Annotated in this window: 56 protein-coding genes and 1 pseudogene (1 of these 57 only partly in view); 37 read left to right on the forward strand and 20 right to left on the reverse strand. The window is 60.8% G+C overall.

The features are described 5' to 3' along the window. The 3 genes from repA (at position 1) to repC (ending at position 3707) form a co-directional block, all read left to right on the forward strand. The gene (repA, locus tag NMA58_RS31395) at positions 1-1218 is read left to right on the forward strand and encodes a plasmid partitioning protein RepA (protein WP_183699892.1); all 1218 of its coding nucleotides are present in this window, start codon (positions 1-3) and stop codon (positions 1216-1218) included. Next, entirely contained in the window at positions 1215-2204 is a 990-nt protein-coding gene (repB, locus tag NMA58_RS31400) for a plasmid partitioning protein RepB (RefSeq protein WP_221112978.1), read from the forward strand. Before repA ends, repB begins: the two co-directional genes overlap by 4 nt. A 198-nt stretch (positions 2205-2402) precedes the next feature. After that, positions 2403-3707, forward strand: coding sequence for a plasmid replication protein RepC (repC, locus tag NMA58_RS31405; RefSeq protein WP_434715139.1), 1305 nt, complete (start codon positions 2403-2405; stop codon positions 3705-3707). 65 nt (positions 3708-3772) lie between these two features. Here repC and NMA58_RS31410 read toward each other — a convergent pair whose 3' ends face one another. Continuing rightward, positions 3773-4006 (reverse strand): type II toxin-antitoxin system RelE/ParE family toxin, encoded by a 234-nt coding sequence (locus NMA58_RS31410; protein ID WP_434715140.1) that lies wholly within the window; start codon positions 4004-4006, stop codon positions 3773-3775. 46 nt (positions 4007-4052) lie between these two features. Continuing rightward, positions 4053-4334: pseudogene (locus NMA58_RS31415) on the reverse strand (type II toxin-antitoxin system Phd/YefM family antitoxin). Positions 4335-4537: 203 nt separating this feature from the next. On the opposite strand from NMA58_RS31415, the gene NMA58_RS31420 reads away from it, so the two are divergent. The 16 genes from NMA58_RS31420 to NMA58_RS31495 all read left to right on the forward strand — a co-directional run bounded on the left by NMA58_RS31420 (position 4538) and on the right by NMA58_RS31495 (position 17353). Next, on the forward strand, positions 4538-5530 hold the full coding sequence (locus NMA58_RS31420; RefSeq protein ID WP_434715141.1) for an LLM class flavin-dependent oxidoreductase: 993 nt from the start codon (positions 4538-4540) through the stop codon (positions 5528-5530). A gap of 24 nt (positions 5531-5554) precedes the next feature. After that, the gene (locus NMA58_RS31425; protein WP_434715142.1) at positions 5555-6904 is read left to right on the forward strand and encodes an LLM class flavin-dependent oxidoreductase; all 1350 of its coding nucleotides are present in this window, start codon (positions 5555-5557) and stop codon (positions 6902-6904) included. An 18-nt stretch (positions 6905-6922) separates the two neighbouring features. After that, on the forward strand, positions 6923-8122 hold the full coding sequence (locus tag NMA58_RS31430) for a M20 aminoacylase family protein (RefSeq protein ID WP_434715143.1): 1200 nt from the start codon (positions 6923-6925) through the stop codon (positions 8120-8122). Beyond that, positions 8119-8664, forward strand: coding sequence for a GNAT family N-acetyltransferase (locus NMA58_RS31435; RefSeq protein ID WP_221127266.1), 546 nt, complete (start codon positions 8119-8121; stop codon positions 8662-8664). The genes NMA58_RS31430 and NMA58_RS31435 overlap by 4 nt, the downstream gene beginning before the upstream one ends. A 45-nt stretch (positions 8665-8709) precedes the next feature. Further along, a complete protein-coding gene (locus NMA58_RS31440; protein ID WP_434715144.1) occupies positions 8710-10485 on the forward strand; it encodes an amino acid ABC transporter permease/ATP-binding protein in 1776 nt (591 codons plus the stop codon). A 90-nt stretch (positions 10486-10575) separates the two neighbouring features. Beyond that, positions 10576-11520, forward strand: a complete 945-nt coding sequence (locus NMA58_RS31445) for an ABC transporter substrate-binding protein (protein WP_430960086.1) — start codon at positions 10576-10578, stop codon at positions 11518-11520. A 70-nt stretch (positions 11521-11590) separates the two neighbouring features. Then, complete coding sequence (locus NMA58_RS31450) at positions 11591-12529, forward strand: ABC transporter substrate-binding protein (protein WP_434715145.1); 939 nt, start codon at positions 11591-11593, stop codon at positions 12527-12529. Positions 12530-12544: 15 nt separating this feature from the next. Beyond that, on the forward strand, positions 12545-13579 hold the full coding sequence (locus tag NMA58_RS31455) for an LLM class flavin-dependent oxidoreductase (RefSeq protein WP_434715146.1): 1035 nt from the start codon (positions 12545-12547) through the stop codon (positions 13577-13579). 54 nt (positions 13580-13633) lie between these two features. Further along, on the forward strand, positions 13634-14230 hold the full coding sequence (locus NMA58_RS31460; protein ID WP_434715147.1) for a 2-hydroxychromene-2-carboxylate isomerase: 597 nt from the start codon (positions 13634-13636) through the stop codon (positions 14228-14230). Between the two features lie 113 nt (positions 14231-14343). Continuing rightward, a complete protein-coding gene (msuE, locus tag NMA58_RS31465) occupies positions 14344-14904 on the forward strand; it encodes an FMN reductase (RefSeq protein WP_430960089.1) in 561 nt (186 codons plus the stop codon). 10 nt (positions 14905-14914) lie between these two features. Beyond that, a complete protein-coding gene (locus NMA58_RS31470; RefSeq protein WP_434715148.1) occupies positions 14915-15115 on the forward strand; it encodes a hypothetical protein in 201 nt (66 codons plus the stop codon). Between the two features lie 231 nt (positions 15116-15346). Continuing rightward, positions 15347-15523: a hypothetical protein gene (locus tag NMA58_RS31475; protein ID WP_434715149.1), complete on the forward strand. Its 177-nt coding sequence runs from the start codon at positions 15347-15349 to the stop codon at positions 15521-15523. 11 nt (positions 15524-15534) lie between these two features. Continuing rightward, entirely contained in the window at positions 15535-15687 is a 153-nt protein-coding gene (locus NMA58_RS31480) for a hypothetical protein (protein WP_221130028.1), read from the forward strand. Then, positions 15684-16265, forward strand: coding sequence for an RBBP9/YdeN family alpha/beta hydrolase (locus NMA58_RS31485; protein WP_434715150.1), 582 nt, complete (start codon positions 15684-15686; stop codon positions 16263-16265). The genes NMA58_RS31480 and NMA58_RS31485 overlap by 4 nt, the downstream gene beginning before the upstream one ends. An 11-nt stretch (positions 16266-16276) precedes the next feature. Beyond that, positions 16277-16585 carry a hypothetical protein gene (locus tag NMA58_RS31490; protein ID WP_434715151.1) on the forward strand — a complete coding sequence of 103 codons (309 nt, stop codon included), beginning with the start codon at positions 16277-16279 and terminating at the stop codon, positions 16583-16585. Positions 16586-16591: 6 nt separating this feature from the next. Then, a complete protein-coding gene (locus NMA58_RS31495; RefSeq protein ID WP_434715152.1) occupies positions 16592-17353 on the forward strand; it encodes a gamma-glutamylcyclotransferase in 762 nt (253 codons plus the stop codon). A gap of 24 nt (positions 17354-17377) precedes the next feature. Here the strand turns inward: NMA58_RS31495 and NMA58_RS31500 are convergent, their stop codons facing one another. From NMA58_RS31500 to tauA, 3 genes are read right to left on the reverse strand one after another with little or no spacing between them, the layout of a single operon-like run. Further along, on the reverse strand, positions 17378-18232 hold the full coding sequence (locus tag NMA58_RS31500) for an ABC transporter permease subunit (protein ID WP_434715153.1): 855 nt from the start codon (positions 18230-18232) through the stop codon (positions 17378-17380). Further along, complete coding sequence (locus NMA58_RS31505; RefSeq protein WP_434715154.1) at positions 18229-19017, reverse strand: taurine ABC transporter ATP-binding protein; 789 nt, start codon at positions 19015-19017, stop codon at positions 18229-18231. The genes NMA58_RS31500 and NMA58_RS31505 overlap by 4 nt, the downstream gene beginning before the upstream one ends. 55 nt (positions 19018-19072) lie before the next feature. Beyond that, entirely contained in the window at positions 19073-20086 is a 1014-nt protein-coding gene (gene tauA, locus NMA58_RS31510; RefSeq protein WP_434715155.1) for a taurine ABC transporter substrate-binding protein, read from the reverse strand. 201 nt (positions 20087-20287) lie between these two features. On the opposite strand from tauA, the gene NMA58_RS31515 reads away from it, so the two are divergent. The 13 genes from NMA58_RS31515 to NMA58_RS31575 all read left to right on the forward strand — a co-directional run bounded on the left by NMA58_RS31515 (position 20288) and on the right by NMA58_RS31575 (position 33568). Beyond that, a complete protein-coding gene (locus NMA58_RS31515) occupies positions 20288-21661 on the forward strand; it encodes an FAD/NAD(P)-binding protein (RefSeq protein ID WP_434715156.1) in 1374 nt (457 codons plus the stop codon). Positions 21662-21804: 143 nt separating this feature from the next. Beyond that, positions 21805-22500, forward strand: coding sequence for a GntR family transcriptional regulator (locus NMA58_RS31520; RefSeq protein ID WP_221112992.1), 696 nt, complete (start codon positions 21805-21807; stop codon positions 22498-22500). A gap of 462 nt (positions 22501-22962) precedes the next feature. After that, positions 22963-23565, forward strand: a complete 603-nt coding sequence (locus tag NMA58_RS31525; RefSeq protein WP_430960097.1) for an amino acid synthesis family protein — start codon at positions 22963-22965, stop codon at positions 23563-23565. Between the two features lie 15 nt (positions 23566-23580). Then, the gene (locus NMA58_RS31530; protein ID WP_434715157.1) at positions 23581-24426 is read left to right on the forward strand and encodes an alpha/beta fold hydrolase; all 846 of its coding nucleotides are present in this window, start codon (positions 23581-23583) and stop codon (positions 24424-24426) included. Beyond that, positions 24423-25358, forward strand: a complete 936-nt coding sequence (locus NMA58_RS31535) for a flavin reductase family protein (RefSeq protein WP_434715158.1) — start codon at positions 24423-24425, stop codon at positions 25356-25358. The genes NMA58_RS31530 and NMA58_RS31535 overlap by 4 nt, the downstream gene beginning before the upstream one ends. Beyond that, positions 25355-26395 (forward strand): LLM class flavin-dependent oxidoreductase, encoded by a 1041-nt coding sequence (locus NMA58_RS31540; RefSeq protein WP_434715159.1) that lies wholly within the window; start codon positions 25355-25357, stop codon positions 26393-26395. The genes NMA58_RS31535 and NMA58_RS31540 overlap by 4 nt, the downstream gene beginning before the upstream one ends. 4 nt (positions 26396-26399) lie before the next feature. Further along, positions 26400-27863, forward strand: coding sequence for an aldehyde dehydrogenase (locus NMA58_RS31545; protein WP_434715160.1), 1464 nt, complete (start codon positions 26400-26402; stop codon positions 27861-27863). Between the two features lie 4 nt (positions 27864-27867). Further along, the gene (locus NMA58_RS31550) at positions 27868-28191 is read left to right on the forward strand and encodes an NIPSNAP family protein (RefSeq protein WP_434715161.1); all 324 of its coding nucleotides are present in this window, start codon (positions 27868-27870) and stop codon (positions 28189-28191) included. 47 nt (positions 28192-28238) lie between these two features. After that, on the forward strand, positions 28239-29249 hold the full coding sequence (locus NMA58_RS31555) for an ABC transporter substrate-binding protein (protein ID WP_434715162.1): 1011 nt from the start codon (positions 28239-28241) through the stop codon (positions 29247-29249). Positions 29250-29352: 103 nt separating this feature from the next. After that, positions 29353-30225 carry an ABC transporter permease gene (locus tag NMA58_RS31560; protein ID WP_221112999.1) on the forward strand — a complete coding sequence of 291 codons (873 nt, stop codon included), beginning with the start codon at positions 29353-29355 and terminating at the stop codon, positions 30223-30225. A 1-nt stretch (position 30226) separates the two neighbouring features. Beyond that, positions 30227-31027: an ABC transporter permease gene (locus NMA58_RS31565; RefSeq protein ID WP_183699831.1), complete on the forward strand. Its 801-nt coding sequence runs from the start codon at positions 30227-30229 to the stop codon at positions 31025-31027. Continuing rightward, entirely contained in the window at positions 31024-32103 is a 1080-nt protein-coding gene (locus tag NMA58_RS31570; protein ID WP_434715163.1) for an ABC transporter ATP-binding protein, read from the forward strand. Before NMA58_RS31565 ends, NMA58_RS31570 begins: the two co-directional genes overlap by 4 nt. Before the next feature lie 10 nt (positions 32104-32113). Further along, positions 32114-33568, forward strand: a complete 1455-nt coding sequence (locus NMA58_RS31575; protein ID WP_434715164.1) for an NAD-dependent succinate-semialdehyde dehydrogenase — start codon at positions 32114-32116, stop codon at positions 33566-33568. 94 nt (positions 33569-33662) lie between these two features. Here NMA58_RS31575 and NMA58_RS31580 read toward each other — a convergent pair whose 3' ends face one another. From NMA58_RS31580 to NMA58_RS31620, 9 genes are read right to left on the reverse strand one after another with little or no spacing between them, the layout of a single operon-like run. Beyond that, a complete protein-coding gene (locus NMA58_RS31580) occupies positions 33663-35192 on the reverse strand; it encodes an FAD-dependent oxidoreductase (RefSeq protein ID WP_434715165.1) in 1530 nt (509 codons plus the stop codon). Then, entirely contained in the window at positions 35189-36406 is a 1218-nt protein-coding gene (locus tag NMA58_RS31585; protein ID WP_434715166.1) for an NAD-dependent epimerase/dehydratase family protein, read from the reverse strand. Before NMA58_RS31585 ends, NMA58_RS31580 begins: the two co-directional genes overlap by 4 nt. A 9-nt stretch (positions 36407-36415) precedes the next feature. Further along, positions 36416-37396: a GHMP family kinase ATP-binding protein gene (locus tag NMA58_RS31590; RefSeq protein ID WP_434715167.1), complete on the reverse strand. Its 981-nt coding sequence runs from the start codon at positions 37394-37396 to the stop codon at positions 36416-36418. Beyond that, positions 37393-39342: an HAD-IIIA family hydrolase gene (locus NMA58_RS31595; RefSeq protein WP_434715168.1), complete on the reverse strand. Its 1950-nt coding sequence runs from the start codon at positions 39340-39342 to the stop codon at positions 37393-37395. The genes NMA58_RS31590 and NMA58_RS31595 overlap by 4 nt, the downstream gene beginning before the upstream one ends. After that, positions 39332-40273 (reverse strand): NAD-dependent epimerase/dehydratase family protein, encoded by a 942-nt coding sequence (locus NMA58_RS31600; RefSeq protein WP_434715169.1) that lies wholly within the window; start codon positions 40271-40273, stop codon positions 39332-39334. Before NMA58_RS31600 ends, NMA58_RS31595 begins: the two co-directional genes overlap by 11 nt. 32 nt (positions 40274-40305) lie before the next feature. Further along, positions 40306-41265 (reverse strand): lysylphosphatidylglycerol synthase transmembrane domain-containing protein, encoded by a 960-nt coding sequence (locus NMA58_RS31605; RefSeq protein ID WP_434715170.1) that lies wholly within the window; start codon positions 41263-41265, stop codon positions 40306-40308. Then, positions 41262-43232 (reverse strand): hypothetical protein, encoded by a 1971-nt coding sequence (locus tag NMA58_RS31610; protein WP_434715171.1) that lies wholly within the window; start codon positions 43230-43232, stop codon positions 41262-41264. Before NMA58_RS31610 ends, NMA58_RS31605 begins: the two co-directional genes overlap by 4 nt. Before the next feature lie 19 nt (positions 43233-43251). Then, positions 43252-44490 (reverse strand): glycosyltransferase family 2 protein, encoded by a 1239-nt coding sequence (locus NMA58_RS31615; RefSeq protein ID WP_434715172.1) that lies wholly within the window; start codon positions 44488-44490, stop codon positions 43252-43254. A 16-nt stretch (positions 44491-44506) separates the two neighbouring features. After that, positions 44507-45133 (reverse strand): SIS domain-containing protein, encoded by a 627-nt coding sequence (locus tag NMA58_RS31620; protein WP_434715173.1) that lies wholly within the window; start codon positions 45131-45133, stop codon positions 44507-44509. Positions 45134-45408: 275 nt separating this feature from the next. Between NMA58_RS31620 and NMA58_RS31625 the strand changes: the two genes are divergently transcribed. Continuing rightward, the gene (locus NMA58_RS31625; RefSeq protein ID WP_434715174.1) at positions 45409-45660 is read left to right on the forward strand and encodes a ribbon-helix-helix domain-containing protein; all 252 of its coding nucleotides are present in this window, start codon (positions 45409-45411) and stop codon (positions 45658-45660) included. A 5-nt stretch (positions 45661-45665) separates the two neighbouring features. Further along, entirely contained in the window at positions 45666-46016 is a 351-nt protein-coding gene (locus NMA58_RS31630) for a type II toxin-antitoxin system RelE/ParE family toxin (protein ID WP_434715175.1), read from the forward strand. A gap of 56 nt (positions 46017-46072) precedes the next feature. Here NMA58_RS31630 and NMA58_RS31635 read toward each other — a convergent pair whose 3' ends face one another. The 5 genes from NMA58_RS31635 to NMA58_RS31655 all read right to left on the reverse strand — a co-directional run bounded on the left by NMA58_RS31635 (position 46073) and on the right by NMA58_RS31655 (position 52462). Then, the gene (locus NMA58_RS31635; protein ID WP_221138513.1) at positions 46073-47050 is read right to left on the reverse strand and encodes an ABC transporter ATP-binding protein; all 978 of its coding nucleotides are present in this window, start codon (positions 47048-47050) and stop codon (positions 46073-46075) included. Positions 47051-47054: 4 nt separating this feature from the next. Next, positions 47055-47882: a carbohydrate ABC transporter permease gene (locus tag NMA58_RS31640; RefSeq protein WP_097599032.1), complete on the reverse strand. Its 828-nt coding sequence runs from the start codon at positions 47880-47882 to the stop codon at positions 47055-47057. After that, positions 47879-48757: a carbohydrate ABC transporter permease gene (locus NMA58_RS31645; protein WP_221138511.1), complete on the reverse strand. Its 879-nt coding sequence runs from the start codon at positions 48755-48757 to the stop codon at positions 47879-47881. The genes NMA58_RS31640 and NMA58_RS31645 overlap by 4 nt, the downstream gene beginning before the upstream one ends. A gap of 62 nt (positions 48758-48819) precedes the next feature. Beyond that, positions 48820-50103 (reverse strand): ABC transporter substrate-binding protein, encoded by a 1284-nt coding sequence (locus NMA58_RS31650; RefSeq protein ID WP_434715176.1) that lies wholly within the window; start codon positions 50101-50103, stop codon positions 48820-48822. Positions 50104-50140: 37 nt separating this feature from the next. After that, positions 50141-52462, reverse strand: a complete 2322-nt coding sequence (locus NMA58_RS31655; protein WP_434715177.1) for a family 78 glycoside hydrolase catalytic domain — start codon at positions 52460-52462, stop codon at positions 50141-50143. A gap of 143 nt (positions 52463-52605) precedes the next feature. Between NMA58_RS31655 and NMA58_RS31660 the strand changes: the two genes are divergently transcribed. Continuing rightward, positions 52606-53664 carry a LacI family DNA-binding transcriptional regulator gene (locus NMA58_RS31660; RefSeq protein ID WP_434715178.1) on the forward strand — a complete coding sequence of 353 codons (1059 nt, stop codon included), beginning with the start codon at positions 52606-52608 and terminating at the stop codon, positions 53662-53664. Between the two features lie 54 nt (positions 53665-53718). On the opposite strand, the gene NMA58_RS31665 is transcribed toward NMA58_RS31660, so the two are convergent. Next, positions 53719-54630, reverse strand: a complete 912-nt coding sequence (locus tag NMA58_RS31665; protein ID WP_085780839.1) for a dihydrodipicolinate synthase family protein — start codon at positions 54628-54630, stop codon at positions 53719-53721. Positions 54631-54767: 137 nt separating this feature from the next. Here NMA58_RS31665 and NMA58_RS31670 point away from each other — a divergent pair, with 137 nt between their 5' ends. Both NMA58_RS31670 and NMA58_RS31675 read left to right on the forward strand, forming a co-directional pair. Further along, a complete protein-coding gene (locus NMA58_RS31670; RefSeq protein WP_183699813.1) occupies positions 54768-55472 on the forward strand; it encodes a GntR family transcriptional regulator in 705 nt (234 codons plus the stop codon). A gap of 44 nt (positions 55473-55516) precedes the next feature. Then, a protein-coding gene (locus NMA58_RS31675) for a M24 family metallopeptidase (protein ID WP_434715179.1) crosses the window boundary here: on the forward strand, positions 55517-56460 show its 5' portion. It continues 199 nt past the right edge of the window; the window shows 944 of its 1143 coding nt (coding positions 1-944); the start codon lies at positions 55517-55519; the stop codon falls past the right edge of the window.

A 56460-nucleotide genomic window follows, 5' to 3' on the forward strand; every position in this document is an offset into this window, starting at 1 on the left:
ATGCCGACCAAGGCCGCGATTGTTGAGAAAGCCAGAAGAGCGAGTCAAGTCTCGATCGACGAGACGATTGCGCAGGACTCGACGATGCTCAGCAGCCAGCTCCAGGTGCTGTTCGAGCGGCTGTTTTCGCCCGATGCCCGCAAATCGCTGCGACGGTTCAGCAGCACCGAGGCCGCCAAGCTGCTCGGCGTCACCGACAGCTATGTTCGCCACCTCACTGCCCAGATGGAAAGCATCAATCCAGAAAAGACGGCGGCCGGCCGCCGCGTCTTCTCGCTCGAAGAAATCCATGCGATGCGCCAGCATCTGGGGCGTACTAAACCTTCCTATCTGCCGACGCGCCGGGTGGGCGACCATCTCCAGGTCATCGCCGTTACCAATTTTAAAGGCGGATCCGGCAAGACGACAACGTCAATCCATCTGGCGCAGTTCCTGGCACTGCGCGGCTATCGTGTGCTCGCCGTCGACCTCGACCCGCAGGCGTCGATGTCGGCGATGCTCGGATATCAGCCGGAGTTCGATGTCGGTGAAGACGAGACACTCTACGGCGCTATCAAATATGACGAGACGCGCCGCGACGTGGCCGACATCGTCCGCCAGACCTATTTCCCCGGCCTCGATCTCATTCCGGGTAATCTCGAACTGCACGAGTTCGAGCATGATACCCCGAAGGCGCTGGCCGACAGCAATCGCGACGACAAGGACATGTTCTTCATGCGGGTCGGCAATGCGCTGCATTCGCTGGAGCAGAGCTACGACGTCGTCATCATCGATTGCCCCCCTACCCTCGGCTTTCTGACGCTGTCTGCTCTCTGCGCTGCGACTGCCGTGCTGATCACCGTGCATCCACAGATGCTCGACGTGGCGTCGATGAACCAGTTCCTGACGATGACCTCCGATCTTCTGGCCGTCGTCAAGCAGGCAGGCGGCAATCTCGAATATGACTGGATGCGCTACCTGATCACCCGTTATGAGTCCAATGACGGTCCGCAGGCGCAGATTGTCGCCTTCCTGCGCAGTTTGTTCGGCGAGCGCGTGCTGACCTCGATGATGGTGAAGTCAACGGCGGTTTCGGATGCAGGCCTGTCCAAGCAGACGATCTACGAGGCGGGCCGCGAGACGATGCATCGCCAGACCTATGACCGCGGCGTCGAATCCGTCGACAGCGTCAATGCCGAGGTCGAGCAACTCATCCGCAGTGCATGGAGCAGGACATGAGCCCCAAAGGTCGCGATATCCTGAAGAGCATGGTCGGCGCCGTCGAGCCGGCACGACCGGAGGCGCCAAGCGCGCCGCCGCCGCATCGGCCATCGGGCGCGGTCAAGGCGATGAACCTGTCGCTTGGCCGGCTGGGTGAGGAAGCCGCGGCCGCCAAGGCCCTGCGTGAGTCCCTCGCCTCTGGCGACAAAGTGCTGGAGATCGATCCGGCTGTCGTCGAAATGTCCTTTATCCGCGACCGCATCCCGGTCGACAAGGATCCTGAGTTCGAGCGATTGAAGCAGTCGATCCAGGAAAGCGGACAGCAGGTTCCGATCCTTGTGCGTCCGGACCCGGTAAAGGCCGGGCATTACCAGGCCGCCTATGGCCACCGGCGCTTGCGTGCGGCCGCGGAGATCGGCGTTCCCGTCAAGGCCGTGGTGCGCAAGCTCACGGATGAAGAGCTGATCCTCGCGCAGGGCCAGGAGAACGGGCCGCGTGTCGACCTGAGCTTCATCGAACGGGCTCTGTTTGCGCGACGCATGGATGAACATGGCTTCAGTCGCGACATGATTGCTCAGGCGCTGGCGACGGATAAACCGGAAACGTCACGGCTGCTGCAGGTGGCGCAGACGATCGATCCGGAGATCATTCTTGCCATCGGACCGGCGCCGAAGGTGGGACGCCCCCGCTGGTTGGCCTTTGCCGATAAATTCAGAGAGGCGGGCGGGCGGAAGAAGGCGCAGGCGGCAATCGCTGCCGCTGCTTTCCCAACACTGGAGAGCAATAGCCGCTTCGATGTCATCTGGAAGGCACTGGAGGAGAAGGGCTCGCCGCAGCGGGTCGAGCAGACGCTTCGGACGCAAGGCGGCGGGACGCTTGCTTCGGTGAGCCGCTCGGGAAAAACCTTTCGCATCACCGTCAAATCGGCGGCATTTTCGGAATTCCTGGCTCGGCGGCTGGCGGGCCTCGCCGCCGAATTCGAAGAGGAAAATGAGGGAAAATGAACCAGTTAGACTGATTGTCAGCTGACAATTGAACAGGAGATAACGCGCAAAAGAAAAAAGCCCCCGAACGTCACCGTCACGGAAGCTTTCCTCGTAGTCTTGAACACCTCCGAGAATCGCACTTCCGAGAATCGCTGTCAAGAGTTTTTGGCGCCGTTCAGGCGAGCGGATTTCTTTTGCCTCATTGAGGTGGAAGAGATGGAAACCGGAAGTATAACGACGCCCTTCGGGCGGCGGTCGATGACGCTTGGAATGCTCGCAAACCAGGTCATGGCAGGTGAGATCAAGCCTGATCAGTCGGTGGATAAATGGAAATTGTTTCGCGCGCTGTGCGAAGCAAAGCCGCTGCTCGGCATCACCGATCGCGCACTGGCGGTGCTCAATGCTTTGTTGAGCTTTTATCCGAAGAACGAACTGGCCCAGGAAAACGGCTTGATCGTCTTCCCCTCGAATATCCAGCTGTCCCTCCGAACACATGGCATGGCCGAACAGACCGTGCGGCGCCATCTTGCCGCACTTGTCGAGGCGGGGCTTCTGTTGCGCAAGGACAGTCCTAATGGCAAGCGCTATGTCCGCAGGGACAGGGCAGGGGAGGTCAACGAGGCCTTCGGCTTCTCGCTGGCGCCGCTGCTTGCTCGCGCCGAGGAGATCGAGCAGCTCGCCGCCGAGGTAATGGCCGAGCGCTTGCATGTCCAGCGCCTGCGCGAACGCATGACTCTTTGCCGCCGTGATATCGCAAAGCTGATCGAAGCGGCTGTCGACGAAGACGTTCAGGGGGATTGGCAGGGGCTATATCGGGAATTTCGGGACCTGGTCGAAGGCCTGCCGAGGTCGCCGACGACAGCGCAGCTCGAGCAGTTGCTCGATGAATTGACAGCGCTTCGGGCAGATATCCTTAACCGGTTGGAGACTCGGATTAAATCCACGAAACAAAGCGGCAATGCCTGTCATATCGAGCGTCACATACAGAATTCAAACCCCGAATCCACCTTTGAATTTGAACCAAGCTTCGAAACGAAGCAGGGCGCAATGCCGGAGCAAGACGACGGGCGTGGGGCCGTGATGTTGGAAAGGGGGAGGGATGCGACGACCCATCCGATCGGACAGGAGGAGCGGCAAAGTCGACGGGAGGGCGGCGGCGATGACTCCGGCGGCCTGAAATCCTTCCCGCTTGGCCTGGTTCTGCAGGCCTGCCCGGAAATCCTGGCCTACGGGCCGGGTGGCGTGATCCGCAATTGGCGCGACCTGATGAGCGCCGCCGTCACGGTTCGGTCAATGCTCGGCGTCAGCCCGTCAGCCTATGAGGAGGCGGCAAGTGTGATGGGGGCGGAAAACGCCGCGACCGTGATGGCATGCATCCTGGAACGCGGGGGCCACATCAATTCAGCCGGCGGATATCTTCGCGACCTGACGCGGCGAAGCGAAAAGGGAGAATTCGCGATCGGTTCGATGCTGATGGCGCTCCTGCGGGCGAATGCGCCAGCCGGCCGAAAGGCTGGATAGGTGTTAGGCGGTCGAGTGGACGCCGGCGAGTCTGTCGAAACGGGGGAGGGATGGTGTGCTGGATTTCAGCGGATAAGTCTTCGCTCGAGGAAGGCCTGCATGTCGCGGCGTTCGTCCACCACGCAATAGACGGCGACTTCGGTGCCGATGATGCGATAGATCATACGCCAGGGTCTATGGTGCAGTTCCCGGTATTCGGAGATACCGATGCTGACCAGTTCATTTGGGATATTTCCGCGGGCGGGGAATTCTTCGAGACCGGCACAGGCGTTCTCGATTTCCAGGATGTGTTCCGCCATTTCCGTGCCGTCGCGACCGGCGATGAAACGATGGAGTTCCTCGACTTCAGGACTGGCTGGCGGCCAGACGCTTGCGAATGTGCGCGAAGGATTCCGCAGCGGGGCGCGTCTTGCCTTCCTCGACTTGCCGATTGGTGAGCGCCAGCACCTTCAGGAGCGCCATGGTCTCCTGCGTTTCTTCATACTGGCCGACATCCTGAAGGATCGCTTTCGCCTCGCCATGAAGGCTAATGACGACATGGCTGCGGGTTGTCCTTCAGCGTCCGGATGATTTCGGGCGCATGCGCCTTGAGTAGCTGATCGGCTTGACCTGTTCTGACAGCTTCAGGCGGTTCTCCCTTTCGACCAGAAATCATTAAGTAGTCAAGCGGAAGAGTTCCGGCCAGTCACTCGAACATGCGACCTGGCCGTTCAGGCGCGCCTGCTTTTTTCCACTCAGTGGCTCTGAAAGAGAATGTCATTTCTTATAATGAACGTTGTCTACTGATTTTATAGATTAAGTTTTGCAACCATTGAGTGGATCGGCGCGTCATGACCTACGTCCTCAGCCTTCTCGACAAAAGCCCGATCGAACAGGGCCTTTCCGCTGCCGATGCGCTGAGGGCGACGGTAAAGATTGCAGCCCGCGCCGAGGAACTTGGTTATCACCGTTTCTGGGTCGCTGAACACCACAACATGTCTAATCTGGCGAGCTCCGCGCCGGAGGCGCTGATCGCCTATCTTCTTGCTAGGACCTCGAAGATCCGCGTTGGCTCCGGCGGGGTCATGCTGCAGCATTACAGCGCCTACAAGGTTGCCGAGACCTTCAATCTATTGGCCTCGCTTGCGCCTGGTCGAGTCGATCTTGGCGTCGGCAAGGCGCCGGGGGGCTTTCCGCTATCGACACGGGCCCTGCAGCTAGCTGTCGATCCGTCCAGGAAGCCGGAATTTGCGAGCCAGCTTTCCGACCTCAATACCTATCTCGCCGCAGATCCCAATAGCGACGGCGCGCAGGCGACCCCTTTGCCGCCGATGGCTCCTGAACGTTTCCTGCTCGGCGCTAGCGTCGAGAGCGCGAGACTCGCAGCGGAGAAGGGCTGGGAACTCGTCTTCGCCGGCCACCTGAACGGTGATCCTGACAATCTCAACAAGACGTTCGAGGCCTATGAGCAGGCATCCGGCGGTAAGCGCCCGATCCTCGCGCTCGCAGCCTTTGCCGCCGAAAGCGAGGAATATGCCCGTGAGCGCGTCGGCAATCTGCGCATCGTCAAGGTGTTCCTGCCGAACGGCCAGACCGTCAATGTTGGCAGTGAAGAGCAGGCGGCCGAATTTGCCCGTCAGGCCGGCGTCACCGATTACCGTATCGAGGAGAAGGTGCCGAGCGTGCTCCACGGCACGGCAAAGCAGATCCGCGGGGAGCTGGATGAGCTTCACCGCCGCTACGGCGTCAAGGAGTTCGTGCTCGACACGCCGGCGCTTTCAACCGCCGACCGCCTTGCCTCCATCGAGCTGCTCGCCGCTGAGCGGCTTTCCCTCGTCGCCTGACCCGTTCCAAGGAGGATCGATCCCATGGTTCAAAAACACGTCACGTTCGGCATTATGCTGCAGGGGCCTGGCGGCCATATGAATGCCTGGAAACATCCGAGCGTCCCGGCCGATGCGAGCGTCAATTTCGACTTCTTCGTCGAGACGGCGCGCAAGGCGGAGGCAGCCGGCATCGCCTTCGCCTTCGTCGCCGACGGACTCTATATCAACGAGCAGTCGATCCCGCATTTCCTCAACCGGTTCGAGCCGATCGCCATTCTCTCGGCGTTGGCGGCTTCGACCTCGAAGATCGGCCTTGTCGGCACGGTCTCGACCTCTTACAGCGATCCCTTCACCATCGCTCGCCAGTTCGCCTCGATCGATCTCATCAGCGGCGGCAGGGCAGGGTGGAACGCGGTGACCTCGCCTCTCGAGGGTTCGGGTCGCAATTACAGCCGCGAGCATCCCGAGCATGATCTGCGCTACGAGATCGCCGAGGATTATATCGATGCGATCAAGGGCCTCTGGGATTCGTGGGACGACGACGCTTTCGTGCGCAATCGCGAGACCGGCGTGTTTGTCGACAAGACGAAGATGCACCGCCTCAATCACAAGGGCCGCTTCTTCCGCATCGAGGGGCCGCTCAACATCGGCCGTTCGAAGCAGGGTCAGCCCGTCGTCTTCCAGGCCGGTGCTTCTGATTCCGGCATCAGACTGGCCGGCAAGCATGCCGATGCCGTCTTCACCAATGGCGGGCCGTTTGAAGAGGCTCAGGCCTTCTATCGCCAGCTGAAGGACAGCGTGATTGCACATGGCCGCAGTGCTACCGAAGTCGGTGTCTATCCGGGCATCGGGCCGATCGTCGGCGCGACCGCTGATGAGGCGGAAGCCAAGTACCAGGCGATCCGCAACCTCGTTACGATCGAGGAGGCGCTTCTCTATCTCGGCCGCTTCTTCGATCACCATGATTTCAGCGTCTATCCGCTCGACGAAGAGTTCCCCGAACTCGGCGATATCGGCAGGAACAATTTCCGCGCTACCACCGATCGTATCAAAAGGACGGCGCGGGAAAAGGGGCTGACGCTCCGCCAGGTCGCGCTCGATGTAGCGACGCCGCGCACCGCCTTCATCGGCACCGCCGAGCATATCGCAGAAGAGATCATCCGCTGGGTGGATCATGGCGCCGCTGACGGCTTCATCCTGGGCTTTCCCGTCATTGCCGAGGGCTTCGACGATTTTGCCAGATACGTCCTGCCGATCCTCACCGAGCGCGGCTATTTCGATCCTGTCCTCAGGGGCGCGACGCTGCGCGACCATCTGGGCCTACCCTTCCGTGAAAGCCGCTATGCGACCGCGGCGGGGGAGTTCGAACGCGGAAAGGCAGGCGGCGCCTGAGGCGCCGGCGAATCCGCCATGAACGTCATCGCTCAGAACCCGCGCAGCAATGATCCGGTCGAGAAGGGCATCGCCCGCTATCTCGATGAGATCATCGCGCTACGCCATGATCTGCACCAATATCCCGAGCTTGCGTTCCAGGAACTGAGGACCAGCAAGCTCGTGGCTTCCCGCCTTTCCTCCTGGGGCTACGAGGTGGCGACGGGCATTGCCGGTACCGGCATCGTCGCCACCCTCAGACGTGGCGAAGGCAAGAAGCAGGTCGGCATTCGGGCCGATATGGATGCACTGCCGATCGAGGAGGCCACCGACCTTGCCTATGCCAGCAGCAATCCCGGCGTCATGCATGCCTGCGGCCATGACGGGCATACTTCGATCCTGCTTGCCGCCGCCCGCTATCTCGCCGAAAGCGGCAATTTCAGCGGCACGCTCAGGCTGATCTTCCAGCCGGCCGAGGAGATCGGCGCGGGCGCCCGCAAGATGATTTCGGAAGGGCTGTTCGAAAAATTTCCCGTCGATGCGGTCTTCGGGCTGCACAACTGGCCGGGTGTCCCAACGGGTCAGTTCGGCTTCGTCACAGGCCCCGCCATGGCGTCTGTCGACCAGGCGGTGATCAGGATCGTCGGCAAGGGCGGCCACGGCGCTGAACCTCACCGCGCCGTCGATCCGGTGCTGGCATCGGCCTCCTTCATCACTGCGCTGCAGAGCGTCGTCTCGCGCAATGTCGATCCGCAGGACATGGCGGTCGCCACCGTCGGTTCAATCCATGCGGGCTCCGCCTCGAACGTGATCCCGGAGAGCGTGGAGATGAAACTCACCATGCGGGCCTTCAGCGAGACGGTTCGCCAGCTGTTGCAGGAGCGCATTCCAGCCCTTGCCCGGGCCCAGGGCGAAAGCTTCGGCGCGGAAGCGGACGTGAATTATCGGCTGGGCTTTCCGGCGCTGGTCAACCATGCCAAGGAGACGGCATTTGCTCGCGACGTCGCCTATGACGCTCTCGGCCTTGCTGCGATCGAGAAGGATTTCCGGCCGAGAACCGCGAGCGAGGATTTCGCCTTCATGCTGCAGGCCAACCCCGGCAGCTACCTCTTCGTCGGTAATGGCGACAGCGCGCCTCTCCACAGCGCCCACTACGATTTCAACGACGCGATCATTGCGCCCGCCGCCCGCTACTGGGTCCGGCTCGCAGAAACCTTCCTCACTGAAGACAACGGGTGATGAGCGATATGAGCGATACGTTTCTCTATACGAGCCCTCTTGATCTGCGCGCCAAGCCGCTGATCGATGAACTGATCCACGAATATGACAGCCGCTACGGCACCTATTTCAATGCCGAAGGCGCCGCAGCCGAATTGAACCGGTATCCTCCTGAAGCCTTTGCGCCGCCCCACGGAAACTTCCTGCTGTTGATCCGCAACGGCGAAACCGTCGGTGGCGGCGCCTTCAAGCATTACGACGATCGCACGGCCGAGTTCAAACGCATCTGGACACGTTCGGATCTGCGCCGTCAGGGACTCGCTCGCAAGGTTCTGGTGGAGCTGGAGCTTCAGGCCGCCCGCCAAGGTTATAGCAGAATCTATCTGACGACTGGTTTCCGCCAGCCAGAGGCCGTCGGACTTTATCTGAACTATGGCTACACCGCGCTCTTCGACACGGCGGCCGATCCCGAGATCTACAAGAGCCTGCCCTTCGAGAAGGACATCACCCATCTCGCCGTGCCGGCTTTCGAAAGCGAACCGCGCCTGAAAGTGGCCGGCTGAAATCTCTGAAACGGCAAGTCAGACAATCATAAAAGGGAAATGAGAATGGCACTGACGACGGATTTTGCGGGCCTTGAGCCCGGCAGCAGGACGGCAGAACCCAGGCAGGACACTTCCCGTTACCGCATTGTCCCGGCCCGCCATCCCGAGCGGTTGGCCGGCACGATATTCGCCGCCATCGTCATCGTCTCGGTGCTTTATTCCATCTTCACCAATCCACGCTGGGGTTGGGGCGTCTTTGCCGAATGGTTTTTCGCCGAGCCCGTGCTCGTCGGCCTTGGCAGGACGCTGCTCCTGACTGCGCTCGCCGCCGTTTCGGGTTCCATCCTCGGAACGGCTCTGGCGCTCGCCCGCGTTTCAAAGTCGCCGCTGCTGTCAGGCCTTTCCTGGGGCTACATCTGGCTACTGCGCTCGATTCCTATGATCGTGCTGCTGTTGATATTGAACAATCTCGGCTATCTCTACGAAACGATCACGATCGGCGTTCCCTTCACCGACACGCTGCTGTTCGACTACCCCACCGTACAGTTGCTGACGCCCTTTGCTGCCGCTTATCTCGGCCTCACGCTCAACCAGTCGGCCTTCTTCGCCGAGATCGTTCGAGGCGGCATTTTGTCGGTGGACCAAGGGCAGCTGGAAGCCGCCGCCGCGCTTGGTCTGCCGCGCCGCCGCCAGGCCTTCCGCATCGTGCTGCCGCAAGCCATGCGCTCCATCCTGCCGACCGGCTTCAACGAGCTCATCGGTTTGGCGAAAAGCACCTCCGTGGTCTATGTGCTGGCGCTGCCCGAGCTCTTTTACACCGTCCAGGTGATCTACCGCCGCAATCTCGAAGTCATCCCGCTGCTGATGGTCGCAACCGTCTGGTATCTGATCATCATGACCGTGCTCTCGGTCGCCCAGCACTATATCGAGCGGTATTTCTCCAAGGGCGCCGTGCGCAATCCGACGCCGCTGCCCTTCGAGGCGTTCCTGGAGCGCTTCCGCCGACCGTTGCCGTCCCTTGACACCACGACCGAGAAGACCCGCAATCTCGGTTTTCATGACGCGACGGCACTGCGGACAGGCGGTGCGGTGCGCATCCACAGTATCTCCAAAAGCTTTGGTTCGCTGAAGGTCCTCGACGACGTCGAGCTCAACCTGGCGGCCGGCAGCGTGACCGCCATCCTGGGTCCTTCCGGTTCGGGAAAGTCGACCCTGCTGCGCTCCATCAACCACCTGGAGCGTGTCGACGAGGGCTTCATCTCGGTCGACGGCGATTTCGTCGGCTACAGCAGGAAAGGCGATACGCTCTATGAGCTCAAGGAAAAGGATATCCTCAAGCGCCGTGCCGATATCGGCATGGTCTTCCAGAGCTTCAACCTCTTCCCGCATCTGACCGTGCTCGAAAACTTGATCGAGGCGCCGATCCAGGTCCACGGCATCGGCCGTGAAGAAGCCGTGCAGCTGGCGCAGGAGCTTCTCGCCCGTGTCGGCCTCAGCGACAAGATCAACGCCTATCCGCGCCAACTCTCCGGCGGCCAGCAGCAGCGCGTCGCGATCGCCCGGGCACTGGCGCTCCGCCCCAAGGTGCTGCTGTTCGACGAACCGACCTCCGCGCTCGATCCCGAACTGGTCGGCGAAGTGCTCGACGTCATCAAGGAGCTGGCCCGCACTGGCACGACGCTCGTCATCGTCACCCATGAAATCGGTTTCGCCCGCGAGGTCGCCGACACCGTCGTGTTCATGGAAAGCGGCCGTATTCTTGAGGCCGGCCCGCCGGCCCGGATTTTCACCCAGGCCGAGCATCCCCGCACACGCGAGTTCCTCGCAAAGGTTCTCTAGCGCCGACAGCGCTGGCGAAGGCCGGGCTGCGACGGGCTGCTCTGGTCGAATGACAACAAGCACAATCTTAAGATGAAACGGAGAAGGGGCATGACATTTACTGATAGAGTAAAGCTTTTGATAGCAGGAGCCGTCACCATTGGTGCGATCGGTTTCGGCTCCGCTCAGGCGCAGCAGAAGTTCGATCTCAGCCCCGAACAGCCGAACCGGCTGCGGGTGGAAAAGAACGAGAAGCGCATTGCGGAAATCAAGGACTTCAAGTTCGTCGAAAACGGCGTCTTCACCGTCGGAATCAGCACGAGCGGCAATCTGCCGCTGCACGACTATGCCTCCGATTCCAAGACCGTCATCGGCTATGACGTCGATCTCGCGCAGGCGATCGCCGACAGTTTGGGCTTGAAGCTCAATCTCGTGTCCGTCGCATGGGCGGATTGGCCGCTCGGGCTCACCTCCGGCAAGTTCGACGCGGTGATATCGAACGTGACGGTCACGGAAGAGCGTAAGGAAAAGTTCGATTTCTCGACCTATCGCAAGGATGAGCTCGGTTTCTACGTCAGGGCCGATAACCCGATCACTTCGATCAAGGAGCCGAAGGATATTGCGGGGCTGAAGGTGATCACCGATGCTGGCACCAACCAGGAGAAGATCCTTCTGGAGTGGGATCGGCGGAACGTCGCGGCCGGCCTGAAGCCGATCGAGGTGCAATATTACGACGACGACGCGGTCAAGGATCTCGCCGTCCAGTCCGGCAGGGCCGACGCCGTCTTCAGCGTCAACGCGACCCAGGCCTATGCGGCGGGTATTAATGGCAAGACCAAGCTCGTCGGCACGGTCAGCGGCGGTTGGCCGATCACCGCCGAAATCGCAGTCACCACGCGCAAGGGCAGCGGCCTTGCCGCCCCGGTCACCGATGTCGTCAACGACCTGATCGCCAGCGGCGCCTACAAGAAGATCCTCGATAGCTGGAATCTCGGTCCTGAGGCAATCGACAAGGCCCAGACCAACCCACCCGGCCTGCCGAAGAGCGGTTCGTAATAGTCGGCTTACGGACCGGCATCTCGCCGGTCCGTCCCTGCCTTTCTATGCAAACGGAGACATATCGAGCGTGACGACCTTTCCAGCAATCCGTACCCTCTTCCTCACAGCGCTGACGGCAATCTTGACCGGGCTCGGCGCAGCACATGCCTCCGATGAATTCGACTTGAGCCCGCAGCAGCCGGCTAGGCTTCATGCCGCCAGGAACGATGCGGCCGTCGCGGCGATCCCGAAAGATTTCAAGTTCGTCACGCCTGGCAAATTCACCATCGCCGTCAGCCCAGGCGGGCCTCCGCTTGCCACCTATGCCACCGACGCCAAGACCGTGGTCGGGGCAGATCCCGACTATGCCTATGCCATTGCCGAGAGCCTCGGTCTGACGCTGGAGATCGTCCCCGTCGCCTGGATCGACTGGCCGCTCGGCCTCACCTCGGGCAAATACGATGCCGTCATCTCCAATGTCGGTGTGACCGAGCAGCGTAAGGAGAAGTTCGATTTCTCCACCTATCGCCAGGGCCTGCATGGCATCTTCGTGAAATCGGCCAGCCCCATTAGCTCGATCAAGGAGCCGAAGGATGCAGCCGGCCTCAGGATCATCGTCGGCGCCGGCACCAACCAGGAGCGCATTCTGGTGAAGTGGAGCGAAGAGGACGTCGCCGCCGGCCTGAAGCCGATCGAGCTGCAATATTACGACGATGAGGCGGCGAGCCTGCTTGCGCTGCGTTCCGGCCGGGCCGATGTCATCGTTCAGCCGCATGCCCAGCTCGTCTTCATTGCCGCGCGCGACAAGAACATCAAGCGCGTCGGCACGCTGAGCGCAGGCTGGCCAGATCGTTCCGATGTCGCCATCGCCACCCGCAAGGGAAGCGGGCTCGCCGATGCGCTGACCATCGCCACCAATGGCCTGATCCAGGACGGAACGTACAAACGGATACTCGAACACTGGCATCTTTCCGAGGAAGCCTTGCCCGCATCCGAGACCAATCCGCCCGGCCTGCCGAAATATTGATCAGGATGACATGACATGAGCGGCCGCGATATATCGATCAGCCATATCGGCTTCCTCACCCCCGGCAATTATCCCGACGATGATCCCTTGTCGGGATTGGAGCAGACGCTTCAGCAACTGCAATATGGCGAGGAGCTGGGCTTCGACAGCACCTGGGTCCGCCAGCGGCATCTGGAGCCGGGGATCTCGTCCGCCAGCGCATTTCTGGCGGCGGCCACACAGCGCACCAGCCGGATCGAGCTCGGGACCGCGGTCATTCCGATCGGTTATGAAAGCCCTTACCGGCTGGCCGAGGACCTGGCCACGGTCGATGTCCTCTCGCGCGGACGGCTGAACATCGGCGTCAGCGCCGGCCGGCCGCTGCACGCCGAGCTGATTGGCCCGCTGGCCTTCGATGGCGACTGGACGAGCTACGATTTCTCCCACGATCGCGTGCTGCGTTTTGCCGATAATCTGCGCGGCAGCTATCTCGGCGACGAGCAGACCTTCATCAAGACGCCCTTCGGCCCGCAGCGGCCGCGGCTGCAGCCTTTTGCCAGAGGTTTGATCGACCGCATCTGGTATGGTGGCGGGTCGCAGCGCTCGGCCCAATGGGCCGGCCGCAATGGCTTCAACCTGTTGACCGGCAACGTCATAACGGGGGAGGGGACCGACGATTTCTTCGTCGCCCAATCCAGGCTCATAGAAACCTATCGCGCCACCGGAACTGAGCGCCGCGTCGCGCTCGGCCGCGTCATCGTGCCTTTCGACAGCGCCGATGCGGCCACACGCCGCCGTTACCGCGACTATGCCGACGGCCGCCATCAGCGGACGCTCTCGCCGCAAGGCGAGCGGCGCACCTTGTTCGCCCGGGATATCATCGGCACGTCGGAGGAGATATTGGAGCGGCTATTTTCAGATCCGATTCTGTCCGAGGTTAGTGAGCTGCGGCTCGAACTTCCTTACGAGTTCGAGCACGAGCAATATCGCCAGATCCTCCACGATTTCGTGACGGCAATCGCACCCGAACTCGGATGGAAAGCGCACCCCGGAATTCGGGCCGCTTCCTGATTTGATCACCAACAATCGATGCCAGAACAATCGTTTTACGAGGAACATTCATCAGTGACCAAAACGGTAGAATACTTCTTTTCGATCGGCTCGCCCTGGTCCTACATCGGCTTCGACGCCTTTACCGAACTTGCTGCGAAGAACGACGTCGTCGTTACGCCGTATCTGACGACAGTGGTCGAAGAAAACGGCGGCATATTTTCACGCAACCGTCCGGAGATCCGACGCGCCTATTGGACGCGGGACCTCAAACGCTGGGCGCGCGTGCGGGGCAAGGCACTGCGGCTCGAGCATCGCCCGGAGCTCAGCGATCCGACGCCCGCCTCTCTCTTCGTGATTGCCGCCTATCTCGACGGGCACGATTGGATCGGTGTCGCCCGTGCTCTCCAGCATGCCTTCTGGCGCGAAGCGAAGGATATCGGCAAGCCCGACGTGCGCGAGGCGATCGTTAACGCCGCCGGTTTCGATGGCGCCGTGCTCCTCAGGCGGCAAGCTGACGACGATGTCCAGAATAAATGGTCTGCCGACCGTGTGCATGCGCGCGACAGCGGCGTCTTCGGCTTTCCGAGCTACGTCTATGATGGGGAACTCTATTGGGGACAGGACAATCTGCCCTTCCTCGAACGTCATCTCCGCGGCGATAGGCCTTAAGTTCGGACGAGCAAGATAATTTTTTCAATGACACCAACTAAGAGGAACACTCGTACCTTTAATCTATCATTTTTGTAGAGAATAATTGAGGCGACCTAAAGAGAGGAAAAGCTATGTCAGGTTTCAAACTCGTCGGCATTGCTGGCAGCTTCAACCGACCATCAAAGACACTGGCCCTTGTACGGCACGTTGCCGAACGGGCGAGCGAACGATACGACTTTACGAGCAAGACCTATGATCTCAATGATGTCGGTCCTTCTCTGGGCAGAGCCTTGTGGCGCAAGGACCTGGACGAGCAGGCCAGGCACGTCATCGACGAGATTGTGAACGCGGATGCCCTGATCATCGGTTCGCCAACCTATAAGGGTTCCTATCCCGGCCATTTCAAGCACCTCATCGACTTGATCGACCCGCACGAATTGCGGGCGAAGCCGATCATCATCACGGCGACCGGCGGCGGCGACCGGCATGCGCTGATGGTCGAGCATCAGCTTCGACCGCTCTTCGGGTTTTTCATGGCCCATACTTTGCCGACTGCCGTTTACGCCTCCGATCGCGATTTTAACAGCTACGCGGTCTCCTCGGACGCGCTTTCGAGCCGCATCGGCGAGGTGGTCGGCGAATTGGCGGCATTCTTCCCCGAGGTGAAGCCGGCTCTAGCGGCGGCCGAATAGGATCGTCGCCATGATCAGCTCTCAGAAGGCTGCGGCGGACGATGCCGAAAGATCCGGAGCGGGCGAGCAGATGTGCAGCGTCTTTGAATTCGCTCGGCGATATCGCCTCGCCAAGCGGGAAGAGAACCGGCTGCTGATGCTCTATGGGCCGACCGCGTCGCTTCGCGATCTCCTTGCCAATGCGCGACGTCATGCGCTGATTTCCTGCTGATGCAGATCGCCCAAAAGTGCGCGGGGAGTGACGACATGCGTCGATCAAAGACCTGAAGCGTGCCGCATCCGTCCGCTTTTGACGCGACGCGCATTGCAGCAATTCCGGGAAAGGTGGGAAGCGGTTGTCCGTCCCGAATTGCGTAAAAACAAAAGCTTAGAGCGGTTCTGCGCTTCTATGAAAAGCTGAACCGCCTGACCGGAGACCATCGATTCCAGACAGGAGGTTCGCATGAAGTTTGATGTCCGCTTCTGGCTGAAGCTCGCGATCGGCCGCTTTCTTGATCTGAAAACGGCAACTGCGCGGAAGTCTGAAAACGAATTGCTGATCCGCGACGAAGAACGCGACCGCTCGGCACGCGAATACGAACTTCACTATTGGGGCGCAGCGCCCGGCCTTTGGTATTGAGGAGTGGCGTGATGGCGATCGTCGTTGAGACCGGCCTCCGTCGGCATGGTACGAAAAGAGCAGCGGGAAGCCTCGTGTCGCAACTCCGGCACGCGGCCGGGATCTGCACGATCGCCGGCTCTTTCACATTTCTGTTTGCCCTGGTGATCGGGCTGATTCGATGAGCGATGTGCTTATTCTTCCCGGGCTGTTCGGTTCGGGAGAAGGACATTGGCAGCAGCACTGGCTGCAGGACCAGCCGGGCAGTCGATGCGTCAATCAGGATGACTGGGATCATCCGAACCTTGAGCGCTGGCTACATCGACTGGAATGCGCGCTCGAAGAGGCCGGTGAGGCCTATCTGGTCGCCCACAGTCTCGGATGCCTGCTGGCCGCCCGGCTCGCCGGACGCATCGCTGCACGTCACGTGAAAGCGGCGTTGCTGGTCGCGCCATGCGACCTGCCGGCCACGGAAATTCTGCATCCCGGGCGGATTTCGTTTGGCGAGATGCCGACGGCGCCCCTGCCTTTTCCAGCCGTCGTGATTGGCAGCATGAACGATGCTTATATGACGGTCGACCGGTTGACCCTGTTTGGCCGCCTGTGGAATGCCGAGACCAGGAATATCGGCCTTGCCGGGCATATCAATGTTTCCAGCGGCTTCGGCCGCTGGCGCAATGGCTACCGGCTGCTGGAGACATTGAAGACGCAGACGCGTGGTCGACGGCATATCGTTTCGATGTCACCGGCTTTTGCGATTTGAATGGAGCCGGAATGTCCGACATTGTCGCCGACCTCCTGCGCCTGAGCGAAGATCCGAATGCAGATCCGAGAACCCGGCGCCGGAAAACCATGGAACGGTTGGTGCAGACACTGCTTGCCATGGCCGATGCCGACATCGGCTCGGAAGATCCGCAGCATCGCCATTCGATTATCCATTTGACGACGATCATCCGTGACATGACGGGAAGGATCGCAGAGGCCGACGATGCGACATTTTCAGCGATCGTGAGGCAGGCCGCGATGCTGATACGCAGCTTGCAGCGACGCCAGGCCGATGCGGCCAGATTTAAGGTGCATTGACACGTGATGGATATCGGCAAGCATGAGCAGGGGACCGTGCGGGCAAGCGCAGTTTTGCTGCCCGGCAGAATGGCTCTGACGGACGAGCTGGTGTCGCTCAGCCTTCGCCCCGAGATCGATGTCGGTCCCGAGCCGCATCGGAAGCCGCTCACCGACGCAGAGTTGGAGGTGCTTGCGAAGCGGCTCTTCCATGAGTCGACCGGCGCCCCGCTTTGGGTTTTCGCCTACGGATCATTGATATGGAAGCCGGATTTTGACGCCGTTGAGGCGCGGCATGGTGCAACACGGGGGTGGCATCGCTCCTTCTGCCTGGAGATGACCCGCTGGCGGGCAACGCAAGCCCAGCCGGGCCTGATGATGGCGCTTGATCGAGGCGGGCGCTGCAATGGCGTCGTCTTCAGGCTCTCCGATGACGATCGCCTCGGCCAGCTTCGGCGCCTGATCCGCCGCGAGGTCGGTACGATCGAAGACGCTGCGACGGTGCGTTGGATTCCGGTCGCGACCGCGCATGGGCTCGTCCGCGCGCTGGTCTTCTGGGCTGGCCCGACGGGCGATGGTGTTTCCCGCAAATTGCCGCTGGAGACGGTGGCGCAGGTGCTGGCGAGAGCCTGCGGACACGTAGGCTCCTGCGCCGAATATCTGTATCTGACAGTGAAGCATTTGGAGGAACGCGGCATTCGGGACCGCAATTTATGGCGGCTTCAGCAGCTGGTCGCAGCTGAACTCGTCGCTATACACGGCTTGAACGGGGCGGCAGGCAGTCATTGAATATGGTTGCCTGCCGCCACTCGGTCAGAGCTTGCCCTTCCAGGGCACGAGGAACGTCTCGAGGAAGCGGACGGCGAGCGAGAATGTGAAGGCGCAGATCGCGATGATGGCAATGCCGACAAAGACGACGTCGGTCGCCAGGAATTGTGAAGCCGACATGATCATGAAGCCGATCCCGCGGGTGGAGGCGATCAGCTCGGCCGCAACCAGCGTGCTCCAGCCGACGCCGAGTGCAATACGGATGCCGGTGAGGATCTCGGGCAGGGCCGACGGCAGGACGATATAGAGGAAGAGCTGCAGCCGGCTTGCACCGAGCGAACGGGCGGCATTGACGCGCTCGATCGGCAGTGAACGAACGCCGGCCTGGGCCGACAGGCAGATCGGCGCGAACATCGCAAGCACGAGGAGGGTGATCTTCGACGTCTCGCCGATACCGAGCCAGATGATCATCAGCGGTAGGTAGGAGAGGGGTGGAAGCGGCCAGTAGAACTCGATCGGCGCGTCGAACACGCCTTTCGCCCAGCGGTTCAGGCCCATCAGCAATCCGAGCGGAATGCCGGCGGAGATGGCGATGAGGGCGGCGGCCACGATGCGAAACAGGCTTGCAGAGACATGCTCGGAGAGTGATGCCCCGGCATAGCCGTCGTGATAGATGACGCCGATCTGCGTCAGCACCTCGTCCGGGCGCGGCAGAAACAGGTGCGGAACGACGCCAAGCGCGGCGACGAACCACCACAGCAGCAATATGGCGAGTGCCGTGGCGACGCTGATGGCCACCGTCGATTTCTCGGCGGCGCCGAAGCCGGCCATTTTCACCAGCTTGACCTGGCGATCCTCGGTGTGAGCCGTAATAGGCGGAGCCTGTGTTATATCGCTCATGCGACGCTCCTCAAATCTTCGGTGCTGTGGAGAATGGCGCGTATCTGCTCGCGCACCTCGGCAAATTCTGGCGAGGCCTTGATCGAGCGGGCATCTCCTGTTTCGGCAAAGCGTGTGACGAAGTCGAGGTCGAAGCGGGCGACGACGCGCCCGGGCCGAGGCGACATGACGAGCACCTGCGTGCCGAGGAACAGGGCCTCTTCGATCGAATGGGTGATGAAGAAAACTTTCTTCGCCGTCTTGTTCCAGACGGAAACCAACAATTCCTGCATCTGCTCGCGCGTCAGGCTGTCGAGCGCGCCGAACGGTTCGTCCATCAGCAGGATGTCGGGATTGGTCGCAAGCGCCCGTGCGATGCCGACGCGCTGACGCATGCCGCCCGACAATTCGTAGGGGAAGGCGCCGGCGAACTCGTCGAGACCCACGAGCCGGAGCAGTTGGAGCGCCTGCGCTTGCCGTTCGTTCCGGCCTACGCCGGCGAATTTCAGCCCGAGCGCGACGTTATCGATGACCGACTTCCAAGGCAGCAGCGAGTCCTTCTGGAACACGACGCCGCGGTCAGCACCCGGACGTTCGACGCTGCGGCCATCGAGCGTGATCCGGCCATCCGAAAGCGGAAGAAAACCGGCAATCGCGTTAAGAAGGGTCGACTTACCGCAGCCCGAGGCGCCGAGTGCGACGACGAAACCGCGTTCGGGAATATCGAAAGACACGCGATCAAGCGCGTGAACGGTCCGCCCGTCGCGGGCTGCGAAGAAAACGCTGGCGTGGTCGACTTTCAGCATAGGGAACTCGTATGTTAGACGCCGGCGCAGCAAGCCGCGCCGGCGTCGGGGAGGATCAGTTGCTGACGCCGGCGAGCGCGTCCGCGGTGACGAAGCTTCCGTAATTGTCCAGCACGCCGGACACCTTGCCCTGCTCCTTCAGGAAGGAGGCCGTGTCCTTGAGGATCTTGCCGGCGCCCGCCTTTTCGCCGCCGCCGAGCCAGGCGTCCGATACCTGGACTTCGGGGGTGAGCAGCGTCAGGTTCTTCAGAGCCGAAGCCTGCTGCTCGGGCGTTCCGCCGAGAAGCTTGGCGAGCGACTTGGCGTTGTCGCTCTCGGGACCCCAGGCGCCTTTGTCCGCCGCGAAGGATGCGTAGTATTTGGTGACGACCGAGGCGAAGCCCTTCAGGAATTCCGGATTGTCGGCGGCGAACTTCGAGGTCGCGACCCAGGCCGAGAAGGTCGGCGCGCCCCTGTCCGCCACATCCTTGGAGGTGACGAGGACCTTGCCGTTCTTTTTCAGTTCGGAGAGCGCCGGATCCCAGACGAAACCGCCGTCGATGTCGCCGCGGTTAAAGCTCGCGACGATTTCCGGCTGGGGGATTGCGAAGACCTGGACGTCCTTTTCGGTCAGGCCCAGCGACTTGATCAGCGCCAGAAGCTGATAGTGGTCCGTCGACACGGGCGCGGCGGCGAGCTTCTTGCCCTTCAGATCGTTCAGGCTTTCGATGCCGGAGCCGTTGCGGACGACGAGCGCTTCGTCGATGCCTGAGATCGACGCGAGATAGAAGGCCTTGACCTCGAGCCCGCGCGATACTGCCGCGGCAAACGGGCTGGAGCCGACATAGCCGACCTGGACATCGCCGGAGGCGATGGCCGCAAAGATCTCGGCGCCCGAATTGAACCTGCGGAAGTCGATCTCATATCCCGTCGTCTTGGCAAATTCGCCATTGGCGATCGCGACCGAAGATGGCAGCGCGTCGGTTTGATAGCCGACGACGACCTTTTTGTCCGCCGCCTCGGCGATGAAAGCCGTTGCAAGTGTTCCGACGCCGACGGCAATCGCGGCAATCAAATTTCTGAAATTCATCTTGAGCCCCTTTGTTCAGGGCCACACCGGCCCTTGATCTCACCCTCAAAAGCGTAACGGGTGAGAACGGGCTAGCGGGAGAAATAACAAACTATATTTATAGACAATGGAGATATTTGTTTTCGCGATTCTGCCGCTGGCGCGGCCCCGGCGACGGAGCGAGCGGCAGGTGCCAAGGTGTGGACCGTCAGGGAGAATGCATTGATATACGATGTTATCGTGGTCGGTTCCGGTTTTTCGGCGATAGCCGTAACCTGCAATCTCATCCAGCAGCTTCCAGCTTCGGCGACGGTTGCCGTCGTTGGCGACGATCCCGGCTTCGGCCGCGGGACGGCGTACCGGACGGAACTCTATCTTCATCGTCTCAACGTGCCCGCGGGCCGGATGAGCCTGATGCCGCATCAGCCCGACGACTTTATCGACTGGTTGAAAAATCGCGGGCGGCGGCTGCATGCCGGTGATTTCGCCTCGCGCAGCGATTACGGCCTGTATGTCAGGGATACACTCGCGCGACTGCTTCGAAGGCGGGACGGCCGCTGTCGGGTTGATTTCATCCGGGCCAAAGCGGCGGGATGCGTGGAACGTTACAACAGCACTTTGGCCTTCCATCTCGGCAATGGCGACGAGATTGCCGGAAAGAACGTGGTGCTCTGCCTCGGCGTCGGCAACGCCACTCTGCCGATCGATCCGGCTGGCGTGCCGCTGTCGGTCCGATCGCGGATCGTCGAGAACCCGTGGCGGCTCTCCTGGCTGAGACGCGTCGCATCCCCCGATACGGTTTGCATCCTCGGCTCCGGCCTGACGATGATCGATCAGGTTCTTGCCCTGCGCGCTCACGGCCATAGAGGCAGGATCGACGTGCTTTCGCGCCGCGGGCTTGCGCCGCTCGGGCATGCGAGAAATTCTCCCTCACCTCTGCGGATCGATGTCGAGGCGCTTCCCAGTACGATCAGCGGCATATTGAAGTGCTTGCGGGAAAAGGGCAGGTCGGTCGACGACTGGCGGAGCGTGATGGATGGCCTGAGGTCTCAAACGCAGGCTCTTTGGCAACGGCTTTCGAGCAAGGAGCAGGCCCGCTTCCTCAGGCATGCGCTTCCCTGGTGGAACATCCACCGTCACCGCGTCGCGCCTGACGTGTTCGACAGGTTCGACCAACTTGTCTCGGAAGGAACTGTTTGCTTCCATGCCGGCTTCCTGAAATCGCTCGAGGCCGAGGAGGACAGGCTGGTTGCCGGATACAGGGTCAGAGCGGCACGCGATCTCGCCGCAATCAAGGCGGATTGGCTGATCAACTGCACGGGAATGGAGCGCGCCGGCATCAGCCATTCACCGCTTTTGCAGGAAATGAGCCGGTCTCAGCTGATCGCCGCCGATCCTCTCGGCCTCGGCATTCAGGTGAATGCTGCTTCCGAGGTTATAGGGTCATCCCGGATCTCGCCTGTCCGGCTGTTTGCGGTGGGCGCCTTGACGGCGGGACAATTCTGGGAAATTACCGCCGTCCCCGACATTCGGGTGCAAGCCAAGGCCGTGGTCGAAGAGATCGTCGCGCAGCGGCGGCCGGCGGCCGAGTCATAGACCGGCTATCCCCAGGGTCACTCGGTGCTGTTGAATTGCCGGCCGCCGCCAGCTACAGTGCGTGGTACGCCATAATACGATTTTCGAACCTGGCTGCCGCGAGATCTTGAGCGTGCGAAGCCGGTCCAACTCTGAGGTGCAGAATGAGCGGTGCTTTCAAGGACGCAGCAATCAGGGTCGAGCGTCCTGCGAAGACATTGCGGGAGCTGGCACTCGACAAGGTCCGCGAAGCCATCGTGAACGGGTATTTTCGCCCCGGCGACCGCCTTGTCGAACGTGACCTCTGCGCCCAGCTCGGCGTCAGCCGCACGGTGGTACGCGAGGTTCTGAGGCACCTGGAATCGGAAGGGCTCGTCGCCAATCTGCCGAACAAGGGACCGATCGTCGCGCAGCTCGACATCGAGGAAGCCAAGCAGATCTATGAGATCCGCGGCGCTCTCGAGGGCATGGCGGCGCGGCTCTGCGCGGAACGCAGCAGTCCCAAAATCGTAGCCGCGCTGGAGGAAGCCCTTGCCGGGATCCGCAACAGTTATCGCGACAACGATATGGCAGCAGTGCTGACCAACACCTCTTCCTTCTACCAAACGCTGTTCACGATGGTCGACAGGCACGTCGCCTGGGGTGTCGTCAATCTCCTCACCGTGCGCATAAACCACCTGCGCTCGATGACTATCAAGACGGAGAGGCGCGGCATCGAAGGGCCAGCGCAGATGTCCAAGATCGTCGACGCCATCCGTCGCGGCGACGGCGAGGGCGCTTACCGGGCGGCGATGGATCATGTCGCTGCCGCGAGCGCGATTGCCGAAGCGGTGCTGTCGGCTAAGAAGTCCGCCGAGTAACACCGGGCAACCGCGGCAGCTTCCAATGCAAGCGGGCGAAGCCATTCGCACCATCTTCTATCATCATACGTGGTTACGATGCCGGAGAGTCTACTCTTGACACCCAGTTTGTCCGATGTGATGGTATGCCATAATCAATAATATCCAAGTTGACATGGATTGGCTTGAATCCTTCTGCCTTGCAGCCTCCCTGCGAGCCCGTGGGCCGCCGTGCGCACGGGCTGTGTCAGCTGACAACAATGGACAGCAACGAAGAGACTATCGGGACTAAACGACCTTATTGCGCCCCGAGCAAATGCCTTCGTGGCCCATGCGGACAAGGCTGGCGAAGCGGTCATCTATTGTTTTTCTGGCGAATATCCTGAACGGCGCTGGGCTCTGTCGACGCCGCGCCTGCAACGAACTTGACAGTCAGATAATATGGTATACCATAATACCCATTAACGAGATTGAGGTGTTCAGGTGGCCATTCAAATTCGCAAGACGGGACTGCTGATCGAAACGACGCTAATCGAAGGCGGCAAGGCCGCGGCCGTGCCGCTGAAGCTGTTCTCCGCCTACGCTGTCGTGAAAAACCCCTGGGCAGGGCAGGGCTTCGTCGAAGACCTTAAGCCCGAAATACATGCGGGTGCGCCGGTGCTTGGCGAATTGCTCACCAAGATGATCATTGATGCCGTCGGCTCGGGCGAGGCTGTCGAAGCCTATGGAAAGTCGGCCGTCGTCGGCCTGGATGGCGAAATCGAACATGCGTCCGCGCTCATCCACACGCTGCGCTTCGGCAACTTCTATCGCCAGGCCGTCGGCGCCAAGTCCTATCTTGCTTTCTGTAATACCCGAGGCCCTGCCAATGCGCCGATCATGATCCCGCTGATGGACAAGAATGATGAAGGCCGCCGCTCGCACTATCTGACCATTCAGACCTCGATCCCCGACGCGCCTGCTGCCGACGAGATCGTCGTGGCGCTCGGCGCTTCGATCGGCGGACGTCCGCACCACCGCATTGGCGACCGCTACCAGGATCTGAAAGACCTGGGGCAGGACGTCGCCAATCCTGCGGGCGTTTGAGGGAGCGCGTCTCAGATGCTGACAGCCGGATCGACCAAGGGCACCGCTGCAGCAACGAGCGTCGCCGGTGCCTTGCCCCGAAGGAAGACGGCAAGCGGAACGGCCTATCACGAGGCCGGCAGCGGTGAACCGCTGGTTCTGATCCATGGCGTCGGCATGCGGCTCGAGGCCTGGGCTCCGCAGATCGCCTTTCTGTCGGCCGGTCATCGCGTCATCGCTGTCGATATGCCGGGACACGGCGAGAGCGCGAAGCTGCCGGCGGGCAGCCGCCTTGAGGAGTTCGTCGCCTGGTTCGGGCGCTTTCTCGACGACATGACGATCGAAACGACGAATGTCGCCGGACATTCCATGGGGGCGCTGGTCTCCGGCGGGGCGGCGGCAACCTTCGGCGAACGGATCAGCCGTGTCGCATATCTCAACGGCGTCTACAGGCGCGACCCTGAAGCAAAGGCTGCCGTCCTTGCGCGGGCTGCCGCCATTCCGGTGACGGGCGTCGACAAGGAAGGCCCTCTGGCGCGCTGGTTCGGCGACGACCCGGACAGCCTCGTTGCGCGTGAATTGACACGGGAATGGCTGAACCTCGTCGATCCGGAAGGCTATGCCGTCGCTTACGCCGCCTTCGCCGGAGGAGACGAAACCTACGCCGATCGCTGGAAGGACGTCCGCGGCCCGGCCCTGTTCTTGACGGGTTCGGATGATCCCAACTCGACGCCACTGATGGCAACGCAGATGGCGGCGCTTGCACCCAAGGGCTGGGCCCACATCGTCGAAGGTCATCGTCACATGGTGAACCTGACCGCGCCTGATATCGTCAATTCGCTGCTCGCTGAGTGGCTGTCGTTCGGGGAGGATGAACGATGACAATCCAGACTGTCGATCCCAGGGCGTTGCGAGATGCATTCGGGGCTTTTCCCACGGGCGTGACTGTCGTCACCGCCTGCGACGGGGAGGGGAATCCGATCGGGTTCACGGCGAATTCATTCACTTCGGTCTCCCTCAACCCGCCCCTGCTCCTCGTTTGTCTTGCCAAGACCTCGCGCAATTTCGCGACCATGACCGGCGCGCAGCATTTCGCGATCAATGTGCTGTCGGAAACGCAGAAGGACGTGTCAAATACCTTCGCGCGCCCTGTTGAAGACCGATTTGCGGCGGTCGAATGGACCAAAGGGGCGGCAGGCTGCCCGGTCTTCTCGAACGTAGCAGCATGGTTCGAATGCGCCATGGAAGAGGTCATCGAGGCCGGCGACCACGTCATCCTGATGGGACGCATCGAATCCTTCGACAATAGCGGCCGCAACGGTCTCGGTTATGCCCGCGGCGGCTACTTCACGCCGACGCTCGCAAGCAAGGCGGTTTCGGCGGCAGCCGAAGGCAACATCGAACTTGCGGCCGTCGTCGAACGCCGCGGCGAGGTTCTGCTCCTCGGCGAGGAGGTGCTTTCCCTTCCAAGCATCGACGCCCATGACGGCAACCCGACCGAGGCGCTGGAAAAATACCTGGAGACATCAACCGGGCTGAACGTCAGCATCGGCTTTCTCTATTCCGTCTACGAGGGCAAGAGCGACGGCAAGCAGCACATCGTCTACCACGCCGTCGCCGGCGATGGGGAACCGGCGAGCGGCAGGTTCCTGAAACCGGACGCTTTGTCGGGTGCGCAATTCAAGACCAGTTCGACTGCCGACATCGTCACCCGTTTCGCGATGGAAAGCTCGATCGGCAATTTCGGCGTGTATTTCGGTGACGAGACCGGCGGCAAAGTTCATCCCATTCCAGCCAAGGGCGCAAAAGCATGAAGTTCTCCCTCTTCGTCCATATGGAACGGCTCGACGCCAGCCAGAGCCACAAGAGCCTCTACGACGAATTCGTCGCGCTCTGCGAGATCGCCGACCAGGGCGGCATGCATGCGATCTGGACGGGCGAGCACCATGGGATGGATTTTACTATCGCGCCCAACCCGTTCGTCACCATTGCCGATCTCGCCCGCCGCACATCCCGGGCAAGGCTTGGCACCGGGACGGTGATCGCCCCCTTCTGGCATCCGATCAAGCTTGCCGGCGAAGCTGCCATGACCGACATCATCTGCGACGGGAGGCTCGATATCGGCATTGCCCGCGGCGCCTATTCCTTCGAATATGAACGTCTGCTGCCTGGTCTCGATGCCTGGGGCGCCGGCCAGCGGATGCGCGAGCTCATCCCGGCGGTCAAGGGCATATGGAAGGGCGACTATGCCCATGACGGGGAGTTCTTCAAGTTCCCCGCGACGACCTCGGCGCCGAAGCCGCTGCAGCAGCCGCACCCGCCGATCTGGGTTGCGGCGCGCGATCCGAACTCGCATGAATTCGCCGTCGCCAACGGCTGCAACGTCCAGGTCACACCGCTCTGGCAGGGTGACGACGAGGTTCAGTCGCTGATGGACCGCTTCAACGATGCCTGCGCCAAGAATCCTGAAATCGAGCGGCCGAAGATCATGCTGCTGCGCCACACCTATGTCGGCTCGTCGGAAGAAGACGTCGCCCAGGCAGCCCATGAGCTCAGCGTTTACTACAACTATTTCTTCGCCTGGTTCAAGAATGAGAAGCCGGTCAACCAAGGCCTGATCGAGCGGATTCCGGACGAGCAGATCCGAGCGAATGCGATGCTGTCGGATCAGGTCATGCGCACCAACAATGTCGTTGGCGACGCCGAGACCGTTATCGCGAGGCTGAAGGCCTATGAAGCGCTCGGCTACGACGAATATTCCTTCTGGATCGACACCGGCATGAGTTTCGCGCGCAAGAAGGCGTCGCTCGAACGCTTCATCGCCGAGGTCATGCCGGCATTTCAGGAGTAGGATCATGCGGCGTTTCCAGCATTACATCGACGGCGAATTCTCGAATGGTGAGGCTTCCTACCCGAGCATCGATCCGGCGACCGGCACGGTCTGGGCGGAGATGCCGGAAGCGCGCGAGGGTGATGTCGACCGGGCTGTGAACGCTGCCGAAAAAGCGCTATACGATGGTCCCTGGGCGAAGATGACGGCGACGCAACGCGGCAAGCTGCTCTACAGGCTGGCTGACCTCGTTGCCGCCAACGCGCAGGTTCTCGCCGAACTGGAGACGCGCGATACCGGCAAGATCATCCGCGAAACATCCGCGCAGATCGCTTATGTCGCCGAGTACTATCGTTATTATGGCGGCATAGCAGACAAGATCGAAGGCTCCTATCTGCCGATCGACAAGCCCGACATGGATGTCTGGCTTCGCCGCGAGCCAATCGGCGTCGTTGCCATGGTCGTGCCGTGGAACAGCCAGCTCTTCCTGTCGGCGGTCAAGATAGGTCCGGCGCTCGCCGCCGGCTGCACGATGGTGGTCAAAGCCTCGGAAGACGGCCCGGCGCCGCTTCTCGAATTTGCGCGTCTCGTGCACGAGGCGGGCTTTCCCGCCGGCGTCGTCAATATCATCACCGGTTTCGGCGCCTCCTGCGGCGCTGCCCTCGGCCGCCATCCGAAGGTGGCCCATGTCGCCTTCACCGGCGGCCCCGAAACCGCGCGGCACGTCGTTCGCAATTCGGCCGAAAATCTTGCCTCCACCTCGCTCGAACTCGGCGGCAAGTCGCCCTTCATCGTCTTTGCCGATGCCGACCTTGAAAGCGCCGCCAACGCCCAGGTCGCCGGCATTTTCGCCGCGACGGGACAGAGCTGCGTTGCCGGATCGCGGCTGATCGTCGAGCGCAGTGTCAAGGACAAGTTCGTCGCCCTGCTGCGACAGAAGGCTGAGGCGATCCGGATCGGCGCACCACTCGACATGGCGACGGAGGTCGGCCCGCTCGCCACCAAGCGCCAGCAGGACAATATCGGCGCGCTCGTCGAGCGGTCGATTGCAAGCGGCGCCCGTCTTGTCACCGGCGGGCGCAAGATCGACGGCGAAGGCTTCTACTTCCCGCCGACGATTCTCGATTGCGACGATGTCGCCTCGCCCTCGATGATCGAGGAATTCTTCGGGCCCGTCCTGTCGGTCGTGTCGTTCGAGACCGAGGCTGAGGCGCTGCGGCTCGCCAACGATACCCGCTATGGCCTCGCCTCCGGCATCTTCACCCAGAATCTCACCCGGGCGCACCGGCTGATGAAGGGCATCCGTGCCGGCATCGTCTGGGTCAATACCTATCGGGCCGTGTCGCCGATCGCGCCGTTCGGCGGTTTCGGCCTGTCCGGTCACGGCAGGGAAGGCGGCATGGCCGCGGCCCTCGACTATACCCGTACCAAAACGATCTGGCTCCGGACGTCGGATGATCCGATCCCCGATCCCTTCGTGATGAGGTAGCGCCGTGTTTTACGAAATCCGCACCTATCGGCTGAAGAACGGCGCGATCCCGCAATATCTTAAGGTCGTCGAGGAAGAGGGAATCGAGATCCAGAAGAGCCATCTCGGCACGCTGGTCGGCTACTTCTTCTCGGAGATCGGCGCGATCAACGAAATCGTTCACATCTGGGCCTTTGCGAGCCTGGACGACCGGGAGGCGAGACGCCAACGGCTTCTGGCCGATCCCCGCTGGCAGGCATTCCTGCCCAAGATCCGCGATCTCATCGAGGTGGCGGAAAACAAGATTATGAAGCCAGCAAGCTTTTCTCCCAGGGGCGAGGCGCACTGACGGCATAAGGCATACCGTAGGACAAACCAGAACAAGGATAAGGGAACATGAAAACAACATTTGCTTTCGCGGCCGTTGCCGCATTCGTGGCGGTCTCCGCCCCGGCCAAGGCCGACAGCCTGGTTTTCTCGAGCTGGGGAGGAACGACGCAGGACGCACAGAAGGCCGCATGGGCAAGCCCCTTCACCGAGAAGACCGGCATCACCGTCGTGCAGGACGGGCCGACGGATTACGGTAAGCTCAAGGCGATGGTCGAGGCCGGCCAGGTCGCCTGGGATGTCGTCGACGTCGAAGGTGACTACGCAGCCCAGGCGGGCAGGAACGGCCAGCTCGAGAAGCTAGACTTCTCCGTCATCGACAAGTCCAAGCTCGATCCGCGTTTCGTCACCGACTATTCGGTCGGCAGCTTCTATTATTCCTTCGTCATCGGCTGCAACGCCGATGCCGTCAAAGCCTGCCCGAAGACATGGGCCGACCTGTTCGACACGGCGAAGTTTCCGGGAAAACGCACATTCTACAAGTGGTCGGCTCCCGGTGTGATCGAAGCGGCGCTGCTTGCCGACGGCGTGCCTGCCGACAAGCTCTATCCGCTCGATCTCGACCGTGCCTTCAAGAAGCTCGATACGATCAAGTCAGATATCATCTGGTGGTCGGGCGGTGCGCAGTCGCAGCAGCTGCTGGCCTCCGCCGAAGCGCCCTTCGGCAGCGTCTGGAACGGCCGCATGACCGCCCTTGCGGCAACCGGCATCAAGGTGGAGACCTCCTGGGAGCAGAACATCACCGCTGCTGATGCGCTCGTCGTGCCGAAGGGTGCGCCGAATGCCGAGGCTGCGATGAAGTTCATTGCGCTGGCGACCTCCGCCGAACCGCAGGCCGCCCTTGCCAAGGCCACCGGATATGCGCCGATCAATGTCGAGTCGGCCAAGCTGATGGACTCGGAGACGGCCAAGAACCTGCCGGACCAGCAGACGGCAAGCCAGGTCAATGCCGATATGAACTACTGGGCCAACAATCGCGATGCCATCGGCGAGAAGTGGTACGCTTGGCAGGCAAAATAGGCTGAGACTTCAGATGGACGGGTACGGCGAAATGTTCGCCGTACCTCCCGCAGCGACGCCTGTCGGATGGCGCCTGCGGAATTGACGGGTGGGAAGGACTGTCATGACGACGTATAGCGATGCCTCCGGCGCGATCATGCCTCTGCCAAAGGCGCGCAGGGCAACAGGTTTGGGCGGGGTCGTGCCGGCTCTGGCCTTCGTGGCAATCTTTTTCGTCGTTCCGGTCGTGGTCCTGCTGCTGCGAAGCGTCTTGGAACCCGTCCCGGGTCTTGGAAATTATGCGCAGCTGATCGGGTCGGCGACCTATCTCAAGATTTTCGCCAATACCTTCATCGTCTCCGGTTTCGTCACGGTGATTTCGCTTTTGATCGGTTTTCCCGTGGCCTGGGCGCTGGCAATCATGCCCAGTCGGCTGACGTCGGTGATCTTTGCGGTCCTGCTCCTGTCGATGTGGACCAATCTGCTGGCCCGCACTTATGCCTGGATGGTGCTGTTGCAGCGGACGGGGCTGATCAACAAGATGCTGATGGGAATGGGCCTGATCGACCAGCCGCTGGCGCTGGTCAACAATCTCACAGGCGTGACGATCGGCATGACATATATCATGCTGCCTTTCATCATCCTGCCGCTCTACGGCGTGATCAAGAAAATCGACCCCTCGACCTTGCAGGCGGCAGCCCTTTGCGGCGCCAACCGCTGGCAGTGCCTGACCCGCGTTCTGCTGCCCTTGGCGATGCCCGGCATGGCGGCCGGCGCCCTCATGGTCTTTGTCATGTCGCTCGGTTATTTCGTGACGCCGTCGCTTCTCGGCGGTACCGCCAACATGATGCTCGCGGAGCTGATCGCTCAGTTCGTGCAGTCGCTGGTCAACTGGGGAATGGGAGGTGCGGCGGCGCTGGTGCTCCTGGTGGTGACTTTGTCGCTCTATGCGGTGCAGCTGCGCTTCTTCGGCAACCAGAACCCGGGAGGACGTTGACATGCTGCTCAATTTCGACCGCCTCGGCTGGTGGAAATACGTCCTGCTGGCGATAACGCTGCTCACCGCAGCCTTCCTGCTGCTGCCGATCGTTTTTATCGCCGCGCTCTCCTTCGGCTCCTCGCAGTGGCTGATTTTTCCGCCGCCCGGCTGGACGTTCCAATGGTACAATGAACTGTTTGCCGATCCACGCTGGCTGGAATCGGCTCTGACGAGCTTCAAGATAGCGGTCATCGTCACGATCCTGTCGGTGCTGCTCGGGCTGGTGACGTCCTTCGGGCTGGTGCGAGGTTCGTTCATGTTCCGAGATGCGCTGAAAGCGCTGTTCCTGACGCCGATGATCCTACCGGTCGTGGTTCTCGCGGTCGCGCTGTACGCCTTCTTCTTGAGGATCGGTCTTGGTGGCACTCTGACGGGCTTTGTCATTGCGCACCTGGTGCTGGCGCTGCCCTTCTCGATCCTGTCCATATCGAGTGCGCTCGAAGGTTTCGACAAGTCGATCGAGGATGCGGCGGTGCTCTGCGGCGCCTCGCCCCTGGAAGCCAAGATCAGGGTCACGCTTCCGGCGATCAGCCACGGGCTGTTTTCGGCTGCCGTCTTCTCGTTCCTGACATCCTGGGACGAGGTGGTAGTGGCGATCTTCATGTCCAGCCCGACCCTGCAGACGCTGCCCGTGAAGGTATGGGCGACGCTGCGGCAGGATCTGACGCCTGTCGTCGCAGCCGCGTCCACCCTTCTCATCCTTTTGACGATCATCTTGATGGCGCTGGTCGCCGTCGTGCGTAAGGTACTGAAACAATGAACGAACCATTCCTTCAGATCCGCGGCATACGCAAGGAGTACGGCCCCGTTGTCGCCGTGCACGACGTCAATCTCGATGTCCGGCGCGGTGAGTTCCTGACCTTTCTCGGACCGTCCGGATCCGGCAAGAGCACGACGCTCTACATCCTAGCCGGCTTTGAAAATCCCACGAAAGGCGACATTACCCTCGAGGGCAAGACCCTGCTCGCCACGCCGTCGCACAAGCGCAACATCGGCATGGTGTTCCAGCGCTACACGCTGTTTCCGCATCTGACCGTCGGCGAAAACATCGCCTTTCCGTTGAAGGTCAGGCGCAAGTCCAAGGCCGAGATCGACAGCAAGGTGAAGGAGATGCTGCGCCTCGTCCGCCTCGAAGGCTTCGAGGATCGCAAGCCGGCGCAAATGTCCGGCGGCCAGCAGCAGCGCGTCGCGCTTGCCAGAGCGCTTGCCTATGATCCGCCGGTGCTGTTGATGGACGAGCCGCTGTCGGCGCTCGACAAGAAGCTGCGCGAGGAAATCCAGCATGAGATCCGCCGCATCCACCAGCAGACGGAAGTGACGATCCTCTACGTCACGCACGACCAGGAGGAGGCGCTGCGGCTCTCCGACCGTATCGCCGTCTTCTCGAAGGGCGTCATCGACCAGATCGGGACGGGCCCTGAACTCTACGCCAATCCTCGGACGCGCTTCGTCGCCGAATTCATCGGCGACAGCGACTTCATTTCCTGCGACCTGGTGTCATCCTCCGATGGACAAGCCACCATTGCGCTCGGAGGCGGGATGATCTTCGATCAAATTCCGGTGCATGGAAAAGGGACCTCCGGCGCCCGGGCGGCGCTGATGCTGAGGCCGGAGCGCATCCGCCTGTCGCGCGCCAGAGCCGCCGGCGCGGGTCTTGCCGCGACGGTCAGCGACATTACCTTTCTCGGCAACAATATCCACGTCTCCACAGAGACGGTGACAGGCGAGGCGCTTTCGGTCCGTTTGCCGTTCGGTCATGAGGCTATTGCCGGGCTCAATCGCGGAGATATAGTCCATCTGGATTTCGATCCCGGCGCCGCTCACGTATTCTGCTGAAAGTTGTCCCATGAAGCTCAATGATCCCTCGCTGTTCCGTCAGGCCTGCCCCATCGCCGATCGCTGGATCGAAGCAGAAGGGCGCCGGGCGGCCATGGTCCGCAATCCGGCGACAGGTGAGGTGCTGGGCGCGGTCCCTGACTTCGGTGCGGCGGAAACGGAAGAGGCCATCCAGGCTGCGGTGGTCGCGCAGAAGCTTTGGGCAAAAAAGACGGCCGGCGAGCGCGCCGCCGTTCTCAAGACCTGGCACCGCCTGATGATCGAAAACCGCGACGATCTGGCGATGATCCTGACGCTGGAGCAGGGAAAGCCGCTGGCCGAAGCCAAGGGAGAGATCACCTATGGTGCGAGCTTCATCGAATGGTTTGCCGAAGAGGCAAGACGCATCAACGGCGAGACCATACCGGGACATCAGCCGGACAAGCGGATCCTCGTCCTGCGCCAGCCGGCCGGCGTGGTGGCGGCGATCACGCCCTGGAATTTCCCGAACGCGATGATCACCCGCAAGATCGGCCCCGCGCTTGCCGCCGGCTGCGCCGTTGTTCTCAAACCGGCGCTGCAGACGCCGTTCTCCGCGATCGCGATCGCCGTTCTTGCCGAGCGCGCCGGCCTGCCGGCGGGGCTTCTCAATATCGTCACCGGTGACGCCGCCGCAATCGGCGGAGCGATGACCGCAAGCCGCGACGTCCGGGTCCTGACATTCACGGGCTCCACCCGGACGGGCGAGCTGCTTTACCGGCAATGTGCGCCGACGATCAAGAAACTCGGTCTCGAACTCGGCGGCAATGCGCCCTTCATCGTCTTCGACGACGCCGATCTCGACGCTGCGGTCGAAGGCGCGATCATCGCCAAATTCCGCAACAACGGCCAGACCTGCGTCTGCGCCAACCGGCTTTATGTTCAAGACGGCGTCTACGAGGCGTTCGCCGCGAAGCTGGCTGCGGCCGTTTCGGCATTGAAGGTCGGCAATGGTCTTGAACGTGACGTCGTGCTTGGGCCGCTCATCGACGACAACGCTGTCGCTAAGGTCGAGAGCCATATTCAGGACGCCGTTGCAAAAGGCGCTGGCGTCATTTCAGGCGGCAAGCGCCATGCACTCGGCGGCCATTTCTTCGAACCGACGATCCTGCGCGACGTCAACGCCGGCATGCAGGTCGCGCGCGAGGAAACCTTCGGGCCGCTCGCCCCGCTTTTCCGTTTCCGCGACGAAGAGGACGTCATCGCGCAGGCAAACGACACCGAGTTCGGCCTTGCTTCCTATTTTTACGCGCGCGACCTGTCGCGGGTCTTCCGCGTCGCCGAAGCGCTCGAATATGGGATGGTCGGTGTCAATACCGGTCTCGTCTCGACGGCGGAAGCGCCGTTTGGCGGCGTCAAGATGTCTGGTCTCGGCCGAGAGGGATCTCGACACGGCTTGGACGAATATACCGAACTCAAATATGTGTGCCTCGGCGGCATCGCCTGAGCTGGTCGACACTCGCGCTTTCGCCGCAAGAGAAGACTGGCATAATTGGCCGGAGATGCGTTGCCGCAGCTGAGAGCTGAAGAGCGGAATAAATTCAGGATGCCGGCTTTGCCTCTGTCTCGGCAAGACGATGGGCGATGCGATCGGCATTGGCCATGATCGTCATCGTGATATATTTCGATGACAGATGCGGAATAATCGAGCCGTCGACAATGTGGAGACCGGGATGGAGATTCAATTCGCCGTCTGCAGAGGTGCCGAACGGACCTGACGCTCCCATCGGCAAGGTGCCGGCGAAATGCGCGTCGACCCCCGGCTCGGCCAGCGATGCACCTGGCAGCTGAATCAGTCCCAACCGTTTCCATTCACGACGAAGCGTCCTTTTCAAAGCTTCGGCACTGATATCAAAGCCGTCCGCGAAGCCGCCCCGGATGGTCAAACGCTTTCCCGTCGTTGCTTCTCGGTGGATATAGCTGCGGCTTTGATCACCAGGATAATAGATCGTGGCGACGAGGAGGCTTCCGGCGATCGTCTCGAAGGCGGCGCGTCCGGCCCTCCGGCCGAGCGGCATCCTGTTGATGAAGCTTTGTGCCGGCAGGGAGCCCACTTCATAGATTGCTCCCGTCACATAATCAGAAGTGCCGCCGCCGTAGCGCAGCGATAATCCGAGCTGCGCCAGGCTGTGCGTCGGTGTTGACGAACGCAGCAATCTCGCGGGGGAGAGCAGAGGAATGGCCAGCGTGGGACTGTTCAGGAGGCGCAGTCCCTGTTCCTCGATCGGAAGGTGGTCCGCCAGCAGGGCGGCCGTTCCAAGTACCCCTGCGGCAAGAATGATCCTCGGAGCGGAAAATGACGAGCCATCGGCCGTGGCGACCGTCCAGCCTGCGTTGCGCGTCAATGAGACGACGCGCATGTTGTCGAGCAAACGAAAATGCGGAGATTTCCGCAACAGCAGCAGGTCCTGCCTGCTATTGTAGATTGCGCCGCTCGGGCAGCCATAGAGACAGTCACCGCGCAGGTCGCATGCCGCCCGCCCGGGCCTTGTTTGCGAAAGTATTGCGTTGACGGCGGGAAAAAGCCGAAATGATCCGCTCGCTGGCTTTGCGACCTTGTGTCTATGAAGAACATGGGCCGCTGTCGCTCCAAGCGGCAGGACGGACTCGCCGTCGGCGTTCGCCGTAAAATCGGCATTCCTGGCGATCCCGATGCGTTCGGATATGCGCTCGTAGGATCTTTGCAGGGAAGCGATGTCTATCGGCCAATCGGCAATGTCCTCGGCGTCGAGATAGCTGATCTGCGCACCCCAGACATTGGAGAGGCCGCCGCGGGCGAAGCTGCCAATGGGCAGGAATCCAGCGCCATCTATGCCGGAATCACGGCGAAACCGTTCGAGAATTCCGCGCGACACCGGTGTCTGCAGTTTTGGCGAGCTGCCATCGTCCGCGCGCAGGGATTCCATATCCTTTCCCAGGACTCGCACACTGCGGCTTTCCTCCTGCGATCCGACGTCGTTGCCCGCATCCAGCATCAGAACGCGGCGGCCGGCCGCTATAAGCGGAAACGCGGCGGAAACACCTGCGGGCCCGCTGCCGATGATGATGAAATCGGCGTCAGACCAATTCATCGATATCTCCCTGCTAAAAGGGCGCGGAGCGGAAGGAGCAAGACATCGCTTGATATGGTCAGGATTGCCTTGAAGAAGTCGGCTCTTTTGCCCCGCTGCCTTTCCGGCTCGCTCGCGAGATCGGCGAGGTAAAGGGCTCTTGCGAGGCGATGCTGCGTCCGATTGGCTGGTGGTTCAAAGAGCGCCAGCAGACGCGGATGCCTGATCAGCGTCGGGGAGAGACCGAGCGGCGCCAGTCCCTCGCGCCGAAGCCCTTCGCAGAGGCGCTGCACCTGCGCTTCGGTCGGCGCGGAGCCGAGATATTGCAGCAGCACCTCGGCCTCGCTTCGCGACGCGTCTCCACCTTTCTGCCCGAGTTCTCCAGACAGCACCACCAGTGGATCAGCCAAGTTCAACCTCAGCAGCTTGAGGCTCTCGCCGCTTTCCATAGGGGCGGCCCCCGCGAGCCCCAGGACGCGCTCCGGATCGACCGTCGGGATCAACGGCAGAAGCTTCGTCATACGACAGGCAAGCAGCGCTGCAGTGAGGGGGATCGGGATGAAATGCAGATTCCCTTTGCCCTGGCTGCGACGAAGAATGCGCAGCCAGGTGGCAAAGCTTATCGGCTTCTCCTGGGCGAGAACGAATGTTTGCGGCAGCTGGCTTTCGTCTGTCGCCAGCGCCAACAGGCCCGCGGCGACTTCGTCGAGATGAATGGGCTGAACCTTCCGGTTAAGCCCAATCATTGGCAGAAGCGGACTTAAGGCCGATAGTTTCGCCATCAGACCGTACATCGCCGTGCGCGGGCCGCCGTAAACAAGCCCTATTCGCGCGATCCGAACGATCGGTGCCGCGAAACTGGCCGCCAGATGCTGTTCGATCCTGAATTTGGTGCGGCCGTAGACATTCAGCGCTTCCTGTCTCGACGAGGTGGAGGAGGCAAAGACGAAGCGTGGTACTCCGGCTGCCTTTGCCGCTTCTGCCAATTTTACGGTGCCCGCAATATTGATGTTGTTTTCCTCGGTCGTCTCCGGCCCGGTGGCCCAGGAATGCGCGATATGAATGACGGCGGCAGCCCCTTCCAAATCGGAGGCGGCGGGCTCATCGCCGATGCGCCACTTCGCTTCGGAGCGTCGGCCGAGCTCGACCACCTCGAAGCCGTGCTCACGCGCCAGCGTTGCAAGTCTTGCACCGATATAGCCGGTCGATCCCGTGATGATGAGACGCGGTGCCATTCACGCCCTCTATTGTGCAAACGCGATACGCGCGCCGCTCCAGTCAAAACGAAACTCGATTTCCTTGAGCTGCGACAGCGCTTGCCGGACTTTTGCCTGGCGATCCCGAGGGCAATAGAGAACGAGGAAGCCGCCTCCACCGGCGCCTGCGAGCTTGCCGCCGATCGCGCCGGCAGTCCGTGCGGCCTCATAAAACTCGTCAATGGCGCTATTGGTGATCTGTGACGTCAGCGATCGCTTCATCATCCATCCGCGGTGCAGCGCTTCGCCGAAGACCCCGAGATCCCCGCTCATCAGGATGTCGCGCATTTCGTAAGCCAGCTCCACCATGCGCTCGACCGTCCGAAACTTTTCTTCGTTCGTCTCCATGGCCTGCACCTGCGTCGACAGCACAGAGCGCGTGTCGCGCTGGCTTCCGGTGAAAAACAGAAGGATATTGCTCTCGAGCTCCGCCATCTTTTCGGCGCTGAGCACGACGGGCTGCACGTTGACACCGCCGTTGGAATTGAACTCGATAAAGTTCAGACCCCCATGGGCGGCAGCGTACTGGTCCTGTTTGCCGATCGGCTCCTTCAGGATGTCGATTTCGAGCCTGCAGGCTTCTTCCGCCAACTGATCCTTGGAAGCAAAACGCGACCTGTGGGCATAAAGCGCGTTGATCAGCGCCACGGAAAAGGAGCTAGATGATCCGAGACCGGTTCCGGAGGGGATGTCGGCGACGGAGGCGACCTCGATGCCCGGCTCGACCCGGTGCATGCGCAAGGCCTCTCGCAGCAGTGGATGCGCGATCTCCTCGAGCGTGTCGGCGAGCTCGGTGCGCGTATACTTCAGATGGTATTTGTTTTCGTTGAAGTAATTGTGCACGATGACGAAGCTGTACTTGGCTATTGCACACGACAAGACAGCGCCCGCCTGACGTCTGTAATAGGACGCTATATCAGAGCCCCCGCCGGCGAAGCTGACCCGAAAAGGTGCGGATGAAACGATCAAAGGGTTGTCTCCTCGAGATTGACGACAATATCGGCCGATGTGCGCTGCAGATCGATCCTCGGCCACTCTTCCTGAATTCGCGACTGCCAGAGCCCTTCGGCGGCAACCGGCGTGAGGCCTTTCCAGGCGTAGAATGTGTGAAAGCGGTTCAGCAGAGTCTGCTGCGACGCTTCGACGAAAACGGCCATATCGACCTCTTCGCGGATCGACGCATGCCCGGCAAAGATGCCGTCCAGCAGGATGACCTCGGCATCTCGCGCGTCATAGGTGGTGGTGCCCCTGAGCTGGCCACGGCTTGCCGCGTCGTAGCCGGGTGCTTCGACCTGTCCGGACCGGCGCAGCATGCTGACGATTTCGGGATAGAGCTCAACCCTGCTGCGCTCTTCCGCGCTCATATCGGAGCTGCGATGCTCGAGCGGCAGTATCCAGCGGTCGAGTTCCAGCTTCAGCACCCCGCGTCCTGCTTCCGAGAGTATGCGTTGAACGGCATGGGCAAAGGTACTTTTCCCGGAGCGGGACCGGCCGCATATGCTGACGAGCAGCGGGCCCGCTTCATCTGAAAGCCGTTCCTCAATCGCCCTCGACAGAGCTTTCCCGATCTCCTGGTAGCCGCATTGGAAGCGAACGGCGTCGTAGACCGTGTCGAAGACAAGGTCGGGGCGTGGAATTTCTGTTTCCGAAGCAGGATAGCTCTTCTCGTCCCGCAAACCATAACCGGTCCGCACGCCATAGGCCCAGATGCCTGCCTTGCGGCCCGCGCCAATGTCGCGCAGGCTGTCGCCGATGATGACGGACTTCGATTTTTCGATCGGCAGTTCCGCCATCGCCTGCCGGATCATCAGATCGCCCGGTTTGCGGCAAGCGCAATTGATCTTGAGCGCAGTGACTTCGTTCGGAAATCCTTTGTCCGGGTGGTGCGGGCAAAAATAAATACGATCGAGGACGCCGCCATCTTCGGCAAGCTCCGCCTCGAGGCGACCGAGTACATGATCGAGGCCGGGTTCATCCAGCAGGCCTTTGGCGACCTGCGGCCTGTTGGTTACGGCAACCGCAAGGAAGCCGGCCTCGCGGGCGAGCCGCACCGCTTCGCCGGCTCGGCTGATCGGCTTCACCTGGTCCGGATGTATGACTCCATGGCCGCCGACATCTTCGTTGAGCACGCCGTCGCAATCAAAAAACACTGCGGGTCTTCGAACCGACAGATGGACAGCATGAACCCGGTTATGGCGAATATCCTCGGCCGCGGCGGCATGTCGGCTCGGAGATCCGGTATCCTTCATATATTCGGGCGTATCATAAATTGCGACCGGTATGGATCGCTTGAGGAGACCAGGGATCACATCATGGATCATGTCGGCCGGCTGTCCCGGCAGGAGAGTCTCGAAGAACTGGCCGCAAGCCACGTACAGACCGGCCGGCACGAGATTGCGCCAATCCGCCTCGCGCGGCGCCTTGCGGGGCAACAGGCGCTGCAGATAGCCGTTCTTCTGAACGACGATATCGGATGTGCGGGGATGATCGTTGGGATGGGCGATGATCGTCAGCGCAGCGGGAAACTGACGGCGATGACGCGCAAGTGCCGACAGATCGATATCGAAAAGCATGTCACCGTAGACGATAAGGACGTCATCGGCGAAAGTCTCCAAAGTCGTCAAGCAACCGGCCGTACCGAGCGGAGACTTCTCAACGAAGACGTCGATCGTGATGCCAAGTTTTTCGGCTTCCGGGCCAAGGGCAGGCTCGAGTTGGCTGCCTAGATGTCCGCCAAGCACACGCACATGCTGAACGCCTTCCCGGGCGAGGACACGAATCTGTCTGATAATGATCGGCACGCCATCGAGAGGCAGAAGAGCCTTCGGAATGGCATCGCCCGTCATGCTGCGTGCGCGTGTTCCGAGGCCCCCGGCAATGATGATTGCCTCGCGGATGGCGTTCTCAGAACCCATTCGCGAGGATCCGCTCGACGGCGAGTTCAACAGCCTCGGTCGACTTTCGCTTCGGCGTCCAGCCGAGCGCGACAAGCCGGCTTATGTCGTAGCTGAAGCGCGGCACATCGCCCAGCCAGCCGCGGTCTTCGCTTCCATACTCGATAGCGGCGCCGGATGCGACCCTCGAGACGACGATCTCGGCGATGTCTCGGACGGATGTTTCGCCGATGCCGCTGGCATGAAATACCTCATAGGCGCCGGGCGCCTTTTCCCAGGCGAGCAGAATGGCATCCACCAGGTCGCCGACATAGAGATAGGGCTTTGTCTGCATCCCGTTGCCGAGCACCTGGAGCCGCGTGGGATCAGCCTTCAACCTGTTGATGAAGTCATAGATGGCTCCGTGCGTGGAGCGTTCCCCGACCACGTTGGGAAAGCGGAGCACGAGCGTCTTGATGCCGAATGACAGTGCATAAACGGACAAATAGGCTTCAGCGGCAAGCTTGCTGGCGCCATAGAGCGAAATCGGCCGCAGCGGGCCGTGATTTTCGTGGATGTTGCCTTCGGCTTCACCGAATACGGCGGAGGTGCTGGCGAAGAAAAGCTTGCCGATCTCATGCTTGCGCATGATGGCGAGCAGCGTGGTCGTCGTCAGCTGGTTCAGCTGGAGGTCGAGCTCCGCATTGGCATTGCCGGCGGCGATATCGGAATTTGCGGCGAGATGGAAAACAGCGTCGGGACGATCCGCGCCAATGAGCCGATCCATGCCTTCCCGATCCAGCATATCCAGCTCATGGAAATGAAAATCCGATCGCTTCAGCAGATGATCGATGTTGCGCATGCGGCCAAGATGAAGATTGTCGATCGCGGTTACCCGATATCCCGAATCCAAAAGACGATCGCAGAGATGGCTGCCGATAAATCCGGCCCCTCCTGTTACCAAGGCATGCATGTCGGCAGCTCCATATGATCTGTTAAGGCTCTTCAGAGAGCTTTGATCTTTCCCGTATGAGGACGTGATAGGACGAATACACCACCGGCCAAGCCGATCACAAGCTGCAGCAGGCCGAAAACCACCGACAGCGTTGCGGCGTCAGTCGTGCCGATGCCGAACACGGCAAGTGAAAGGATCATGCCGCCCTCCCGCAGTCCCCATCCGCCGACGGAAATCGGAACCATGGCGATCAACAGGACCGGCGGAAAAGCGGCTGTGGCCTGGCCCCAGTCGAGCGGAAGACCCAGACCGAGAACGAGGATTTCAAGCGAGACGACACTCAATCCGTGAATGACGAGGGTCAACAGGAATATCCCCAGCATTCTTCTGTGGCTGAGAAAAGCTGCCAGCGCCTCAGTCAGCGCGTGCAGCTTTGCCGGGAGAAACCGCACGAAGAAATGCCGGCGCCAGCTGAAGACCAGGGCCGAGGCGATCGTTCCCGCCACGCCAAGGGCCGTGAGTTCGACCAGATGAGGGATAGGGAAGTCGTGCCCGTAAAAGCCGCGCATGATGATCAGTCCGATCAGTGCGACGACCGCCAGCCCGAAAAGAGTAAGGATACGGTCCATGACGACGCCCAGCGTTGCTTCCGTTATCGTCAGACCATATTTGATGGCGCCAAATATGCGGGCGGCATCGCCTGGAATGGGACTTGGAAGAGCTTGATTATAAAAGAGGCTCTGCATGAAGAGCTTCGTGGCGCCGGTTATTTTCAGTCTTTGCCCGATCATTTCCGACAAGAGGCACCATCGCCATGCCGACAGCACGGCCTGCAAGAGAAGCAGGAAGACGCTGACCCAGATGGTCGTCACCGACAGCGTCCGGATTGCAGCCCACCCTTCTGCGAAATCGACCTTACGCGCGATCCATATGACGAGGCCGAGCGCGACGGCCACTTTCAGAACCGGGATGGCGATGCGAAGCAATGTGCGGAGGGACGGAATAGTCACGATGCCCGATCCGCGTCAAAGCGATAGAGCTTCCAGCCGAACCGATCCGTCAATATCAGTGAGGAGCGAGGCATCATATGAGCTATAATGCTGTTGGCCATCACGATTTTGTCTTCTCCGATGCGTTCGGCGAGGAAGGCGCTACGGGCATCGGGTGGAACGATGAAGTAAGCTATCTGATTGGCTTTGATGAAAGCATCGATATCCGAACCCGGTGCCGGCAGGATGTAGCGCGGCAATTGCCAGCCGCCATCGCGGCCGCCGTTGTAAGCCGTGGACAATAAGGTATTGGCCGTATCGAAAGGTTGAAAGACGGTTCGCAGGTCGTGATCTGCGATATAGCGGTACATGAAATAAGCTTCGCGATGGCTCTCCATGTATTTATCGACGCTGATCATTCCGAGCACCACATCGAAGTCTTTCGCCTTGACGGGGTCAAGGTCGCTACCGCCGATTCGATTCCAATGGGAAATCCAGAGCCCTCCGGCCAGCAAGCCTATTATCACCGGGCTGGCGACCATGCATGCTGGCGAAGAGGCCATTTTTGTCAGTGGAGCCATCTGCGGCAGGACCCGTCGGTCGAGCCATTTATCCAGTCTTTCCCGAACCAGCGAGGCGCTGATAAACCCGGTCGAAAAGAAAAGCAGATAAGCGGGTGTTGCCCACCGTATGTGATTGAACATAACGGTGTACCATATCACGAACATGGCAAGGACCATCGCTGCGAGAAATGCAACGCGGCGGAACGCCACTGCCAGACCGGCCAGTATCAAAGCCAGAGCGGCGAAGGCATTAGGCTTGTTGTCCAGAAACCACTCGTAGAGGATATAGAGGAAGTCGTGCCAACCCTGCAGAGTAGCGAGGTTCGTCACAAAGTGCCGGTTGGCGGGATCGAAGGCCCTACCCAGTTCGAGCATGTAATCCGTCATCCAGGCATCGCTGAGGCCTGGATGGCCGAATATGAAGGGATAGATTGGATTGCCGAGGAGCATCAGGTTTTTCGCATACCAGTAGCCGGCGACCGCGAGGAATGCGCAGAGGCATGACAGCAGGAGCCGCAGTGATATCCTCCCTTTGAGAAGCAGCGGTATCAATACCAGCGCTATGAGGCCGACCATTTGCAGTTCCGTATACTTCCCTCCGACCGCTCCTCCTAACACGAGCGCACAATGAAAGAGCTCCGCCGGCCGCCGAGTCTCCAGATAGCGCCACAGGAAAAGCACGGCTGCGACCGAGAAACACGACCGGGCCAGATCCGTCATCGGTTCGCCGACACTCCCCCTGAAGAAGGGAATGCTGAGGATCAGCGCAGCCACTAGGAAAAAACCGCAAGCCCGCCAACGGCTGGCGCAGCTTGAAAGCAGAAACAGAAATCCGAAGAAGATCGCGATATTCATCACTGCCGCACCGGTCCAATGACCGCTGACCAGCATGACGAGAGCAAACAGCAGATCGAAGAAGAGGGGAATATTGCCGTAGAAGGGATGATCGATCTGCGGCGACACAAAGCCGGCATGATCGATGATGCTGTTGGCGAGCGGGATATGGAAAACCCACACGTCGGCAACGGCTGACGGGAAGAGGGACAGCACGCTCCACACATAGCAGAGTATGATGCATGTGAGGGCCGCAAGCGCCGGAATCGGATTTCCGTTTTTCGATTCAGCGGCAATTTTACGAAACAACGAACCCAGGTCGCAAAGAACGGCGACGAGATCGCGCCGCCGCCAGATCATCGAGACTGCCATTATGGGAAGAACGATTTCCCATCTCAATCCATGAAACGCGCCAAGAATGGTGGCCGCACCGCCTGATATCGCCAGAGCCGGCAGAATACCGCTGAACAGAAAATCGATGCCGTCTCGAAAGGGCTGATCGCAACGTCGGTTGAGCCGGGCAACAATGCCTCGGTCGATCACGAGGCCCCATAATATTATGGAAAGAACCGTGCACCAGCCTAGGATCATGATAGCCCTTTCGTGGCTTTTATCCCGCGAGAGGCGGCGCAGGCTTCTTGACTGGCAGCATAACCCCGAGTGCTCGTATCATCAGCCCTGATATAAAGATCTGGAACGCCGTGATGATGAGCCACAGGCCGAAGACGGCCCAGTTGGTCTCGATGCCGATCTCAGGCAGCACGTAGCCGTTCCCGACATAGGAATCGAAGAGCGGAACCGCCAGCAAGATACCTGCCAGAACGGCGATAACCGATCCCCATATCGTTGCATTGTAGGGAAGGCGCCGCTCGAGGCGAGGCTGCACATGTCCCGAATAGTCAAAAATCACCCGACCGATCGCTGCCGAAATCAGCATTGATTGACCAAGGACGGCCAGAGCCATCGCAAACAGCATGGCGTTCGAGGAGAACCGCACGCCTGCTATCGACATAGGTCCGGCGAGCAGTGGCAACATTATGATCAAGCCGAGGGCCAGCAGCAGGAAACCCGGCCAGATCAAAAAGAAATCGAAGCCGTAGACAAACATTGCCTGCAGATTGCGCCAGCCGGCGCGCCAGGGCTCCATCCAGCCTCGGCGCTTCATGTGGCTCAGCCGTCCTTCCGGATCCTTCAGGAAGTGAATCGGCACCTCGGTCGTCGCAAGCTCCATATGCACGGACTTCAGCACCATTTCCGAAGCGTATTCCCACCCTTGCGAACGGAGATCCATGCGAAGCAGCGCATCGACGCTGATGCCCCGCATGCCGCAATGAATATCGGAAAAGCGGCTGCCGAACATGCGATTGAGGATCCACGTCGTCAGCGGCGTTCCGAAATAACGATGCAGCGGCGGCATTGCATTGTCTTCTATCGAGCCCTTGAACCGCGAACCCATGACGAATTCATATCCGTTGCGGAATGCGTCGATGAAGGGCGCTATCTGACGAAAATCATAGGTGCAGTCCGCATCGCCCATGATAATGAACTTGCCGCGGACGAAGGGAATGGCATCGATATAGGCTCTGCCCAAGCCGCGTTTCGGCGTCCGCAACACGCGAGCGCCTCTCTCTCTCGCGATTTCCGGCGTGCGATCGGTCGAACTGTCGACGATGAGGATTTCCACCGCTGCTCCACTTGCCGCGATGCCTTGACGGCACCAGTCGACGAAGGTTCCAATCGTCAATTCCTCGTTCAGCGAGGGGACGAGGATGGTGACTTCCGGGTCGGTGACGTCGTCGTCGGGTGTAAGAAGCGTCAGTTCCGGGTCGTGGATGTGGGGGAAATTCATGCGCGTGACAAGGCTCTTAGGAAAGGCTGGGCGGGACGAGGCCGCAGGAAAAATCCAATATGGCGTGGCAGATCGCGAGATGGGCAATCTCCACATAGCCATATTGATCGGAAGCGACGTAGAAGTTCAGATCGCCGAGCGCGCGCAACGGATTGCCCGGAGCGAAGCCGCTCAAGGTGATAACGGCGCCGCCTTTTTCGCGGGCAGTGCGGACGGCTTTGGTGATGCTTTCCGATCTGCCTGAACTGCTGATCGCGATCAGCAGGTCCCCTTCATTCGCATGCATTTCGATCTGCTTTGCGAAGACGTTCTCATAGCCGAGGTCGTTCGAGAGGCATGTCAGCGTCGCGCCGTCGTTCATTGCCATGGCGCGGAGTCCGCCATTTTTGGAATAGTCCGTCGCCATATGGCTGGCAATGGCGGCGCTGCCGCCGTTGCCGATGAAGATGATCTTCCGGCCGGCATCATGGGTAGCACGTGCCAGCCGCATGGCCTCACTCATCGCAGTTGCATAATCCAGGCTTTGGTCGCCCGGCCGCGAGGCGGCTGCATTCACGAGAACATGGCGGAGAAATGTAAAATAGCGATCGAGATCGCCGGCCGTCACGCCAAGGTCCGAGGATATGGTCTGGTTATGTGACATGCTGGTTTAGTCCCTACACATTCGAAGTTGGGGCGTCCTTAAAGACTAAATGATACAAAGGCAAGTTGCCCGGCATCCCCTCGGATGGTTGTTAACGGGTGTCACGGCTTTGCAACTGACGGTCTTCCGTCAGGCATGCGCCCGGCGTGAAGGTTGGTCCTCGCCGTTTGCGCTGCTGCAACCCAAACGGTTATAAGCCACGGAGGTCCGCGCGTGATGAATATTGACAATATGTGCTACGCTACCCATCATAAAAAGAACGAAGGGGTATGCCGATGGCATCGGGTAGCATTCATGTGAAGGTCAGTGGGCTGTTGCAGGATCATATCCAGCAGCAGGTCGGCGATGACGGCCTTTATGAAAACGCCAGCGAATATATTCGCGCTCTCATTCGCCGCGACTTGCAGACCCGTAATGAAGCCTGGGACATGCTGCAGAGGGAGCTCGCGCCGGCAATGCGGGCCGAAGACAGCGAATTCTTCACGGTTTCGGCCGAAGACGTCATCCGCCGTAACAAGCGTCGATAAGCCTGATGGCAGCCTATCGATTTTACCCGCGCGCCGACGACGCGCAGGACAAGATTTGGCGCGACACGGTTGAGGCGTGGGGAGAGAAGCAGGCGGACGCCTATATTCTCGGGCTGCACGCGTATTTGCAGCGTTTGTGCCAGGATCGGTCCATCTGGCGACAGCTTCCACAACGTCTGGCGGTTCCGGCAGACATCAAGCGTTCTGCCTATTTCAGTCGTTACGAGCATCACCATGTGTTCTTTCGCGAGCTTAAGAACGGCGATCTTGGTATCATGAGCATTCTTCACGAACGTATGAATCTGCCGGTCCGGCTCAAAGAGGATCTGGCGGCTCTCTTGAACAAACAGCCGTGAGGCGCGGGATCTTCGGTCGGTAGGATTGCTTCTCTAGGAGGGGCTTTAACCCGGTCTCAGAACCGGTGTTCCGCTCCCTCCATCGGATTTGCCCAAACCGTCATGCCCGATGCAAACGGCGTCTCGCCTTCGGCGCGCACGGTCATTTCGCCGAGTTCGGGGACATCGAGATAGAGGATCGCGTCGGCGCCGAGCCGTTCCACATGTCGGATTCTGCCTTGCCACTGGCCGGTGCCTTCCGAAAGCCTGACATGTTCCGGGCGGATGCCGTAGGTCGTGCAGTTCATTCGCCGTGCCGTCTCGCCGCCATAGAGGTTCATTTTCGGGCTGCCGATGAAGCCGGCGACAAAAGGTGTGGCGGGATTGCGGTAGAGCTCCATCGGGCTGCCGATCTGCTCGACGGCGCCGCCGTTCAAAACGACGATCTTGTCCGCCATCGTCATGGCTTCGACCTGGTCGTGGGTGACATAGATCATCGTCGAGTTCAGGCGGGCGTGGAGTTCCGATATCTCCAGGCGCATCTGTGCCCGGAGCGAGGCATCGAGATTGGAGAGCGGCTCGTCGAACAGGAACACCTTGGGATCGCGCACGATCGCCCGGCCGATGGCGACGCGCTGCCGCTGGCCGCCGGAAAGCGCTTTCGGCTTTCTCTGCAGCAGATGAGTGAGCTGCAGCGTTTCGGCTGCCGCCGCGACCTTCTCGGCGATCTCAGCCTTCGGGCGGCGGGCGAGCGAAAGTCCGAAGCCGATATTCTCGGCAACCGTCATATGCGGGTAGAGCGCATAGCTCTGGAACACCATGGCGATGCCTCGCTCGGAAGGTTCCGCATAGGTCACGTCCTTGCCGCCGATGGTCAGCCTGCCCGAGGTCGTCTCTTCCAGGCCGGCGATGATGCGCAGCAGCGTCGACTTCCCGCATCCCGACGGGCCGACGAAGACGACGAATTCGCCGGAGGCAACCTCCAGATCGACCCCCTTGATGACTTCGAGTGCGCCGAAGCTCTTGCGAACCTGTTTGAGAGTAAGCTCAGCCATTCTGCTACCCTTTGACTCCGCCTGATGTCATGCCCGCGACGATCTGGCGGTTGAAGAAGATGAAGACAATCAGCGGCGGGATCGTCACGAGGAGGATGTTCATGAAAAGGAGATTGTACTGGCTCGAATACATGCTCTGGAAATTATAGAGCGTCAGCTGCACCGTCACATTCTCCTTGCCCGGCAAGTAGTAGAGCGGATTGGTGAAATCGTTGAAGATTGCGATCGACTGGACGACGATATTGGTCACGGTCACCGGCTTCAGCAGCGGCAGGACCACGCGGAAGAAGATCTGCCGGGGCTTGGCGCCGTCGATCAGCGCCGCCTCGTCGAGATCGCGCGGGATGGTCGAAATGAACGACCGATAGAGCAGGACCGAAAAGGAGAGATTATAGGCAACCTGGATCAGGATCATTCCGGTCATGGTCTTGAAGAGGCCGATGTCCTGCAAAAGGCCGATGGTGGGAACAACGGCCGGCGGCATCATCAGGCCCATGAACAGCGCAGCGAAGGCCACGCGGTTCCACGCCGTCTTGCGGCGCTGCATCACATATCCGACCATCGCCGACAGCAGGATCAGGATCGTGACGGAAACGACCGTGATCAGAGTCGAATTGAAATAGGCGAGCACGAGCTGATAGTCGCGCGCCTTGAAGACGGCGACGAGATTGTCCCAGAACAGCCAATGCTCAGGGAGTTCGAAATCGAGGCGGGAGGCCTCCGATTTGGATTTCACCGCCTGCAGAGCGACGAAGACGAAAGGCATGACGAAGATGACCGCCCCGACGGCAAGGGCAATTGCACCCGTCACATAGGGGCGGACGCTTCTCATTCCTCGACCTCGCGCCGGTTGAACCATAGGGTGAAGGGCAGGATGATCACGGCGATCAGCGCGAACAGAATGACGTTTCCGGCCGTCGACAGACCATAGAAGCCAGCCTGGTACTGTTTGTAGATAACCGAGGCGATCACATCGGAGGAGAAACCCGGTCCGCCGCGAGTCATGGCCCAGATCAGGTCGAAGGATCGCAAGCCGCCGATCAGCGACAATGTCACGACGATGACGGTGGCAGGGCGCACGAGCGGCAGGGTGATCCGAACGAATTGCTGGAGCCGTGTGGCGCCGTCGATCCTAGCGGCCTCATAATAGTCGGGACTGATCGCAGCAAGGCCGGCGATGAAGATCAGGGTGGCAAGGCCGACCCCCTTCCAAACATCGACCAAGGCCACCGAAAAAAGCGCGAGCGTCGGATTGGTCAGCCATCCCGGCCCCGGCATTCCAAGCGTCTCGAGCGTAACATTGATGATGCCCTTGGTCGGATGCATCATGACCGTGAAGGTGATGCCGATGCCGATCGTCGAAACCAGCACGGGAAAGAAGACCAGCGTGCGCAGAAAGCCGCGGGCGAAGATATTGCTGGTGAGCAGCACGGCCAGCAGCAGTCCGCAGACCGTTTTCAGGCCGGATGTCGTCACCGCGTAGATCAGCGTGTTGATCAGCCCCTTGACCAGGAACGGTTCGGAAAAGAACTGCTGGAAATTTTCAAGCCCGATAAATTGGGCTGTCGAGAGATCCCAGCGCGTCAGGCTGTACCAGAGAGACGATATGGTCGGAAAAAGGAACAGCACGCCGTAAATGATGGCGGCGGGGATAAAAAACCATAGGGGGTAGGGCGAATTGCGCGAGCGTGGGCGTATCTCGGTCATGACTACCTCTTCGATCGGGAAACCTCGCCCTTCAGGAGCGAGGTTGATGGCCCGAGCGTCCGCTACCAGTTGGGCAGGGCGAGTTGCTTGGCCTGTTTGCGCACATCCTCGTCATAGAGCTTGGCGGCTTCCGCAGGCTGACGGATGCCGGAACCGACTTCAACGGTGATCTGCTCCAACGCCGGGCCCTTGACCGGCGAAACGAACTCCAGCGCTGGCGTCGTTTTGTCCTTAGCCTCGAAATAAGGAAGCATGTCCTTGATTGCAGGCGGTACGTCCGCCGGGAGATCGCAACCGTCGACGAGGGAAGGCCCCTGCACGGCGTTGGTTTCCACCATCACCTTGCAGCCTTCGACGCTGCCCGCAAAATCAATGAACTTCTTTGCTTCCTCGGCGTGCTGGCTGGTGGCCGGAATATAGAGGCCAGGCGGCATCCAGACCGTCAGGCCGTTCGTGGCTGCCTCATCGCTCGGTTGGGCGAAGAAGCCGACATCGCTAAGGTTTTCAGGGTAATTCTGTTTAATTGCGCCGACCGCAAAGCTCAGCATCGGATAGTGCGCCGCCTCGCCGGTGGCCACCATTCTCAACCCGTCATCATAGCTTGCTGCGCCGAAGTCTTCATTCATCAGCCCGGCGTCATGAACTTCCTTTAGGCGTTCGAAGCCTTTCATCGCTGCCGGCGTCTCTGCGTATTTCGCCTTGTTGGCGGTATAGTCGGCAGCGAAGTTCGGAACGGCAGCATGCAGGTTGTAATAGTCGGCCAATACGAACAGCTGCGAGGTCCAGGTATCGCGATAGGTTTGCGCGACTGCGACCTTGCCCGATGCCTTGACCTTGGCGTTGTTCGCCATGAACTCCGCCCATGTCTTTGGCACCGAGAGGCCGAGGTCCTGGTAGATCTTCCTGTTGTAGAGAATCCCGCCGGCCATCGCCGTGCCGAAGGGGGCGCCATAGACTTTGCCGTCGGCACTAACGACGGCCTTGAAGTCGCCGGACACCTTCGCCTGCGAGGCGAGACCGCTCAGATCGACAAGCGTCTGCGTCGGCTTCAGAGCCTGCAAGAGCGACCCGGAATTATACAGGAACACATCGGACATCTCCCCCGTCGCCAGACGCGTCTTGACGATATTGTCGCCTTCGCCACCGCCCGGCCGCTGCTCGATCTCGATCGTCACGTCGGGTGCCTTGCTTTGATAAGCGGCAACCAGCGCCTCGGCCGCCGCGACCGTATCGGGATTGTTGTCGATCAGGAATGACAGCGTGACTTCGGCCTGCGACGGGCCGGCCGCGGCCAAGGCCAGAAGCGCGGATGCGCCGGCAAGAATGAGCTTTATCCGATGTGTCATGACGTTCCTCCTCTGAACGGTTTGACCTGTATGCTCCTCAATAATCGGGTAGGGAAAAGACCAGCCTATGCGTGCCTGGGGGAAGAACCGTTTCCTCCATGACAGGCTCGCCATTGAGTGACGCATTGTGGTGCCGCCGGCCGGGCCGGAAGCGGCCGACGCAACCCTCCGGGAGCGTCAGCACATAGGTGACCTCGCTGCCGGTGCAGTGCCAGCCGGCCTCGATGCGCCCTTGGCTGATATCGTGATAGGCCGAAACCGGCGAAAGCGACGGGATCGGCGCCGGGTCGACGATCACTTCGGCAAAGCCGGGTGCGGCCGGGCTCGGCGAAATGCCGGCGACACATTCGAACAGCCATTGGCAGACCGCGCCATAGGCATAGTGGTTATAGCTGTTCATGTCGGGTTCGTAGATGGTGCCGTCGGGCGCCATCGAATCCCAGCGCTCCCAGATCGTCGTCGCCCCCTTTGAAACCTGGTAGAGCCAGCCCGGCACATCCTCCTGCAGGAAGACTTTTTCGGCGAGGTCGTCCATCCCGAGTTTCGTCAGGGCCGGCAAAAGGGCCGGCGTGCCGATGAAGCCGGTGCCGATCTTGTAGTCGGCATCGACGACCACCTGCCTGAAATGTCGCCGGGCGGCCTCATGATGCTCACCCGGTATCAGGTCATACAGGAAGGCCAGCGCATAGGATGTCTGATCGTTATGGGCGAGCCGCCCGGCCGGCGTGATGAACTCGTTGGCAAAAGCCAGCCGGATCTTGTCGGCGCGGCCCTTCATCTGCTCTTCGAGCGCATGCTCGCCGAGAACACCAGCGATCTTTGCTAGAAGATCCGTCGAAATGAAGTGGTATAGGGTCGCCGCACAATCGTCGGCAATGGTCGGGCGCGGCTTTCTGTTGTCGCCGACCGGCTGCAGCCAGTCGCCGAAGGTGAAGCCGCGGGCGCCCCAATGCGAGGGCGGATGGACAATCGGGCCGTCCGAGATGGACCAGACGAAATCGACCCAGCGCACCATCGAGCCCAGGCACTCCGAAAGAACGGACCGGTCGCCGTAATGGGTGTAGAGGACCCAGGGGATCACGACAATCGCGTCGCCCCAGCCGGTCGAGCCGGCATAGCCCGGGAAATTGCCGGGGTGCAGACGCGTCGGGTCGGGCGAGAAATGCGAAACGGCGCCGTCCTCGCGCTGGTCGGCCATCACATCGCGCAGATATTTCTTGAGGAAGGACTGGCTGTCGCTCAGCCAACAGGCCGTCGCGGCAAAGACTTGGGCATCACCCGTCCAGCCGAGCCGTTCGTCGCGTTGCGGGCAATCTGTGGGCACTTCGATGAAATTGGCGCGCTGCGACCAGATGGTATTTTCAACCAGGCGATTGACGAGAGGATTGCCCGAGGTGAAGCCGCCCGCCGGTTCCGGCACCGAGGAGATTGGAATCGACGCGATTTCAACAATCTCCGCATCGCCTTTGATCGTCACCCTGGCATAACGGAAGCCGTGAAAGGTGAAATGCGGCGCATAGGTCTCGTCACCACCTCCGCTGAGCGTATAGAGGGTATGCGCGGCGGCGGCGCGATAGTTGCGATTGTCGAAATGGCGTTCCGGCCCAAGGACTTCCGAGTGCTCGACCCGCACTTCGGTGCCGCTGACGCCACGGACCGTGTATCTGACGTAGCCGCCGACATTCTGGCCGAAATCATAGATCGTCCGGCCTTCATGATCGGTCCAGCTTTCGATGGGGGCGAGCGGCTGCAACTCCCGCACCGCTGCCGTCTCATGCGTGACGAGCAGCCCCGTGTCGAACGGCAATCGCTCGGTCCCGTGGGTTTCGGCGACCTTTTCCAGGCGTGCGTCGTAAATCTCACCGAAATAGATGCCCGACTTCTGGATCGGCAGAAGGCCGCTTTGCCAGGTCGTATCGGTAGAAAGAATGGCGCCGCTGGGGCCGACCAGATCCGCAATGGCCCCGATCCTGTCGCCCCAGCAGTTGGGAATAGCCTGGGCGCCCCACATGATGGGCGAGCGGTACCATCCATCGGCGAGCCAGATTTCTATCCGGTTGAGGCCGGGTTTCAGCAGTTTCGAGATGTCGTATCGCTGATAGGCAATGCGGGCGTCGTAATTTGTCCAGCCGGGCGTCAGCAGATCGTTGCCGACGCGGGTGCCGTTGATGAAGCAGCGATAGAGGCCGAGCGCCGAGATGAAGAGTGCGATCGGAAGGTCGGTGCCGTCATGATCGAAGGTCTTCGAGACGAAGCTTGCGGCCGTTCCCTGGCCGCGGTCCGACAGTGGTGCGATCATCTCTCCGGACCAGGCGCGAGAAACGAGATTGCCGTCGATGGCTGCCGGCTGAAAGTTCATCAAGTCCTCCCACAGAGTTGTAGAACGTTCTCCATATAACGTTCTACATTTTTTTCGGAAGCGCAATAGAAATTTCGTCACCAGTCTGCCATGGTGTTTCTAAGGGCGATTGTGACCGCCTGCAGCGCAGGTCCAGAGATTTCATGTCGATCGAAGAGAAAAAAAGACTGCAACGAAATGATCGCGTGACGATCCGGACGGTGGCAACGCATGCAGGCGTATCGGTCGCCGCGGTCTCGAAGGTGATGCGCAACGCTTATGGCGTCAGCGAAGCGCTGCGGGCAAGAGTGACCGACGCTATTGAAGCGCTTGGATATCGGCCCTCACGGGCGGCGCGCGGGTTGCGCGGCCGGAGTTTCACCATCGGCGTGCTTTTGATCGACATCCGCAACCCCTTCCTGCCGGAGGTGATTGCCGGTGTAAACGGCGTGCTGGCGCCTTCGCATTACCAGGCGATGATCGGCGTCAGTGATGCGCGCGTACAGCTGGAGACGTCGTTGATCGAGTCGATGATCGACTACAAGATGGACGGCCTGATCCTGGTTGCGCCGCGCCTGCCTTCGGACATCATCGCAAAATTCGCGGCTCAGATACCGATCGTCGCCGTCGGTTATCACGATGCCGGCGCCACGGCCTTCGATACGGTCAATGCCGACGACCAGCGTGGAGCCGAGATTGCGGTGGAAGCGCTGCTTGCCTGCGGCTATCGCGATATCGAAATGCTGAGCCTCGGCGAGCGTGAGGGGCACCAGGTCTCTGTCGTGCGCCAGCGCGAGATCGGCTTCCGCCGGGCGATGCAGCGTGCCGGACTGGGATCGTCTGCGCCGATCACCAAAATTCCGATCGCCCCGCCAAAGCGGGAGGAAACGATGCGAAAGTTCCTGTCGAGAAAGAACAGGCCGCGCGCCGTTTTCTGCTGGAGCGATCTCGACGCCATCACTCTTCTGAGCCTGGCGATGGAGATGGGTGTGCGTGTGCCCGAGGATCTTGCCGTCATCGGATATGACAATTCGTCGACCGCAGCGCTCGGCCTCGTCAATCTCGCAAGCATCGATCAATCGGGCAGGGAGCTCGGTCAGGTCGCCACCCGGACGTTGATTTCGAGAATAGAGGGCCGCGCCGGCGCGGAGCATATTTTCCAGATGCCGTCGCTGGTCAGCCGCAACAGCCTGACCCGATCCGGCAATGCCACGGATACTTAGAGCGCCAGAAATGGAAGGCCGGCAGCCGCAATGCGCTTGCCGGCCTCGTAAATCTCAGGCGGCCTTGCCGAACTTCGAAGGACGCGTCGCGGCGGCCTTCTTGACCATGGCGGTAACCTCCGCCCGGCGGGCGCCGGAAAGCGGCAGGCGCGGCATGCGGACGCGTTCCGAGCCGCGGCCCATGATCTGCTCGGCGAGCTTGATCGACTGCACGAGGTCATGCTCGGCATCGAGATGCAGAAGCGGCATGAACCAGCGGTAGATCCTGCGGGCCTCTTCCCAGTCGCCGCGTTCGGCGGCGGCAACGAGCTGCACGGATTCCTCCGGGAAGGCGCTGGTCAGCCCCGAGACCCAGCCCTTGGCGCCGAGCATCAGGCCTTCGAGCGCGACGTCGTCGAGGCCGGCGAAAATATCGAAACGGTCGCCGAATTCGTTGATGAGATCGGTGAAGCGGCGCGGATCCGGCGCGCTTTCCTTGACCGCCTTGATATTGGGCACATCGGCAAGCACCTTCAGCACATCGGCGCCGATGTTGACGCGGTAGGCCGGCGGGTTGTTGTAGAGCATGATCGGCAGCGAGGTCGCTTCGGCGACGGTGCGGAAATGCGCAATCAGCTCTTCCGGCTTCGGCACATAGACCATGGCCGGAAGCAGCATCAGGCCGTCGGCGCCGAGTTTTTCGGCGTCGCGGGCATAGGCGACGGCACGACGCGTATCGAATTCGGAGACGCCCGTCACGACGGGGACGCGGCCGTTGACGACCTCGACGGCGGCTTTGAGGATCGTACGCTTCTCATCGGGATCGAGCGAGTTGTTCTCACCACATGTGCCCATGACGATCAGCCCATTGACGCCGTCGTTGACGAGCGCGTCCTGAACACGCTGGGTTGCGGAAAGATCCACGGAAAGATCTTCGTTGAATTGCGTCGTTACGGCGGGAAATACGCCCTTCCATCCTGTTGTCATCGATCGAAACTCCGTTAAAGTCGGTTTGTTATATACAAACTGTCGACAAGACACAATCGCCATGATTTGTAAATTCGTGGGGCGTTGCCGAAATCGGCCAAAACGCATTACAAGGCTCTCATCAAGGGGAGGGACGCATGCAGAACGACGTGGAAAATGTGCGGGTGCGCGGTTCCGGCACGCAGAGCATCTATGCCGCGCTGCGCCGGGAGATCCTGTCGATGGCGCTGGAACCCGGCAGCCCGCTCGATGAGGTGCGGCTGTCGGAACGTTTCGGAATGTCGAGGACACCTATTCGCGAAGCGCTGTTGCGCCTTGCCGCCGACGGGCTGGTCACGACGCTGCCGAACCGGAACACGATCGTTGCGCCGATCGATTTCGCCAACCTGCCCACCTATTTCGAAGCGCTGACGCTGATGTACCGGGTGACGACGCGCGGGGCCGCCGGGCGGCGGAACGACGCGATCATGGAAACCATCCGCCGGCACCAGAAGGACTTCGCCGGAGCGGTTGCTAAGCGCGACGCCTATGCGATGATCGAGGCCAACCGTGAATTCCACGTGGCGATCGCCGAGCTTGCCGGCAATACCTATTACACGGCCTTCTTCGCCAAACTGCTCGACGAAGGCCGGCGCATACTTCGCCTTTATTATTCGACCTTCGACGACCGGCTGCCCCGGCAATATGTCGATGAACACGAGGAAATCATCGCCGCCATCGAGGCCGGCGACGCCGAGCGCTCAGATCGGCTGGCCATCGCCCACGCCGGCCAGATCGTCCGCCAGATCCAGGACTATCTCGCGCGCAACCTCGACCGGCCGGTGGCGATCGGCCTGTCCTGAAGCGCCGCCGGGATGGCCAGAAAAGGAAAGAACAGGAAAAGCACATGTCGTGGCAGCACCCCATACTCCGCATCACCGAGGAGGAGCGGCAGGATCGCCTTTCCAGGCTTCGAGAGGCGATCGACGCCGAGGGACTGGCCGGCATGCTTCTCGGCCCGACCGAAAGCCTGCGTTATTTTACCGGCCTCGTCTGGCATCCGAGCGAAAGGTTTCTCGGCGCGCTCGTCACGCCGACGGCCGTTTCCTATATCGTTCCCGGTTTCGAGCGCAGCCGTGTCGAAACCCTTCCGCACCTGCCGGGAGAAATTCTGGTATGGGAAGAGGAGGAGAGCAGTGCTTCACTCATTTCCCGCCTTGTCGGCCGAGGCGGCAGGCTTGCCCTTGATGACGGCCTGCCGCTTTTCTTCTATCACGCCTTGGCGGCGGCGATGGGCGCCGAAAGGCTCGCCGATGGCGGCCGGCTGATCCGCGGCCTGCGTCGCATCAAATCCGCCGCGGAGATTGCGCTGATTCAATATGCGATGAACCTGACGCTCAACGTGCACAGGCAGGTGCATTCGCTGTTGAAGCCGGGCATCACCTCATCCGAGGTGGTCGATTTCATCGATCGGCAGCATCGCCAGGCCGGCGCCGATGACGGCTCGACATTCGCAATCGTCTCCTTCGGGCTAGCAACCTCGCTGCCGCATGGCGCAGACGGCGATCAGATCCTCGGCGACGACGACGTCATTCTCGTTGACACCGGCTGCCGGATCGACGGTTATCATTCCGATATCACCAGAACCTATATGCTCGGCGGCGGCAACGGCGCCTTTGAACGTGCCTGGTGGATCGAACGCGAGGCGCAGCAGGCCGTGTTCGACGCTGCCCGGATCGGCGCTGCCTGCTCGAGCCTCGACAATGCGGCCCGCAAGGCGCTCGCCAAGCATTCGCTCGGCCCCGACTATCGCCTGCCGGGACTGCCGCATCGCGCCGGTCATGGCCTCGG

The sequence above is a fragment of the Rhizobium sp. YTUHZ045 genome (genome assembly GCF_051124255.1).
In the GTDB taxonomy this organism is placed as follows: Bacteria; Pseudomonadota; Alphaproteobacteria; order Rhizobiales; family Rhizobiaceae; genus Rhizobium.

What these genes read in the sequence shown, in the direction of transcription:
- NMA58_RS31425 (WP_434715142.1), top strand. Translation starts at nt 5,555, where the DNA reads ATGGTTCAAAAACACGTCACGTTCGGCATTATGCTGCAGGGGCCTGGC.
- NMA58_RS31530 (WP_434715157.1), top strand. Translation starts at nt 23,581, where the DNA reads ATGCTGACAGCCGGATCGACCAAGGGCACCGCTGCAGCAACGAGCGTC.
- NMA58_RS31420 (WP_434715141.1), top strand. Translation starts at nt 4,538, where the DNA reads ATGACCTACGTCCTCAGCCTTCTCGACAAAAGCCCGATCGAACAGGGC.
- repA (WP_183699892.1), top strand. Translation starts at nt 1, where the DNA reads ATGCCGACCAAGGCCGCGATTGTTGAGAAAGCCAGAAGAGCGAGTCAA.
- NMA58_RS31585 (WP_434715166.1), bottom strand. Translation starts at nt 36,406, where the DNA reads ATGGCACCGCGTCTCATCATCACGGGATCGACCGGCTATATCGGTGCA.
- NMA58_RS31650 (WP_434715176.1), bottom strand. Translation starts at nt 50,103, where the DNA reads ATGACACATCGGATAAAGCTCATTCTTGCCGGCGCATCCGCGCTTCTG.
- NMA58_RS31645 (WP_221138511.1), bottom strand. Translation starts at nt 48,757, where the DNA reads ATGACCGAGATACGCCCACGCTCGCGCAATTCGCCCTACCCCCTATGG.
- NMA58_RS31430 (WP_434715143.1), top strand. Translation starts at nt 6,923, where the DNA reads ATGAACGTCATCGCTCAGAACCCGCGCAGCAATGATCCGGTCGAGAAG.
- NMA58_RS31670 (WP_183699813.1), top strand. Translation starts at nt 54,768, where the DNA reads ATGCAGAACGACGTGGAAAATGTGCGGGTGCGCGGTTCCGGCACGCAG.
- NMA58_RS31555 (WP_434715162.1), top strand. Translation starts at nt 28,239, where the DNA reads ATGAAAACAACATTTGCTTTCGCGGCCGTTGCCGCATTCGTGGCGGTC.
- NMA58_RS31475 (WP_434715149.1), top strand. Translation starts at nt 15,347, where the DNA reads ATGAAGTTTGATGTCCGCTTCTGGCTGAAGCTCGCGATCGGCCGCTTT.
- NMA58_RS31620 (WP_434715173.1), bottom strand. Translation starts at nt 45,133, where the DNA reads ATGTCACATAACCAGACCATATCCTCGGACCTTGGCGTGACGGCCGGC.
- msuE (WP_430960089.1), top strand. Translation starts at nt 14,344, where the DNA reads ATGTCAGGTTTCAAACTCGTCGGCATTGCTGGCAGCTTCAACCGACCA.
- NMA58_RS31630 (WP_434715175.1), top strand. Translation starts at nt 45,666, where the DNA reads ATGGCAGCCTATCGATTTTACCCGCGCGCCGACGACGCGCAGGACAAG.
- NMA58_RS31595 (WP_434715168.1), bottom strand. Translation starts at nt 39,342, where the DNA reads ATGGGTTCTGAGAACGCCATCCGCGAGGCAATCATCATTGCCGGGGGC.
- NMA58_RS31470 (WP_434715148.1), top strand. Translation starts at nt 14,915, where the DNA reads ATGATCAGCTCTCAGAAGGCTGCGGCGGACGATGCCGAAAGATCCGGA.
- NMA58_RS31600 (WP_434715169.1), bottom strand. Translation starts at nt 40,273, where the DNA reads ATGCATGCCTTGGTAACAGGAGGGGCCGGATTTATCGGCAGCCATCTC.
- NMA58_RS31615 (WP_434715172.1), bottom strand. Translation starts at nt 44,490, where the DNA reads ATGAATTTCCCCCACATCCACGACCCGGAACTGACGCTTCTTACACCC.
- NMA58_RS31495 (WP_434715152.1), top strand. Translation starts at nt 16,592, where the DNA reads ATGGATATCGGCAAGCATGAGCAGGGGACCGTGCGGGCAAGCGCAGTT.
- NMA58_RS31485 (WP_434715150.1), top strand. Translation starts at nt 15,684, where the DNA reads ATGAGCGATGTGCTTATTCTTCCCGGGCTGTTCGGTTCGGGAGAAGGA.
- repC (WP_434715139.1), top strand. Translation starts at nt 2,403, where the DNA reads ATGGAAACCGGAAGTATAACGACGCCCTTCGGGCGGCGGTCGATGACG.
- NMA58_RS31455 (WP_434715146.1), top strand. Translation starts at nt 12,545, where the DNA reads ATGAGCGGCCGCGATATATCGATCAGCCATATCGGCTTCCTCACCCCC.
- NMA58_RS31660 (WP_434715178.1), top strand. Translation starts at nt 52,606, where the DNA reads ATGTCGATCGAAGAGAAAAAAAGACTGCAACGAAATGATCGCGTGACG.
- NMA58_RS31520 (WP_221112992.1), top strand. Translation starts at nt 21,805, where the DNA reads ATGAGCGGTGCTTTCAAGGACGCAGCAATCAGGGTCGAGCGTCCTGCG.
- NMA58_RS31640 (WP_097599032.1), bottom strand. Translation starts at nt 47,882, where the DNA reads ATGAGAAGCGTCCGCCCCTATGTGACGGGTGCAATTGCCCTTGCCGTC.
- repB (WP_221112978.1), top strand. Translation starts at nt 1,215, where the DNA reads ATGAGCCCCAAAGGTCGCGATATCCTGAAGAGCATGGTCGGCGCCGTC.
- NMA58_RS31560 (WP_221112999.1), top strand. Translation starts at nt 29,353, where the DNA reads ATGACGACGTATAGCGATGCCTCCGGCGCGATCATGCCTCTGCCAAAG.
- NMA58_RS31575 (WP_434715164.1), top strand. Translation starts at nt 32,114, where the DNA reads ATGAAGCTCAATGATCCCTCGCTGTTCCGTCAGGCCTGCCCCATCGCC.
- NMA58_RS31580 (WP_434715165.1), bottom strand. Translation starts at nt 35,192, where the DNA reads ATGAATTGGTCTGACGCCGATTTCATCATCATCGGCAGCGGGCCCGCA.
- tauA (WP_434715155.1), bottom strand. Translation starts at nt 20,086, where the DNA reads ATGAATTTCAGAAATTTGATTGCCGCGATTGCCGTCGGCGTCGGAACA.
- NMA58_RS31440 (WP_434715144.1), top strand. Translation starts at nt 8,710, where the DNA reads ATGGCACTGACGACGGATTTTGCGGGCCTTGAGCCCGGCAGCAGGACG.
- NMA58_RS31480 (WP_221130028.1), top strand. Translation starts at nt 15,535, where the DNA reads ATGGCGATCGTCGTTGAGACCGGCCTCCGTCGGCATGGTACGAAAAGA.
- NMA58_RS31445 (WP_430960086.1), top strand. Translation starts at nt 10,576, where the DNA reads ATGACATTTACTGATAGAGTAAAGCTTTTGATAGCAGGAGCCGTCACC.
- NMA58_RS31570 (WP_434715163.1), top strand. Translation starts at nt 31,024, where the DNA reads ATGAACGAACCATTCCTTCAGATCCGCGGCATACGCAAGGAGTACGGC.
- NMA58_RS31505 (WP_434715154.1), bottom strand. Translation starts at nt 19,017, where the DNA reads ATGCTGAAAGTCGACCACGCCAGCGTTTTCTTCGCAGCCCGCGACGGG.
- NMA58_RS31540 (WP_434715159.1), top strand. Translation starts at nt 25,355, where the DNA reads ATGAAGTTCTCCCTCTTCGTCCATATGGAACGGCTCGACGCCAGCCAG.
- NMA58_RS31655 (WP_434715177.1), bottom strand. Translation starts at nt 52,462, where the DNA reads ATGAACTTTCAGCCGGCAGCCATCGACGGCAATCTCGTTTCTCGCGCC.
- NMA58_RS31410 (WP_434715140.1), bottom strand. Translation starts at nt 4,006, where the DNA reads ATGGCGGAACACATCCTGGAAATCGAGAACGCCTGTGCCGGTCTCGAA.
- NMA58_RS31545 (WP_434715160.1), top strand. Translation starts at nt 26,400, where the DNA reads ATGCGGCGTTTCCAGCATTACATCGACGGCGAATTCTCGAATGGTGAG.
- NMA58_RS31610 (WP_434715171.1), bottom strand. Translation starts at nt 43,232, where the DNA reads ATGATCCTAGGCTGGTGCACGGTTCTTTCCATAATATTATGGGGCCTC.
- NMA58_RS31665 (WP_085780839.1), bottom strand. Translation starts at nt 54,630, where the DNA reads ATGACAACAGGATGGAAGGGCGTATTTCCCGCCGTAACGACGCAATTC.
- NMA58_RS31490 (WP_434715151.1), top strand. Translation starts at nt 16,277, where the DNA reads ATGTCCGACATTGTCGCCGACCTCCTGCGCCTGAGCGAAGATCCGAAT.
- NMA58_RS31625 (WP_434715174.1), top strand. Translation starts at nt 45,409, where the DNA reads ATGGCATCGGGTAGCATTCATGTGAAGGTCAGTGGGCTGTTGCAGGAT.
- NMA58_RS31635 (WP_221138513.1), bottom strand. Translation starts at nt 47,050, where the DNA reads ATGGCTGAGCTTACTCTCAAACAGGTTCGCAAGAGCTTCGGCGCACTC.
- NMA58_RS31565 (WP_183699831.1), top strand. Translation starts at nt 30,227, where the DNA reads ATGCTGCTCAATTTCGACCGCCTCGGCTGGTGGAAATACGTCCTGCTG.
- NMA58_RS31535 (WP_434715158.1), top strand. Translation starts at nt 24,423, where the DNA reads ATGACAATCCAGACTGTCGATCCCAGGGCGTTGCGAGATGCATTCGGG.
- NMA58_RS31500 (WP_434715153.1), bottom strand. Translation starts at nt 18,232, where the DNA reads ATGAGCGATATAACACAGGCTCCGCCTATTACGGCTCACACCGAGGAT.